At 62.1% G+C, this 56,645-nt stretch carries 64 protein-coding genes (1 of these 64 cut by a window edge); 46 read left to right on the plus strand and 18 right to left on the minus strand.

Annotated features, from left to right (window positions below):
- Positions 1–216 carry the 3' portion of a BrnA antitoxin family protein gene (locus VES88_10150; GenBank protein HYN81851.1) on the plus strand. The gene continues 15 nt to the left of window position 1, outside the view, so 216 of the gene's 231 nt are visible here — the last part of the coding sequence; its start codon lies beyond the left edge, outside the window; it ends in the stop codon at positions 214–216.
- Positions 217–333: 117 nt separating this feature from the next.
- Here VES88_10150 and msrA read toward each other — a convergent pair whose 3' ends face one another.
- Positions 334–891, minus strand: a complete 558-nt coding sequence (gene msrA, locus VES88_10155) for a peptide-methionine (S)-S-oxide reductase MsrA (GenBank protein HYN81852.1) — start codon at positions 889–891, stop codon at positions 334–336.
- A gap of 127 nt (positions 892–1,018) precedes the next feature.
- Between msrA and VES88_10160 the strand changes: the two genes are divergently transcribed.
- Entirely contained in the window at positions 1,019–1,789 is a 771-nt protein-coding gene (locus VES88_10160) for a hypothetical protein (protein HYN81853.1), read from the plus strand.
- 10 nt (positions 1,790–1,799) lie between these two features.
- Here VES88_10160 and VES88_10165 read toward each other — a convergent pair whose 3' ends face one another.
- Complete coding sequence (locus tag VES88_10165) at positions 1,800–4,538, minus strand: DUF5916 domain-containing protein (GenBank protein HYN81854.1); 2,739 nt, start codon at positions 4,536–4,538, stop codon at positions 1,800–1,802.
- 567 nt (positions 4,539–5,105) lie between these two features.
- On the opposite strand from VES88_10165, the gene VES88_10170 reads away from it, so the two are divergent.
- The 4 genes from VES88_10170 (at position 5,106) to VES88_10185 (ending at position 8,779) form a co-directional block, all read left to right on the plus strand.
- Positions 5,106–5,438, plus strand: a complete 333-nt coding sequence (locus VES88_10170; protein ID HYN81855.1) for a hypothetical protein — start codon at positions 5,106–5,108, stop codon at positions 5,436–5,438.
- Between the two features lie 4 nt (positions 5,439–5,442).
- Positions 5,443–6,000, plus strand: a complete 558-nt coding sequence (locus tag VES88_10175; GenBank protein ID HYN81856.1) for a DinB family protein — start codon at positions 5,443–5,445, stop codon at positions 5,998–6,000.
- 72 nt (positions 6,001–6,072) lie between these two features.
- Positions 6,073–7,950, plus strand: a complete 1,878-nt coding sequence (locus VES88_10180; protein ID HYN81857.1) for a serine hydrolase domain-containing protein — start codon at positions 6,073–6,075, stop codon at positions 7,948–7,950.
- 253 nt (positions 7,951–8,203) lie between these two features.
- Positions 8,204–8,779, plus strand: a complete 576-nt coding sequence (locus VES88_10185; protein HYN81858.1) for a hypothetical protein — start codon at positions 8,204–8,206, stop codon at positions 8,777–8,779.
- A gap of 46 nt (positions 8,780–8,825) precedes the next feature.
- On the opposite strand, the gene VES88_10190 is transcribed toward VES88_10185, so the two are convergent.
- Together VES88_10190 and VES88_10195 are read right to left on the minus strand one after the other, a co-directional pair.
- On the minus strand, positions 8,826–9,944 hold the full coding sequence (locus VES88_10190) for a c-type cytochrome (protein ID HYN81859.1): 1,119 nt from the start codon (positions 9,942–9,944) through the stop codon (positions 8,826–8,828).
- Between the two features lie 357 nt (positions 9,945–10,301).
- Entirely contained in the window at positions 10,302–11,576 is a 1,275-nt protein-coding gene (locus tag VES88_10195; protein HYN81860.1) for a vanadium-dependent haloperoxidase, read from the minus strand.
- Positions 11,577–11,761: 185 nt separating this feature from the next.
- Between VES88_10195 and VES88_10200 the strand changes: the two genes are divergently transcribed.
- From VES88_10200 to VES88_10215, 4 genes are read left to right on the plus strand one after another with little or no spacing between them, the layout of a single operon-like run.
- Complete coding sequence (locus tag VES88_10200) at positions 11,762–12,040, plus strand: DUF1905 domain-containing protein (GenBank protein ID HYN81861.1); 279 nt, start codon at positions 11,762–11,764, stop codon at positions 12,038–12,040.
- A gap of 17 nt (positions 12,041–12,057) precedes the next feature.
- Entirely contained in the window at positions 12,058–12,432 is a 375-nt protein-coding gene (locus VES88_10205) for a hypothetical protein (GenBank protein HYN81862.1), read from the plus strand.
- A 7-nt stretch (positions 12,433–12,439) separates the two neighbouring features.
- Positions 12,440–13,195, plus strand: a complete 756-nt coding sequence (locus VES88_10210; protein ID HYN81863.1) for a serine hydrolase domain-containing protein — start codon at positions 12,440–12,442, stop codon at positions 13,193–13,195.
- 35 nt (positions 13,196–13,230) lie between these two features.
- Positions 13,231–13,755 carry a hypothetical protein gene (locus VES88_10215; GenBank protein HYN81864.1) on the plus strand — a complete coding sequence of 175 codons (525 nt, stop codon included), beginning with the start codon at positions 13,231–13,233 and terminating at the stop codon, positions 13,753–13,755.
- A 153-nt stretch (positions 13,756–13,908) separates the two neighbouring features.
- On the opposite strand, the gene VES88_10220 is transcribed toward VES88_10215, so the two are convergent.
- Together VES88_10220 and VES88_10225 are read right to left on the minus strand one after the other, a co-directional pair.
- Positions 13,909–14,418, minus strand: coding sequence for an SgcJ/EcaC family oxidoreductase (locus tag VES88_10220; GenBank protein ID HYN81865.1), 510 nt, complete (start codon positions 14,416–14,418; stop codon positions 13,909–13,911).
- 146 nt (positions 14,419–14,564) lie between these two features.
- Positions 14,565–15,296: a cyclase family protein gene (locus VES88_10225; GenBank protein ID HYN81866.1), complete on the minus strand. Its 732-nt coding sequence runs from the start codon at positions 15,294–15,296 to the stop codon at positions 14,565–14,567.
- 147 nt (positions 15,297–15,443) lie between these two features.
- Here VES88_10225 and VES88_10230 point away from each other — a divergent pair, with 147 nt between their 5' ends.
- Together VES88_10230 and VES88_10235 are read left to right on the plus strand one after the other, a co-directional pair.
- Positions 15,444–17,015, plus strand: coding sequence for a serine/threonine-protein kinase (locus VES88_10230; GenBank protein HYN81867.1), 1,572 nt, complete (start codon positions 15,444–15,446; stop codon positions 17,013–17,015).
- A gap of 31 nt (positions 17,016–17,046) precedes the next feature.
- A complete protein-coding gene (locus VES88_10235) occupies positions 17,047–18,045 on the plus strand; it encodes an ABC transporter substrate-binding protein (protein HYN81868.1) in 999 nt (332 codons plus the stop codon).
- Positions 18,046–18,076: 31 nt separating this feature from the next.
- Here VES88_10235 and VES88_10240 read toward each other — a convergent pair whose 3' ends face one another.
- Entirely contained in the window at positions 18,077–18,436 is a 360-nt protein-coding gene (locus VES88_10240; GenBank protein HYN81869.1) for a YkgJ family cysteine cluster protein, read from the minus strand.
- Between the two features lie 73 nt (positions 18,437–18,509).
- Between VES88_10240 and VES88_10245 the strand changes: the two genes are divergently transcribed.
- The 6 genes from VES88_10245 to VES88_10270 all read left to right on the plus strand — a co-directional run bounded on the left by VES88_10245 (position 18,510) and on the right by VES88_10270 (position 23,206).
- Complete coding sequence (locus VES88_10245; protein HYN81870.1) at positions 18,510–18,683, plus strand: hypothetical protein; 174 nt, start codon at positions 18,510–18,512, stop codon at positions 18,681–18,683.
- A 54-nt stretch (positions 18,684–18,737) separates the two neighbouring features.
- A complete protein-coding gene (locus VES88_10250; GenBank protein HYN81871.1) occupies positions 18,738–19,709 on the plus strand; it encodes an NAD(P)-dependent alcohol dehydrogenase in 972 nt (323 codons plus the stop codon).
- Positions 19,710–20,087: 378 nt separating this feature from the next.
- Positions 20,088–20,837, plus strand: a complete 750-nt coding sequence (locus VES88_10255; GenBank protein HYN81872.1) for a phosphatase PAP2 family protein — start codon at positions 20,088–20,090, stop codon at positions 20,835–20,837.
- Between the two features lie 98 nt (positions 20,838–20,935).
- Entirely contained in the window at positions 20,936–21,295 is a 360-nt protein-coding gene (locus VES88_10260) for a hypothetical protein (protein HYN81873.1), read from the plus strand.
- Positions 21,296–21,575: 280 nt separating this feature from the next.
- Positions 21,576–22,631, plus strand: a complete 1,056-nt coding sequence (locus VES88_10265; GenBank protein ID HYN81874.1) for a hypothetical protein — start codon at positions 21,576–21,578, stop codon at positions 22,629–22,631.
- A 44-nt stretch (positions 22,632–22,675) separates the two neighbouring features.
- The gene (locus VES88_10270; GenBank protein ID HYN81875.1) at positions 22,676–23,206 is read left to right on the plus strand and encodes a BsuPI-related putative proteinase inhibitor; all 531 of its coding nucleotides are present in this window, start codon (positions 22,676–22,678) and stop codon (positions 23,204–23,206) included.
- Between the two features lie 77 nt (positions 23,207–23,283).
- Here the strand turns inward: VES88_10270 and VES88_10275 are convergent, their stop codons facing one another.
- Entirely contained in the window at positions 23,284–23,481 is a 198-nt protein-coding gene (locus tag VES88_10275; protein ID HYN81876.1) for a hypothetical protein, read from the minus strand.
- Between the two features lie 141 nt (positions 23,482–23,622).
- Here VES88_10275 and VES88_10280 point away from each other — a divergent pair, with 141 nt between their 5' ends.
- Both VES88_10280 and VES88_10285 read left to right on the plus strand, forming a co-directional pair.
- Positions 23,623–24,174, plus strand: a complete 552-nt coding sequence (locus VES88_10280; protein ID HYN81877.1) for a VOC family protein — start codon at positions 23,623–23,625, stop codon at positions 24,172–24,174.
- 177 nt (positions 24,175–24,351) lie between these two features.
- Entirely contained in the window at positions 24,352–24,879 is a 528-nt protein-coding gene (locus VES88_10285; GenBank protein HYN81878.1) for a lipocalin-like domain-containing protein, read from the plus strand.
- Positions 24,880–24,979: 100 nt separating this feature from the next.
- Here the strand turns inward: VES88_10285 and VES88_10290 are convergent, their stop codons facing one another.
- Entirely contained in the window at positions 24,980–25,549 is a 570-nt protein-coding gene (locus VES88_10290) for a PIG-L family deacetylase (GenBank protein ID HYN81879.1), read from the minus strand.
- 738 nt (positions 25,550–26,287) lie between these two features.
- Here VES88_10290 and VES88_10295 point away from each other — a divergent pair.
- The 12 genes from VES88_10295 (at position 26,288) to VES88_10350 (ending at position 35,199) form a co-directional block, all read left to right on the plus strand.
- Complete coding sequence (locus VES88_10295) at positions 26,288–26,785, plus strand: hypothetical protein (GenBank protein ID HYN81880.1); 498 nt, start codon at positions 26,288–26,290, stop codon at positions 26,783–26,785.
- 56 nt (positions 26,786–26,841) lie between these two features.
- Positions 26,842–27,423: a dihydrofolate reductase family protein gene (locus VES88_10300; protein HYN81881.1), complete on the plus strand. Its 582-nt coding sequence runs from the start codon at positions 26,842–26,844 to the stop codon at positions 27,421–27,423.
- 253 nt (positions 27,424–27,676) lie between these two features.
- On the plus strand, positions 27,677–28,153 hold the full coding sequence (locus VES88_10305) for a hypothetical protein (protein HYN81882.1): 477 nt from the start codon (positions 27,677–27,679) through the stop codon (positions 28,151–28,153).
- Between the two features lie 31 nt (positions 28,154–28,184).
- Entirely contained in the window at positions 28,185–28,658 is a 474-nt protein-coding gene (locus tag VES88_10310) for a DinB family protein (GenBank protein ID HYN81883.1), read from the plus strand.
- Positions 28,655–28,909, plus strand: a complete 255-nt coding sequence (locus VES88_10315; GenBank protein HYN81884.1) for a hypothetical protein — start codon at positions 28,655–28,657, stop codon at positions 28,907–28,909. The genes VES88_10310 and VES88_10315 overlap by 4 nt, the downstream gene beginning before the upstream one ends.
- A 188-nt stretch (positions 28,910–29,097) precedes the next feature.
- A complete protein-coding gene (locus VES88_10320) occupies positions 29,098–29,400 on the plus strand; it encodes a GNAT family N-acetyltransferase (GenBank protein HYN81885.1) in 303 nt (100 codons plus the stop codon).
- Positions 29,401–29,431: 31 nt separating this feature from the next.
- Positions 29,432–29,941 (plus strand): heme-binding protein, encoded by a 510-nt coding sequence (locus tag VES88_10325; protein ID HYN81886.1) that lies wholly within the window; start codon positions 29,432–29,434, stop codon positions 29,939–29,941.
- A gap of 257 nt (positions 29,942–30,198) precedes the next feature.
- A complete protein-coding gene (locus VES88_10330; GenBank protein ID HYN81887.1) occupies positions 30,199–30,909 on the plus strand; it encodes a DUF4386 domain-containing protein in 711 nt (236 codons plus the stop codon).
- Positions 30,910–30,972: 63 nt separating this feature from the next.
- Complete coding sequence (locus VES88_10335; GenBank protein HYN81888.1) at positions 30,973–34,032, plus strand: protein kinase; 3,060 nt, start codon at positions 30,973–30,975, stop codon at positions 34,030–34,032.
- 44 nt (positions 34,033–34,076) lie between these two features.
- Entirely contained in the window at positions 34,077–34,562 is a 486-nt protein-coding gene (locus VES88_10340; protein HYN81889.1) for a nuclear transport factor 2 family protein, read from the plus strand.
- A gap of 59 nt (positions 34,563–34,621) precedes the next feature.
- Complete coding sequence (locus VES88_10345; protein HYN81890.1) at positions 34,622–34,858, plus strand: DUF4386 family protein; 237 nt, start codon at positions 34,622–34,624, stop codon at positions 34,856–34,858.
- A gap of 41 nt (positions 34,859–34,899) precedes the next feature.
- A complete protein-coding gene (locus VES88_10350) occupies positions 34,900–35,199 on the plus strand; it encodes an XRE family transcriptional regulator (GenBank protein ID HYN81891.1) in 300 nt (99 codons plus the stop codon).
- 219 nt (positions 35,200–35,418) lie between these two features.
- On the opposite strand, the gene VES88_10355 is transcribed toward VES88_10350, so the two are convergent.
- Complete coding sequence (locus VES88_10355; protein ID HYN81892.1) at positions 35,419–35,661, minus strand: helix-turn-helix domain-containing protein; 243 nt, start codon at positions 35,659–35,661, stop codon at positions 35,419–35,421.
- 131 nt (positions 35,662–35,792) lie between these two features.
- On the opposite strand from VES88_10355, the gene VES88_10360 reads away from it, so the two are divergent.
- From VES88_10360 to VES88_10380, 5 genes are all read left to right on the plus strand, one after another.
- Positions 35,793–36,413, plus strand: coding sequence for a DUF2238 domain-containing protein (locus tag VES88_10360; GenBank protein ID HYN81893.1), 621 nt, complete (start codon positions 35,793–35,795; stop codon positions 36,411–36,413).
- A gap of 144 nt (positions 36,414–36,557) precedes the next feature.
- Positions 36,558–36,851 carry a hypothetical protein gene (locus tag VES88_10365; protein HYN81894.1) on the plus strand — a complete coding sequence of 98 codons (294 nt, stop codon included), beginning with the start codon at positions 36,558–36,560 and terminating at the stop codon, positions 36,849–36,851.
- A 39-nt stretch (positions 36,852–36,890) separates the two neighbouring features.
- Entirely contained in the window at positions 36,891–37,832 is a 942-nt protein-coding gene (locus VES88_10370; protein ID HYN81895.1) for an NAD-dependent epimerase/dehydratase family protein, read from the plus strand.
- Positions 37,833–37,853: 21 nt separating this feature from the next.
- Positions 37,854–38,942, plus strand: a complete 1,089-nt coding sequence (locus tag VES88_10375; GenBank protein HYN81896.1) for an ATP-dependent DNA ligase — start codon at positions 37,854–37,856, stop codon at positions 38,940–38,942.
- Between the two features lie 70 nt (positions 38,943–39,012).
- A complete protein-coding gene (locus VES88_10380; GenBank protein HYN81897.1) occupies positions 39,013–39,342 on the plus strand; it encodes a hypothetical protein in 330 nt (109 codons plus the stop codon).
- A 520-nt stretch (positions 39,343–39,862) separates the two neighbouring features.
- On the opposite strand, the gene VES88_10385 is transcribed toward VES88_10380, so the two are convergent.
- On the minus strand, positions 39,863–40,036 hold the full coding sequence (locus VES88_10385) for a hypothetical protein (protein HYN81898.1): 174 nt from the start codon (positions 40,034–40,036) through the stop codon (positions 39,863–39,865).
- Complete coding sequence (locus VES88_10390; protein HYN81899.1) at positions 40,033–41,379, minus strand: DNA polymerase domain-containing protein; 1,347 nt, start codon at positions 41,377–41,379, stop codon at positions 40,033–40,035. Before VES88_10390 ends, VES88_10385 begins: the two co-directional genes overlap by 4 nt.
- A gap of 354 nt (positions 41,380–41,733) precedes the next feature.
- Between VES88_10390 and VES88_10395 the strand changes: the two genes are divergently transcribed.
- A complete protein-coding gene (locus tag VES88_10395; GenBank protein ID HYN81900.1) occupies positions 41,734–41,892 on the plus strand; it encodes a hypothetical protein in 159 nt (52 codons plus the stop codon).
- A 50-nt stretch (positions 41,893–41,942) separates the two neighbouring features.
- Here the strand turns inward: VES88_10395 and VES88_10400 are convergent, their stop codons facing one another.
- Together VES88_10400 and VES88_10405 are read right to left on the minus strand one after the other, a co-directional pair.
- Positions 41,943–43,328: an amidohydrolase family protein gene (locus VES88_10400; protein HYN81901.1), complete on the minus strand. Its 1,386-nt coding sequence runs from the start codon at positions 43,326–43,328 to the stop codon at positions 41,943–41,945.
- On the minus strand, positions 43,325–43,840 hold the full coding sequence (locus tag VES88_10405; GenBank protein ID HYN81902.1) for a DUF1697 domain-containing protein: 516 nt from the start codon (positions 43,838–43,840) through the stop codon (positions 43,325–43,327). The genes VES88_10400 and VES88_10405 overlap by 4 nt, the downstream gene beginning before the upstream one ends.
- Positions 43,841–44,085: 245 nt before the next feature.
- Between VES88_10405 and VES88_10410 the strand changes: the two genes are divergently transcribed.
- Positions 44,086–44,568, plus strand: coding sequence for a hypothetical protein (locus tag VES88_10410; GenBank protein ID HYN81903.1), 483 nt, complete (start codon positions 44,086–44,088; stop codon positions 44,566–44,568).
- A gap of 81 nt (positions 44,569–44,649) precedes the next feature.
- Here VES88_10410 and VES88_10415 read toward each other — a convergent pair whose 3' ends face one another.
- Together VES88_10415 and VES88_10420 are read right to left on the minus strand one after the other, a co-directional pair.
- Positions 44,650–45,024 carry a BlaI/MecI/CopY family transcriptional regulator gene (locus VES88_10415; GenBank protein ID HYN81904.1) on the minus strand — a complete coding sequence of 125 codons (375 nt, stop codon included), beginning with the start codon at positions 45,022–45,024 and terminating at the stop codon, positions 44,650–44,652.
- The gene (locus VES88_10420; protein HYN81905.1) at positions 45,021–46,001 is read right to left on the minus strand and encodes a M56 family metallopeptidase; all 981 of its coding nucleotides are present in this window, start codon (positions 45,999–46,001) and stop codon (positions 45,021–45,023) included. The genes VES88_10415 and VES88_10420 overlap by 4 nt, the downstream gene beginning before the upstream one ends.
- A gap of 127 nt (positions 46,002–46,128) precedes the next feature.
- Between VES88_10420 and VES88_10425 the strand changes: the two genes are divergently transcribed.
- Positions 46,129–46,893 (plus strand): hypothetical protein, encoded by a 765-nt coding sequence (locus VES88_10425; GenBank protein HYN81906.1) that lies wholly within the window; start codon positions 46,129–46,131, stop codon positions 46,891–46,893.
- The gene (locus tag VES88_10430; protein HYN81907.1) at positions 46,890–47,561 is read left to right on the plus strand and encodes a DUF4386 domain-containing protein; all 672 of its coding nucleotides are present in this window, start codon (positions 46,890–46,892) and stop codon (positions 47,559–47,561) included. Before VES88_10425 ends, VES88_10430 begins: the two co-directional genes overlap by 4 nt.
- A gap of 43 nt (positions 47,562–47,604) precedes the next feature.
- On the opposite strand, the gene VES88_10435 is transcribed toward VES88_10430, so the two are convergent.
- The gene (locus VES88_10435) at positions 47,605–49,548 is read right to left on the minus strand and encodes a hypothetical protein (GenBank protein ID HYN81908.1); all 1,944 of its coding nucleotides are present in this window, start codon (positions 49,546–49,548) and stop codon (positions 47,605–47,607) included.
- The gene (locus tag VES88_10440; protein ID HYN81909.1) at positions 49,545–50,993 is read right to left on the minus strand and encodes a serine/threonine-protein kinase; all 1,449 of its coding nucleotides are present in this window, start codon (positions 50,991–50,993) and stop codon (positions 49,545–49,547) included. Before VES88_10440 ends, VES88_10435 begins: the two co-directional genes overlap by 4 nt.
- A 435-nt stretch (positions 50,994–51,428) precedes the next feature.
- Here VES88_10440 and pfp point away from each other — a divergent pair, with 435 nt between their 5' ends.
- From pfp to VES88_10465, 5 genes are all read left to right on the plus strand, one after another.
- Positions 51,429–52,784 (plus strand): diphosphate--fructose-6-phosphate 1-phosphotransferase, encoded by a 1,356-nt coding sequence (gene pfp, locus VES88_10445; protein ID HYN81910.1) that lies wholly within the window; start codon positions 51,429–51,431, stop codon positions 52,782–52,784.
- A 95-nt stretch (positions 52,785–52,879) separates the two neighbouring features.
- Positions 52,880–53,344: a protein kinase gene (locus VES88_10450; protein ID HYN81911.1), complete on the plus strand. Its 465-nt coding sequence runs from the start codon at positions 52,880–52,882 to the stop codon at positions 53,342–53,344.
- A 741-nt stretch (positions 53,345–54,085) separates the two neighbouring features.
- Positions 54,086–54,748, plus strand: a complete 663-nt coding sequence (locus tag VES88_10455) for a protein-L-isoaspartate(D-aspartate) O-methyltransferase (protein ID HYN81912.1) — start codon at positions 54,086–54,088, stop codon at positions 54,746–54,748.
- Between the two features lie 55 nt (positions 54,749–54,803).
- The gene (locus tag VES88_10460; GenBank protein ID HYN81913.1) at positions 54,804–55,745 is read left to right on the plus strand and encodes a hypothetical protein; all 942 of its coding nucleotides are present in this window, start codon (positions 54,804–54,806) and stop codon (positions 55,743–55,745) included.
- Between the two features lie 34 nt (positions 55,746–55,779).
- Positions 55,780–56,637: a sugar phosphate isomerase/epimerase gene (locus VES88_10465; GenBank protein ID HYN81914.1), complete on the plus strand. Its 858-nt coding sequence runs from the start codon at positions 55,780–55,782 to the stop codon at positions 56,635–56,637.
- The last annotated feature ends 8 nt before the right edge of the window (positions 56,638–56,645 follow it).

The raw sequence follows: 56,645 nt of genomic DNA on the forward strand, positions 1-56,645 counted from the left end.
GATCTCTCCAAGGCCAGGCGAAATCCCTACGCCAAGCGTCTCAAACAGTCCGTAACCATTCGGCTCGACACCTCGACAATCCACTACTTCAAAAGACTCGCCGCGGAGCTGGACGTTCCGTACCAGACTCTCATCAATTTCTACCTTCGCGATTGTGCCGAGACGCGACGCCGGCCGACCATGCATTGGCGGTCTTCACGCAACGGCGCAGCATGAGCGAGGCGGTTTTACCGAGAAGGCTGCTGAGTAACTGACACGGCCTCTCGAACGGGGCCCTTGACACGCGAGCGGTTTACCTGACCGTGTCGCGCAACTTCGGGCAGGCGCTGAGGATCAAGCCGAGGAACGAGCCGGAGATCTCGCAGGCAGGTCCACCGGGTGGCTGACGTCCCGCCGGGGCAATACCCAGTTCGGCCTTACGAAGTGACACGTGTAACCATTCGGAATACGCTCGAGATAATCCTGATGCTCCGGCTCCGCTTCCCAGAATGGACCGGCAGGCGTCACCTCGGTTACAACTTTCCCCGGCCACAGGCCTGACGCCTCGACGTCGGCGATAGTATCGATCGCCGTGTTTTTCTGCTCCTCGCTCGTATAAAAAATCGCTGAGCGGTAGCTCATCCCGATGTCGTTGCCCTGACGGTTGCGCGTTGTCGGGTCGTGTATCTGGAAGAAAAACCCGAGCAGCTTTCGATAGCTGATCTGTTGTGGATCGAAGATGATCTCGATCGCTTCGGCGTGCGTTCCGTGATTCCGGTACGTCGCAGTCGGAACGTCACCTCCACTGTAACCGACGCGCGTCGAGATTACTCCCGGATAGCGGCGAATGAGATCCTGCATTCCCCAAAAGCAGCCGCCGGCGAGGACTGCGCGTTCCGTCGGTGATGTCATTGTTTTACCCTTCGCGGTGTTTCGGCTATTGTCCTCTTAATAATAGCGAGCGTCATTCATTAGATATCGATTCATCGCGGTGATTTTCATCGCCATCAGTTGCAGCCATTCAACCGATGAGCGTCCCGTGTCATTACCCGTTGTCGGCACGGGCGCTGCCGCGCGCACTCTTCTCGCCCGAGAGGGATTCGATTGGCGCGTATTCGAGACGACACACGCGCGACTACACGCCGCTCGGCGATCGCGCGTGTTTGACCGTGCTCCATCGCTTGCCGATTCTGTCGAACAGGCACGAAAGACTGCATTGAGCACGCTTGAAGAATCCGATCTTCCAGGCGAGCCGAAGATCGAAGTCTTTCTGCTCGACACGCGAGAGGACATGAAACGAATCACCGGGCGAACGATTTCAGGATTTGCGCTGCCCGGCGAGCTCACCGCGGTTTTCGCCGCCGGACCGGGCTACAAACCGCTGATTCGCCATGAGCTCACTCACGCAATCTCGTTCGTTCGGTGGGGCGAGCTTCGAGGAGGCCAGTGGCGGTCGGAAGGGGTCGCGACTCTCGCTCAGGGAAATTGTCAGGGCCATTCCACCGATGAAATAGCGGCCGGATATCTCACTAGCGGAAAGCTTCCGTCGGTTGCCTCGATGCTGCATGACTTCCGAGGTATCGGAGAGCTTCAGGGTTACATCGGCGCGGCAAGTTTCGCGGACCACCTTCGGCGGCGGTATGGTATCGCGACGCTACGTGCCCTTTGGCAGGGACGCGCTCCAGATTCACTCACGAACGATTTAGCTAAGGCAGACGGCGGCAACGCCGAGCGTGAATGGCGTGCCGCGCTTCGAGGAATCGCTCCGGCGAATTTGGACTCTGCGCGTCTTTACCGTGAAGGCTGCTGAACGGTTGAAATCAGCGCCCGAGCCAGTACGTCGCCTTCACCTGGAAGATGTTGGTCGGGCGATCGCGGAACAGCGCCGATCGGTCGCGGCCGAACGAGAAGTCGCCGAAATCGTCGAATCCCTCGCGCTGTTGGGTCCACACGAAGAACACGGTCGAGCCTGGGCGGTATTCCCATCGGACCACGGCCGTGCCGCGCAGCGACCGGATGTTGAAGTCCGGATTGCCGAACGTGAACGGCGCGGCCGCTCCGTTGCCATCCGGATCGACGGTATACGTTGTCGTCGAGCCATCCGCAGCCTTGTTCGCAACCACGGTGCTTCCGTTGTCGCGCCCGAAGATCGTCATGTCCAGGGACTTCGGCTTCTGAAATTCCCTGAAGCTCGTGTAGTGCCCGCTCGCCAGGAACGGTTGCGCAAACATCTCGAGTGACAAATTCGGCGTGAACGTCGCGTTTACGCGCGTGTCGACGGAGAACGTCTTCTGCTCCAGCCTTCCGAAGACGTACCGTGTGCCGGCGAAACCTGCGGGCGCCGCCGGATCGCTCAGCGACGTGACGAACTGCTGCGCGCTAAAGTCATGATCCCACCCCGGTGCGATGTAGATGTTCACCGACGTCGTCGGCTTGATCGTCAGCGACGGATAATAGGCCACGCGATTTCCCTCATCGTTGTCGCGGCCGGTGCTCAGGTTGATGTTCATTCCCCACACCAGCGCCTTGCGCTGATCGCCACTGAGGTTCGCACCGATGAAGTTATATCCGTATTGCTTCACGGTCGGGCCACTGCGCGTAAGACGCTCGTCGAGGTGGCTGGGGCGCACGATCGTGAATATCCCCGTGTTCCAGTAGTTCTTGAATTGCGCGTTAAACCCGCTGTGGTAATCGAGGTCGGTGCGATCACCCTCAAAGTTGAACTGCGTCTGGGCGCCGAGGCTCAGGAAGATGAATCGGTACCAGCTTCCCGGAGTGGTCCATTGTCTCGCGACATTTGCGAGCATCCACTTGTAGTCGGCGCGGCCGAGCACGCCCATGTCGTTCGCCTCGAATCCCGGGCTGCGCCAGTTCTGTGTGGTTTCCCAGAGCCAGTTGCCGGTTCCCTTCGACAGGCGCGCGAAGAATCCGTAGCCGTTTAGCGAGGTGCGCGTGGGATCGTAGTCGACGTCGAATAATCCGTCGCTGGTTACGTCCCGGCCCGGGCGCTGGTAGTACCGCGCACTCGATTGTTGCGCACGGCGGATCGCCGCGGTGTCTCCCTTGATACCGGTGAGCGCCGTCTGGATGTTGAGAGCGTAAGTCCGATTGCTCCAGCGATGGTCAAGGTCGAACCCCACCGCTCCGGCCTGGCTCCTCAGCCGCTGGATCTCATCGGGATTCTTCAGTCTGCGACTCACCAGTGTTCCGATAGTCCCGATTCGCGTCGCACCGCCGCGGAGATCCTTTCGCAGCCGCCCGATGAAATAGTTCGACAGCGGCTCGATCTCCTGCTCCTCGTTGGTTGTGCTGCCAGGAACCCGGAACGTGGCTGTCTCGCTGTTTGTGACAGCGTCGAGCAGACCAACTGTGATTCCGTTGCTCGTGCGGCCGGTGACTTTCGCAGCTCCAAGTATCGTCGTCGCGTCAGTGGCATCCAGGTATTCGGCTCGAGACCCGACCACGCCTGACAACTGGGGCGAGCGGCCGATGCGACGTGTGTAGATGAGCGACAGGCTCGAGACATTGTTGCAGAAGAAGCAGCTGAATCCACCCGTCGAGAAGTATTGCGAATTCGAAACGAAGAATGGCCGCTTCTCGCTGAACGTTGTCTCGAACACCGAGAGGTTCACCACCGCGGGATCGACTTCGACCTGGCCGAAATCGGGATTCACCGTCGCATCGAGCGTGAGATTCGACGTGACGTTGAGCTTCACATCGCCTCCCGCGCGGAAATCCGTCTCGCGCTTGGAATGAAACGGATCATTCAAAGCAACGCGCCCCATTTTTGCGCGCGAGGTTACGTAGGGAACGATCTCGATCTGCCTTGGGCGCGACGTGACAACAATTCCGTTGAGCGTTCCGAAATAGGCGGGCCCGCCGAACTCGTTGCTTCGCCAGAACGCCCACATGTCCTGTTCATTGAGCCGGTCGATCGTGCGCGACACCTGCATTCCCCATGACTGAACCGTATCCCGGGAAAACCTCAGCTGCGAATACGGAATCCGGAACTCGGCGGTCCAGCCGAGTGAGTCGATATTGGTCGCGCCTTCCCACACAGGATCGAAGGAACTGTCGCCGTTCTGGTGGTCGCCCTTCACGCCGTCAGGATTGAGCTCGAACCACGTCCGGTCGTTCTTGTTGCGGAACGTGTCGAAGACGAGCGCAATCTTGTCAGATGTGAGCGCGTTGTCGCCGTTCATGATGACGTCGCGCCGCGCCAGCGCGGAACGAACGCCATGCCGACCCATGGAATCGAACATCCGGGCGCCGACGTAGATGGCGGCATCGTCGTAAAGAACCCGGAGCTCCGTCTTCTCACTTGGCGGCTTTCCCTCGTTCGGGACCGCCTGGGTCAGCTCGCCGATCGGCGTCGCTGCCGACCAGGCGCTCTCATCGAGCTTTCCGTCCACCACAACCGGGCCACTCTTGCGTGCCGCCTGCGCGGATGGGCGGGGATCGTTCTGTGATTTTGTGGTCTGCTGGGCGACGAGAGGTGATGCGCTGAACGTTGCGGCGAGAACGAGAAACGCCAGCTCTAGCCGACTAGTGAGGGTCATTGGCACTCCGCCAGGAGCGAGTCTGGTTTGAGGTACGGTGGGGCGCATTCGGCCATAGTGTTTTAGACGCGGGCGGCGGTGGATTGGATTCACCCTTCAACAAATCTCTTGCGTCTGCTAGAAGGATATCAGCAGGGACCAACGTCGCTTGACAGAGAGTTGAAAGCGTTTTGTCAGGAGAACGTTGACTATGACGTCATCCTGGCCGCCGACTGCATTGGCTCATACGATCAGGAGCATCACGACGTCTCCGTCAGATATTTGACCGGAGGAACAGCCGGTCTTTGCAATAACGCGGAGATCGGCCAGCTCCTGTCACCGCGCCAGCGGGCTAGCGATCGTTGAAGGACTGCGTTATTCAGTTGCGACGCACTTGTTGGGAAGGACTGTCATAGGCAGGTCGTTGATCACACTATCGGGAGAAGAAACGTGACATCGATCGATCAATGCGCGCTCCTCGCGAGTCGAGTAGTCTCGACGCTTCGTCCCGACATAGATCAGAAAGTTGCCGATCTGACCGGAAAATTCCCGGCTCTGAATTCAACTGAATTGCGGCTCCGTCTCTGGGTGACAGAATCGATCGTTGTCCTGCTTGCGGGGGAAAATTCGACGGCCGATCCAGCACGCCTGGACCGGTTCTTTGACGCGTTCTGGTCCGATGTGTCATGGCAGCTGCGATTGGACGTGCCCAGCGAGGACGTCCGTCAAGGGTTCGATGCGGGGCTGGACCGCCTTGCGACGGAAATAGAATCCGACCGTCAGCGGTTGGCGCCGGAGAAGGCCTCGATTCTTTTGGCAAGGCGGATAGCCGAATTTCTGGAAGTGCCTGAAACAGTACCGCTCAATTACGGCTACAAGCTCGCAACATCTACCAAGCTATTGAATCAATTGCCCGAATAAGTGGATGCGTCTGTACCGCTTCACCTTTATAGCTTTCGTTGCAGGCGCTCTGGTCGCGGGGGCAGTGTCGATAGCGGCTGGCGTCGCTCGAGCGCAGGCGACGCCGGCGGGCTTCCGCGGCGAATTCCTCCACCAGTTCGACCAGTCGATGGCGAAGGCTGTAATGCTTGCTGAGGCTGTGCCGGCTGAGACGTACCCGCGTCGCCCGGTTCCCGCGGTGACGCCGATGGCGGAGATGTTCGCGCACATCGCCCGCTTCAACTACGAATACCCGGCGCGCGCCATGGGCATCTCCCCTCCCGCCGGCACCGATCTCGATGCCCTCGAGCGCGTCGCGGAGAAAGCGCAGGTCGTGGCGCTGCTGCAGCGCTCGGCCGATCACGTACGGCAAGCAGTTCGTGGCATGCCTGACGCGCAGCTCGAACGGATGACGACACTATATGGCCGACGGGTTCCGCAATGGGCGGTGCTCCTGCAGCTGCTTGCCCACATGGACAATCACCTCGGCCAGGCCATCGCTTACGCGCGCGTCAGCGGGGTTGTACCGCCCTGGTCGCGGTGACACTCGTCATGACTACCTAGCCGCACCACAGTTCGTCACTTCACAGACGCTCGCGTCGTAGTTTGCATTCACATGAGCGACACTAAGCCCGGTTCAAGGCATCAGGGAAAAGTCGCGCTTCTCGTTCGCGCGAGTGTCACGATATTGTCAGGCGCTTCCGCCCTCGCGTGGCCTGTCGTAGCGTCCGCCCAGACAAGCGAACGCATCCTTCGCGACGACCTGCGGAGAATTCTCGCTGAGGAAGGTCTTGTCGGAGCGGCGTGGGTAACCGTGCAGGCCGACGGAGCTATCCGCACCGACGCGGCCGGCTATGCGGATAACGCCGCGCGACTGCCTCTCTCCGACCAGGCCCGTTTTCACGTCGGCTCAGTCGCAAAAGCGGCGCTCGCCACCGGCATCCTGCGTCTCGTCACAGAAGAGCGGATCACGCTCGACGATCCGATCGACCGTTATCTGCCCACGTTGTCCATCCAGAATCCCTGGGCGCCCGCTGATCCTGTGACGGTTCGGCATCTGCTGGATCACACTTCGGGCCTCGATGATGCACGGCTCTGGCAGATGTTCAGCGCCACGGTCGCGTCCGATGCGCCGCTGGCCACGGCGTTTTCGAGGCCGCAGGGGATCTTACGAGTCCGCGTCCGTCCCGGCAGCAGGCTGTCGTACTCCAATATGGGTTACACGCTGCTCGGAATGGTCATCGAAGCGGTGACGAAGGTACGGTACGAGGATTATCTCGACGCTCACTTGCTCGAGCCGCTGGGCATGCGCAACAGCACCTTCCGCTTCACAACGCAGGAAGGTCCGTCAGCAGACCCGGGGTTGGCCTGGGGTCACGTCGACGACGGGACGCGGTACGCGGCCTCACCCGTTGCGTTGCGCCCCGCTGGCCAGTTCACGACTACCGCATACGACCTTGGCCTCTTCGCGCGCTTCCTGATGGGGGACGGAATAGTCGGCGGCCGCCAGTTCATCCGAGCTGATCTCATGCGTGCCCGTGGACAGCCGAGTACCACCGAAGCGGCCCGCGCCGGCCTGAACGCCGGTTATGCCCTGGGGCTCGGCCGGCGCGTTCGCCAAGGAGTGGTGGGCTACTGCCATATCGGAACGACCGTCGGATTCCACGCGTTGCTGTGCACATATCCGGAGGACGGGAAGGCCTTCGCGATCAGCATCAACACCGATAGTGAAACCGCGCGCTATGACCGCGTTTTTGAGGCTCTTGCCCGACACTTGCGCGTCGGCGTCACACCGGCACCACCGGCCGGCGTTCCTGCGACGGACGTCGCTGAATGGGAAGGGTTCTATCTGGCCAGCCCGAATCGAATGCAGACATTCGCGTACCTCGACGCTGCATTCGGCTTTGTTCGCGTCAAACGGCGAGACGACAACCTGATCCTGGCCCCGATGCAGGGTCCCAGCCGGGAGCTGAAACCCACTGGCGGCTACCTGTTCGCCGCGGAGGATCGCGCCGCGGTCTCGCATGTACTGATACGAGATGACGGCGAGCACCGGATAAGCGACGGGTTCACGACATTCCAGAAGGTGAGCCCTTACTACCTCGTCAGTCTGTGGATCAGTCTTGTGCTTGGTCTGCTCGGCAGCCTCTGGTTCGTAGGCGCCGGTATCGTGGCGTTGGCGCGCCTGCGCTCCTCCGCGTGGCGCCGGCCTGAGATGATTCCGTTCGTTGGCGTGCTCGGGCTGTTCGCATCCCTCCCGCTATTCTTGACGCAGTCGTTCATGCAGCTCGGCGATATCACCGCGGCCAGCGTAATCCTTGCGGCAAGCTCAGTGGCTTTTCCATGCACCATGATCGCGTTGCTGTGGCGAGCCGGTCGTTCTCCCCAACGGACGGCGGCTCTCGTCCCGCATGCCTGTTCGGCCATCGCCGTGCTGCAATGGTGCGCTGTCCTGGCAATGTGGGATCTGCTCCCGCTGCGGCTCTGGGTTTAGGGAATAGCGCGAGAGCCCTCGCCTAGGCATCTAACGATGAAATCAAGCCGCCGAGCGGTTTGCGGAAGATCGCTTTGCTCACGATTGTTTGATCCGCTCGCAGCTTATCGCGGGCGTTAGGCGACGCTCGTCATGAATACCTTATCATTCCCAACTGGAGCTGCAATGATGCGACAGTCGTTAGTCATCGCGATAGCCGCAACACTGCCTTTCGCGGCGACAGCAGCAGTCATCGACTGACGCCAGCGCGGTCATGCTCTTTCGACAGTCTTTCCTCGAAGGTATCAGGAACGGATCGATCAGCCTGGCGTTTCGCCGCTGGAAACGCCCGACGGTACGAGCAGGCGGCACCTTGCTGACTCCGGTCGGACAATTGGCGATCGTGTCGGTCACGCCGGTGACATTGTCGCGGATCACGGAAGCCGATAGCCGTAAGGCCGGGTACACCGATCGTGCGGGCCTGCTCGATGAGCTTCGCGCTCGACCGGATGGCCTGGTATATCGAATTGAATTGGGCCATCTCGCGGCCGATCCCCGGGTAGCGCTTCGATCACAGTCGCTCGACGCCAGTGCAGCCGCTGACGTAGTCAGTCAGCTCGAGCGTCTGGATCGGAGATCGCCGCACGGTCCGTGGACTACACAGACACTTCGCATTATGGAACTCCATCCGGGAGTGCGAGCGGTCGATCTCGCTCGTATGGTCGGCCAGGACAAAGTGCCATTCAAAGTCAACGTGCGGAAACTCAAGCGTCTTGGTCTCACCGAGAGTCTGGACACGGGCTATCGTCTTTCCCCTCGGGGCCGTGACTTGCTGAAGCAGCTGCGATAAGCGACCGGCGGCGCAGGTCTAGCGAGTGCGGCAGTCGGCCGCTCGGTCACGGCGACGAAGCCAGAACAGACTCGCGTTTGCGATACGCTCCAACCGGCCGCACGCTTTCAAACGTTGCCGTCAACAGACCAAACAGGAATTGATCGCCCTTTGCATCGGGGCTCCTGAAAACCAGATACACGTCGCGCACTCCCGGCGTCGGCCGGAGCGCCACGCGAAGTCGTGACGGCGGCGCAACCGAGTCAGTTGTCGGACGAATTACCTCGCTCTCGCCCAGCAACGGACCGGTTGGCGAGTCGATGCGTACCTCGATCTTCCCGCCCTTCGCCTGGAACCGTGCCGGCGCCACCGCCGCGAAGGTCACGGCGGCCACGCCCGTGAGATCGATCTGCTTCAACGCGACTGATGCACCCGGCCGACTCACAACGGTGATCTCGACCGGCACTTCCGGTACACTCTGCTTCGACAATCCTTCCGAAAGCTCACCACTCGCGACCACGACGCTCGGCGATCGGAGGACGACCGTCTTCTCCTTCGTGATCGCCGGCATCCCGTTCGCTCCGCGGTCCGTGTACTCTGCGCGCAGCATCACTACACCTTTCGGCGCGTCAGCCGAGCCAGCCGGAGGGAGATAAGCGCCTCGGTCAGGGAGCGAGGGCGCGCTCGTCTTCCGCTCGCCAAGGCTCAGGATGTACGCCACCATTGCCGAGGCCTGCTCGTTGGTGATCTGCGGGTGCGCGGGCATCGTTACGTTGCCCCATACGCCGGATCCACCTTCGCGGATCTTCCGGACGAGACGCGCGGGCGCCGTGCTGTCGCCCTGATACTTGCGCGCGACATCAACATACGAGGGGCCGATGGATTTCCTGTTCAGCTGATGGCAGGAGAGGCATGTGCTCCCTTCGATCAGTGTCCTCCCCACCGCGTGTGCGCTTTCGCTCGAGCGAATCGCGGCCGCCGTTCCGCTCGTCGCGAGCCCCTCCTTCAGGTACTGCGCGGTCACACTCACTCGGCGCGCCGGAATTCCGCTTCGCAGTGAGCCATCCTCACGATCTGTAACTCGCACCGCATAGCGCACCGGAATGCCCGGGAAGTAGAACGACCGGTTGCTGCCGACGAGATCGATATCGACGTTGGGCGGCTCGTTGCCGGCCGCGATCTCCACGGCGGAAGCGGCACTCGCGCCGTTGAGTCATCGGATAGCGGGTCGACTGGTCACGATGAGGATTGCGCGCGTTATGGCAGTCCTGTTGTTATCAACCGCGTGCTCGAATGAAGACTCGCCCCCTGCGCTGCCGGTGCCGGCGCCTGCGGCTTCAGCGGCAGTCCCGAATAGCAGTCGGCAGGTCGACGGTTCCACGCCATCGCGAAATCAAGGACTATCTGGCGCGAAAGATCTGTCGCGACTTGGAAGCGCCGGATCCGTGACGCCCAACGAACGTTGCTGTGCGCATCTTCGGCGCGGCACTCGTGCACACGGGATGTCAGCGTGATCGCGCCGAAGAGCACACAGCGGCAACCGTCAGGGCTTGCCGGCCACCCCGGCGTTACGCCACGCGTTCAATCCTCCACGTCGCTCCCGGTCAACGATGTGCCGGCCCACCACCCTCCCCAGCGCCAGCCCGCCGTCGTTGTCGAAGCGATAGTGAATCCCTCCGTACAACCGTGACATGGCCTGCTCTTCGGCGATCCGGGTGAACTCCGCGCGCTCGTTGGGGAAGAAGTGACCGAGCACTGCGTCGAACGCGCCGGCGCTGCAGGCGTGGCCGGAAGGATAAGCCGGAAAGTTCGGCAAGCCGACGCTGTCAGCGAGCACGAGGGTCGTGTCGGCCTGCGAAGGTCGAATCGTCCAGTAGTGGTACTTGGCCTCGAAGCAGGCGATGACGGCATCCGACGCGGCGACGTTCAGCACGGCAAGCACCCGCGCGGCCTGCGCGTCTGATGCGTTCTGGCGGCGTAGCGCGGCGGCTGCGGTCTCGTTCCATTGCGCCCACGGGTCAGCCGAGTTCCATCGTTGCGCGATCTTCGTCTGCTCAGGGGTCCGCTCTCGAGCGACCCGTCGTACCTCCTCGAGTGCCGCATGGAACTCAGGCGAGCCGTACTTCGGAGGCGGACCGGGACGGAACTGAGCCGCCGAGTCGATCAACCATGGGCGCGCCTTCACCAGAGCGATTCCAATGGGTGGGACGCCACGAGCGCTATACCACATGCCCGGGCCGGGCGGAATGGTACCGTTCCATGGCTCAGCGAAGTTGGCTGTTGGTGCCCAGGCGATCACGCGACGGGCGACGTCCTCTCCCAGGCGTCGGCCGGCGGTCGTCCGCTCCCCGGCGCGCGATCCGGTTCGCGCCTGCTCCATGTCTCGAGCCAGCTCTCGCGCAATCGAGGCACGCACCGCGGAGTGGGTGAACATCTCGGCGAGCACGGCGGCTGAGGCACTGGCGACGGCCACCACGGAGGAGACGCCGCGGTTGTCTCGCGAGGAATTCACCGCGGCGTATTGGGCGACGCTGAGGAGCGTGTAAACCCGGAAGAGCATAGGCGGCTGCGTCTGCGCGATTCGGTGCAGCGCAGCGGAGTCCTTGGCTGCGGCGGCGGCGGCCCTGGCGGCTCGCCGACTGGCGGCGGCCTCATCGGCGAATCTGCGGACGAGCCGATTCCAACGGACACTGACGGTGACGCTGTCTGCTGCAGCCCTCGTTGGTGCGGGCGCAGGCTGGACCGGAGCACCAGGTACCGCGCGCTGCGGGTAGGCGATGAGCAATGGGAGCACAAGCAGTCGAGTTGGAAATCGCATGAGAGCCTCGTTATGTGAGCAAGAGGGTGTGAGCAAGGCCGCGACGAGCGGCCGCGGACAACAACCCTGTCCCGAGGCACTACGAGATAGCTTATAACTTAGTTTCTAGTTCTTACACAGTGGCGTTTACCGTGCGAACGGAGTTCTACTTTGGTGTGTCTCACTCCCATCGCGCCGCATCGCCCGTGAACGCACGCTATCGACCGGAATTCGTCGCCAGGCTTCTCAAGTATCCCGGCAAGGGCGGCTGGACGTTCGCACCGGTCCCGGAGAAGTATGCCCCACGTGCGACGCATGGCTGGGGTCGAACTCCGGTTCTTGCCACCGTAGACGGGCATTCGTGGAAGACCAGCGTCTGGCGCGGGAAGGATGGGCGCACACTCCTCGCCATCCCGAAGCGCATACGCGGTGAAAAGGGTCACGGAGATCGAGTCCGCGTCCGTCTCGAGTTCAACGCGCTGTGAGCAGGCTTTCCGTGCGAATGCGTTTCTTCATTATTTTCGCCGCGTTCTGCATGACGAGCTGCGCTGGTCCCGCTGCATCTCGCCCGGCTGGAGTGGTCACGGCAGATTCATCAAGTGTCCGACGCGAGCCGGAGCAGTGGTACGACAGGAATCAGCGCGCCTTTTCTGCGAAAGACGTCGGTGCCATCATGGCGCTCAGGACGGATGACTTTCACACTGTTGCACCCGACGGCGCGGTACGCGATCGCGCTGAAATGGAGCAATACACTCGCGTTCTACTCAACGGCGACACGCTACCGTTCGTACTCGGCGCCGAGCGGCTGCGTCGCATAGACCACGTTTTTTCGGACGTGCGTGGCCATCCTCGTCCACCGAGGGCTGCTTTCCCTTGAAGACGACGTGCGACGCCACATACCCGAGCTGCCGAATTATCCATTTCCGGTACGGATCAAGCACCTCGTGTACATGACGAGCGGGTTGCCTGATTACTTCACCGTACCTCGAGGTGGCGGAAAAAGCTGGGCGGATCCCTTCACGAACAGCGACGCGATCGCTGCCACGCTGAGAAGTGGAAGATTGAGATTTCGCCCGGGCACTCAGTGGGCATACAGCAATGTCAACTACATGTTGCTGGCCGAGATCGTTGCCCGGAGGAGCGGCGTACCATTCGGCGAGTTCGCGCAGCGCGAGATCTTCGGTCCTCTTGGTATGACCAGCTCGCGGTTCCACACCGACATGGCGATGACGATCGATAATCCCGTCGTCGGCTACAATCTGCGCGGTCACGCCTATGTAACCGAGCCACGGCAGTCGCCCCACTATGGCGGGAGTGGCCTGTTCACGAGCGTAAAGGACCTCGCCAGATGGAGCGCGTCGCTCGAGACGCACGCGCTCGGAGGCCCTGGGCTCACGGCGGTAATGCTCAGCACACGTCGATTCAAGCATGACAAGACGAATGACGCGTTCGGACTGGTCTGGGGCCGGTACCGAAGCTTCCGAACCCTCTGGTACGATGGCGGAGACGCAGGCTTCAGCAGCCACACGGTTCGCCTCCACGACGTGGGCCTTACGGTCATCGTTCTCTCCAACCTCGGCACCGGGGGAGCGGCAGCGCGCGCCCGAAAAATCCTCGACGCGCTCTTTGCGCCACTCTGACCCAATTGGTTCTCGACACAATGACTGGAGACGCAGTGATCCCGCTACTCGTTATCACGGGAACCGTCGGTGTCGGCAAGTCGGCCGTGCTCGACGAGATTCACAACATCCTTCGCGCTGCCGAAATCCCCCATGCGTGTCTCGATCTGGATGCCCTGGCTATGTCCTGGCCAGAGCGCGGTCGTTTCAATCGCGATGTAGTTCTCGGGAATCTCGAGATACTCTGGGCAAACTTTCGCAGGGTGGGCGCGGAGCGCCTGGTGCTGGCCACCGTGCTCGAGGAGCCTGAGGACCTCAGCGCTTGTGCGAACGCGATAGCTTGTGCAAAGCCCACAGTTTGCCAACTCACGACTGCCGAGTCGATCCGAAGTGCGCGGCTTCGCAGTCGGGAGATCGGCGCCGGCCTGGAGTGGCATCTCCAACGGACCGTAGAACTTCAGAGAATCCTCGATGCGCGCTCGCGCCCTGACTTCATTGTTACGAACGATGACCGACCGATTCGCGAGGTGGGGCTGGAGATTCTGGAACGGGCTGGGTGGCCAATCAACTCACCTGCATGATCTCAGCGCTTTCAGAGAGGAGCGCGTCCATGAAAATCCATGTTGCCCCCGCTACCCGCGTCGCGCTCGGCGCGGCGAGGGTACGGGGGGTACTTACTCCTTGGCGTAGCATGTGTGCCCGTTCGACCGACGACGACAACCCGTGGAGCTGTCTTACTTCGCTGGAGCCGGTGGCGTATCGGAATTCCAGATGTCGCGGATGATCATCCACTTTCCGTTCTTGCGCTCAAATACAGTGACGTACTTGCCCTTGTCGATAGTCTTTCCCGACTTGTCGGTCACAGTGAAGGTGTTCCATTCATGGGCAAGATCGCCCGACATGCCGAATTCGGGGTTGGGACCCGAATTGTTCACCAAGCCTCCCGCAGTCATTTCGCCAATCTCCTTGGTGTACGCGTCGCGAATCGCGGCGGTGCCGCGCGCCGGCGCATTTCCCGGAGTGCTGAGCACTGCATCGGCCGCATAAAGTGAAACCACGCCTTCTACATCGTGCGCGTTATGCGCCTTGAACCAAGCGGGATTGATGGCCCGGACTGCCTGATCATCAGCCGCTGCGTCGGGCGCCGGTGCGGCGGCAACTGCGCTGGTGTCAGATGCTGGTGGGGCACTCTCCGTACAGCTCGACAGTGCGACTACACTCAGTATTGCGATCGATGCTCTCAAGACACGTAACATGGCGCCCACCTCATTGAAGTATTGTGGGTCAAACCGATGAAGGTAGCTCGCCGGTCGACGAACAGCGGGAATCAGGATCGCCAAATATGCCTCGAATCGGAGCGGAGCGTGGACCTCGCGCTCGATACGGGCCCTCAGAAAACCGCGAGTGGATTGATCGCGGACCCCGTGGCCGACTGCACTCTGAGTGGTACCGCCACGAACAGGAACGTCCAGCGAGAGCGCTTCGCAGCTTCACGCCCGAGACGCTCCAGATCGAGGTTCTCCATCAAGGGCATGCCCATGCCTACCAGGGCCAGCACGTGGAACGGAGACGTGATCCCGGATACGGCCGTCGTCGCCATGTCCGTCCCGCCCTCATCTCCAACCGCGGCAACGCCGCGCTTGTGCAGCCACTCGGCTACTGTCGGGTGGACCCCCAGCGAGCGGGCACGTGGCTTGGCGGGATCCCAGCGCCCGCTGCGTACCAGGACTATGTCGCCGGAGCGGATCCTTACTCCCGTCTGGCGCTCCCATGCAATCAGGTCCGCGACTGACAGCGGAGCGTCAGTCGTCGCGCGCTGCCTTGTGCGCAGTCGTGGAACATCGACCAGTACGCCGCGGCTCATGACCCCGTCCTGCATCACCGCTATTCGCCCATGCTCGGGCGGCCCCTCATGCCGGCTGACCGTTCGACGATTATAGGCTCGACCCCGATAACTCAGATGCGACAGCGCGTCTATGTGCGTGTCCGTCCAGCCATGATAGAACAGGCCAATTTTCTCGCCCGCCCACCACGCTGAGTTGTCACTCGGCCCCAGCACACTGTCGGGCACGTGGAAGAACTCGATTGTCGTGGGCATCATGCCTTCCGCGTTGGCAGTCACTTCGCGCGCAAGTGAAATGCTGGTCCCGTCCCGCACTTGCGAAGCGGCCGCGCGTCGCACGCTGGCTGTGATGAGCAGTCATCCGTCCGGAGCTTTGCGACAGAAGGCATCGCGCCACATACTTGGCGCCATGACATTCCCAATCCGATGATCGCCCTCAGCGGCCGTTACGAGATTGAGCGCGAGATCGGACGTGGTGGGATGGCCATCGTCTATCTCGCGCGCGACGTGCGGCACGCCCGCCGCGTTGCGCTGAAGGTCTTGAATCCGGACCTTGGCGCCCTGCTCGGTGCCGAGCGATTCCTCGCCGAAATACGAGTCACGGCCAACCTGCAGCATCCGAATCTGCTGCCGCTGTTCGACTCGGGTGAAGCGGATGGCCACCTGTTCTACGTCATGCCTTACGTCGAAGGCGAGTCGCTCCGGCACAAGCTCGATCGCGAGAAGCAGCTACCGATCGCCGAGGCCCTGCACATTGGCGTGGCCGTGGCTGATGCTCTCGATTATGCGCACCGCCACGGTGTCATCCATCGCGACCTCAAGCCGGAGAACATCCTGCTTCACGAGGGACGGCCGCTCGTCGCCGATTTCGGGATTGCGCTGGCAATCTCCCAGGCCGGCGGCGAGCGCATCACACAGACGGGTTTCTCGCTGGGCACGCCGCAATACATGTCCCCCGAGCAAGCCACGGGCGACCGCGTCGTCGACGGCCGCAGCGACATCTACTCGCTTGGCGCCGTGCTCTACGAGGCGCTCGCCGGCGAGCCTCCGCACATTGGCGGAACAGGCCAGGCAATCATTGCCAAGATTCTGACGGAGACACCTCCGAGCGTTCGGGTACGGCGACCGACCGTGCACGAGAACGTCGCAGGCGCCATTGCCCGCGCGCTCGAGAAGCTGCCGGCAGATCGTTGGGCTACGGCGCACGAGCTCTCGGCTGCCCTCCAGACCGCACCAGTAATGTTGCCGAGCGGCGCAATAACACCCGCCTCGGTGATCACGCAGCAACCGGCGCAGCCTGCTGTCGCGAGGCTCGGCAATCTCGTATCGCGACGCACGTTGGTCTGGGCAGCAGCGAGTCTCGCCTTTGCGGCCATTTCATGGTTCGCGGCAGGAGCCCTCCGCGACGACGGTCCGCCGCTCCCAAAAACGCCGGTTGTCGTGCTGATGGATTCGCCGCACCCGCAGCGCGTCTACGATCCGGCGACGCTGCGCGCCGGCGGGATGAACGCGGATGATCTCACCGAGCTCCTGCGCGACCAGCCGCTGGTGCTCGTCAAGGAAGCGACGGGCTCGCGCTGGGACCGCGAGGAGCAATTGCTGTCGCAGACGCCCGATCTCATTATTGCGCACCGGTCAACCTTCTATGATGCAACTCTGCTCGGCGACAGTACGCTCGACAACAAGTATTTTGCGCAGCTCTATGCTCCGGCGGCCGACAAATTCGAGTCGCTCCTCGGCTACGTGGCGCGAGCCAACCCTCACACGCGATTCATCGTCTACAGCCGCGGAAGCTGGAAGACGGAGGCCGACGCTAAGGCCTGGATTGCCACCATCGAGCGTCGCTTTCCGGCAATCGCGGGGCGGCTGACGACCTATAAAGTCCCGCTCGACCGCGCGACCTTCCGAAACGAAACCACGGGCGCGGAGATCAAGACCATCGCCCTGAGCGTGTTGAGGAAAGCGGGACGCCTGTCGTCAGGCAGGGACTCTCGATAACGCAAGGGACAATCATCGTGAGAGGAGCACCATGACCACGAGGCCATTTGCCATGGCGGCATTGTTCGCGTTTGCGATTGCGTTGACCGGCTGTGCCTCTCAGGCGCGGCAAGCCGCGAAGGTCTATCGGGTCGGCGCACTGTTCAACAGAGGGCCGAACCTGGATGACATCGAACAACTCCAGAAGGGACTCGTGCGGCTTGGCTATGTGGAGGGCACCGACATCGTAATTGAAGCCCGTTTCGCCGAAGGAAAGCTTGACCGGCTTCCGGGCTTTGCCACCGAGCTCGTGGCCATGGGCGTCGATGTCATCGCAGCTTATGGTGGTCCGCCAACACGCGCCGCTAGAGGAGCGACCATTACGATCCCGATTGTCGCCGCCCTGGTCGCTGACCCCGTCGCTCTTGGCTTCGCGGCCACGCTCGCGCGTCCCGGAGGAAACGTCACCGGAGCCACCAACCATGACCCTGAGCTCGCCACTCGACAATTGCGAATTCTCAGGGAAGTGTTTCCGAGCCTTGCGCGTGTCGCGTTCCTCAGCGACGCGGATATCCCAGGCGCTGACTCCAGCGGCCTGGTACCAATCGAGCGCTCCAACGTAGCGGCCGCGAGAGCGATGGGCATCACGCCTCAGATGCTGAAGCTGCGTGGCCCTGAACCGGATTTCGTCAAAGCCTTCGACGCAATGGTCGCAGAGAAAGCGGAGGTGCTGGTAGTGCTCGAAGTTCCCGTCCCTTTCACTCATCGCGACCGGATAGCGCAGCTCGCAGCGGAGCGTCGCATTCCGACAATGTTCTGGGGCGGCGCGTCGAACGCAGGTGGCATGATGTCGTATGGCACGAGCTTCGTTGATAACTATCCGCACATGGCAGAGTACATCGACAGGATTCTCAAGGGCGCCAAGCCCGCGGACATGCCGTTCGCGGTGATTACTCGACGTGAATTCGTTGTCAACCGGAAGCTCGCCCGCGAGCTCGAAGTAATCATTCCAGACGCGTTGCTGAAGCGCGCAGATCGGATTATCGAATGAGGTCTGCGGCGCCGTTGATCGAGTCTCGTTTTCAGCGCACGCGTGGAATTGCGCGCTGAATCGCGATCAGCTCCGGACGTGCCTCGAACGCGCCGCAGATCGTCACTTCGTACTCATATCGTCCGCCAGTCTCAGCGTCGATCCACGGGAAGCCGCGACACGTGGACGGGTAGTACGGCTGGTCGTGAATGGTGCAGCCTCCGTTGCGGTAAAGCACGCACCGCTTGCTCTTGACGCGAGTCCGCCATTCACCCCAGTGCGTTTTGTAGACGAAGCCCGGCCCGTGACTGGCCTCGATTGCGGCCGCCTCTTCATCCGAGAGCGTCGTACCGTACGCGCAGCACGACGCCCCGTGCGGGCAGGGGTGGCAGGGCAATGACGGTAGCGTCACGCGGCGATTGCGCTCATCCCATTGACAAAGGTAATTCCGCCGTGGCCACATCGAGTATTCGTCACCGGTCTCAATGGAAAAAGCAAAGAAAGGTTTTCTGGCTGAATTCTTCTCGCGCTACCCACCGAATGTCGGCGAAATAGCAATTGCCCGCGCTGATGTGATTCGCTCCGCAATCCCGAACGCGACTGAGGCTCTCGACGAAGCAGGGCATGTAGTCGGACAAAAAGCGGCGAGCCCGAAGTGAGCGCCTGACTTCCATGGCGAATCGGATCAGGATGGTGGCAGCCGCGATGCGCCAATGAAAGCCGTCGTCTTCACGAGATACGGATCACCCGATGTCCTCGAGCTGACAGAGGTAGAAAAACCGACTCCCAAGAACGATGAAGTCCTGATACGAGTTCATGCAGTATCCCTGAATGATTGGGACTACGGCGCGCTCGGCGGTACCGACATTGTAAATCGCGTCATATTCGGGCTTCGGCGTCCAAAGCCGGAGAAGCAGATACTCGGCTCCGACATAGCGGGGCGAATCGAGGCTGTCGGCAGGAATGTTCAGCAGTTTCGACCCGGTGACGAAGTGTACGGGGACCTGAGCGGAGAGTGGGGCGGCTTCGCCGAGTATGTTTGCGCGCGTGAGAATGCATTGGTGGTGAAACCGCCCGGCATGACATTCGAACAGGCAGCGGCAATACCTCAAGCCGCCATGCTCGCCCTTCAGGCGCTTCGCGACATCGGGCGAATCCAGTCAGGGCAAACGCTTTTGATCAACGGAGCAGGCGGAGGTGTAGGCACTTTTGCAATCCAGATTGCAAAGCTGTACGACGCTGAAATCACTGCGGTCGACAGCGCATCGAAGCTGGACATGCTGCGTTTGATGGGCGCGAAGCATGTCATCGATTACAAACAGGAAGACTTCACCAGGAGTGATCGGCGTTACGACCTGATTCTCGATGTAAAGACAACTCGATCGATATTCGATTGCGCACGCGCGTTGAATCCCAATGGAGTGTACGTCACGGTCGGAGGCTCAATGGGTCGTCTTGTTCAGGGTCTCCTATGTTGGCCGTGGTTCGCGATGACATCAGACAAGCGCATACGAATCCTGGCGCTGAAACCGAACAAGGGTCTCGCCTATATGAATGAGCTTTTCGAGTCGGGGGCTGTTGTACCGGTGATAGACGGGTCGTACGAGCTCAGTCAGGTTCCTGAAGCATTCCGGCACTTCGGAGCCGGACAGCATAAGGGAAAAGTGGTAATAACCGTCGGATAGTCAGACGGTCCCCAGGCAGGCGATTTGTACTGGGGATTCATCCGACGTCTGTACTTCTACGATCCTGGCCCGACGCTCGGTCGGCTCCGGGTGCCTACGGCTCGCGCTATCCTGGTCGCGGCTTCCAGTTGAGCTGTTCAGGAGAGAGAGGCTTCACGAGTGCTGTCGCGCGCTCGTCGGCGGCGTTGAGCTCGGAAATCAGACGGGCGCGCCAGAGCGGCGCCGATTCATCAGACTGACTGTTAACTAGGCGAACAATACGCGCGCGAATCCGCTTTGTTGCAATTGTGGCTAGTGACATCCACCCCATGTCGCTAGTCGATATCACGCTGAGTATTTGGCTCCTGTAAGGACTATGGCCATGCCCGGGGAACTTGGATGACGTCGAAGCCGATAATCTTTCAATCGCAGAGTATCGCGGAACGACTGCGTCAGCCCTATCCCCACACCGGTCCCGCGCTCGCGCTTGCCCTGATTATGCCGGGCTACCACGTCATCGTCGCGATCAACCGCGGGCGGACCGCGTTCATGCCCGAGCTTGCGCTGGACCGCGCAATACCGGTGGACCCGGTCTGGATGCTGGCCTACGGCTCGGTCTGGATCTTCGCGTTTCTCCCGGTATTCGTCGTTCGCCAGCCCGCGTTAACGCGACGTGCCATGCTCGCGTTTCTGACCGTCTTTGGTGCCGCGTATGTCGGTTTCCTCGCTTATCCCACGGTTCTGCCTCGCGCGGAGACAGTAGGGGAAGGCTTCTTCGCGACGAGTCTGGAGGTCGTTTACTCGCTCGACCCGCCGTACAACTGCTTCCCCTCGCTTCATGTAGCGTGGGCCTTCGTCGCCGCCCTGACGTGCTATCGCGTGCATCGGGGTGTCGGCATAGTCGCGCTCTTTTGGGCGGCGATCATCGGGGTGTCCACGCTGTACACCAAGCAGCACTACGTCGTAGACGTCATCGCCGGCATCATCATCGCGTACGCAGCATACCTGCTATTTCTCCGCGGCTACCCGCGGGCGGCGATTGCCGAAGCGGACCGTCGCCTCGCGCCCAGACGGGCATTCCGGGCTGTATGGCTTTACTCCGGGATCGTCGCCTTCTTGTGGGCGTACCGGTTCACTGTTGCCTCGTGACAACGTCGAGTTGCGGAACCAACGCGTTGCGAACGTGGGAGTCCACGCGAGACCGGGCCTCCGGTGTCATGGATGGCCAGTAGACGGACTTCGATAGCATGAGTTTCGATCAACCACAGCGAAGGCTTTCGTTCAGGATCGTCGGGCTACTGCTTGCCGCCGTTCCGTTCGCTTTCGGCGTGATCCGATTCGCGGAGACGCGAAGCGACATGCGCTACCTGTGGACTGCCATCGCGTCGACACTCGGAGCCGTTGTCATCGCATCACCGCGCTCGTGGACGCAGCGATCGCTCGCTCTGCAGGTACTGGCCGCCTTCATCGCTGCGTCGCTCTGTGGGGTACTGTGCGCACTTCTTTTGGGCGTCACGTTCGGTCCAGCCCTGCTCGTGGTGTGCTGCGCATTTGGTCTGTTCAGCGCGATCGGTATAGTGCTCATCTGGCGGCGGTCGCCACGCTGAATACGCGAGTCGTTCGCGCCTCGTCCCATATCGACGTCGGCATGCGCGGTGATGGCAAGCGGGCCGCGATCAGCGAACGAGTGAACTAATTCGCCTTACGTGGCCGCCTGAACACGTAACGACGACCGATACTGCCTGAATTCGAGCGTGGACAGCTGGGCGCCTTGACAGCGTGAGCCACTTACCAGATGTTTAGGTTGCTTTAGGCGCGACAGGTGTCGCCTGCGAAGTGGCCAAAGCGAATCCCTTATAGCCGCGCTATTAGCGCGCTGAGGTGCTCATGAGTCTCACAGCCCCCGTGTCCCGTTTCGTCGTATTGTCCTCGGCCCTGCTGCTTGCCGCGTGCGCCGACACACCCACTTCGGTCGAGCCGCCGGGCAGCGTCGCGCTATCGCGCGGCGGCGTCGCTGCAGACCGCCTCGGCGAGTTGTTCGAGAGGGCATCCCCAGCGGTCATGGCGATTGGAGGCACAGTCTTCGCCGACAACGACGAGAGGATCGGCAAGATGGTGTTTGGGGTCGAGAATGCGAACGCGATTCCCGGCATCCAGCGCGCGCTGGCAGCCGTCGGCGCGTCGAGCGGTGACTACGTCGTAGAGGTGACCGAGCCAATACGCCACATGGCGGACCCGACCCTGCGCGACAGATTCCGCCCGACGCAGGCCGGAATTCAGATTCACTTCGGGCTGTACGTCTGCACGATGGGGTTCAATGTAGACCATAGCGGCGGGCGGTCGTTCATAACCAACTCGCACTGCACGAACACGCAGGGCGGCACCGAGGGAACAATCTACTACCAGCCGGTGAGCTCGGTTGACAACATCTCCATCGCAACCGAAGCAGATGACCCGATCTACAAGAAGGGCGACGGCTGTCCGAGGGGAAAGAAGTGTCGCTGGAGCGACGCATCACGCGCGCTGTATCAGATCGCCACCGCTTCGAACCGGGGTGACATTCTCAAGACCACCGGCGCGAACAACGGCAGTCTTACGGTCGGCGGGCTGTTCGCTGTGACGAGCCAGGACAACTCGACGACGAGCTTCAAGATTGGTACAGTGCTCAATAAAGTAGGTCGCACCACTGGCTGGTCGCAGGGCCCCGTGTCGCGCACATGTGTCAACACGAACGTTTCGGGGTCGCAGGTTCACCAGTTCTGTCAGACCTTTGTCGACGCGAATGTCGCGGGCGGCGACAGCGGCTCGCCGGTGTTCGCAATCACGAGCGGCGACAACGTTCAGCTCGTCGGAATTCTCTGGGGTGGCGGCACGGGCTACTACGTGATGAGCCCACTCGCCTCCATTCAGAAAGAGCTTGGCAGCCTTGCCGCAACGAGATAGCTGACACAGCTGCAAAGTATTTCCAGGACCGCGGGTAAGGTGAAATGTCCTTGCCCGCGGTTTTGCTTTTCCGTGCAATACAGGTTGGTCTCCTGGCGCTCATTCCATCCGGGTGCGAGACAGGTGGGGATTCCGAGGCGGTCGACTCAATCAGTCATCCAGTAGAGGCCGTTGCTCAAGTGCCAGATCCGGTAGTCGGTGCCAGGGTGAGTCTCGTTGTTCCGGATACAGTCGCGCGGGGCGCGAGGGTACCGATAATGATCCGCGTCTCGAACACGACATCGGCACCGCTCGATCTCTATCTGCGCGGCCGCGACATTGCCTTTGACATCACGATCACCGACTCGGCCGGCGCCGAGCTCTGGCGCCGCCTCGAGGGTGAGACAGTTCTGGCAATCATCCAGATCAAGACCCTGGGTCCGGGTGAAACGCTGGAGCTGAGCCACGAATGGGATCAGAGAACCAAAAGCGGCAGGCCCGCCGCCGCTGGTGTCTATGGAATTCGCGGCTCCGTGCTTACCGATGGCTCGAGCTCGCTTGTCTCGAACGAAGGAAGCCTGGTGATCAAGCCATGACCCGCCAACGCACAAGCGCCGGGTGAGGGTTTAGGGAACCTCAATCGGGGCCGTCCACCGGAGCGGCCCCCACTCCATTACCAGTGTGCCGCGCCGGGCGTCAACCGGACGAATGGAGATCGTAAACTTCTCCACGGATGTTGTGTGCCGCGACGCGTCACGCTCTCTACGGAGACTGTGTCGCGTCCAAGCAGTGCGACAAACCCGTAGCGCTCGGAAGGCTCATTGGTCTCGCAGCCGGCGAGGAGCAGAACTGCAATGACGATTCGTTTCATTGGTAGGGCAGTCGTTTCACGTCGGACAGCGCTGGTCGTCAGGAAATATGTATCGACGCACCATGCGTATGATTGCGTCCTGTCGACGGTAACCACAGCTTTTCCAGTCGATTACAAATCGATTTCATTGAGGAGTGGAGCGTGAAGAAGATCCAGATTCAGGGCTTGCACCACATCACCATCGTGGGCTCGACCAAGCAGAGCGCGGTGGATTTCTGGCAGGGCGCGCTGGGAATGCCTTTCGTCATGGAACAGCCCAACCTCGGGAACCCTGACGAGAACCACCTCTACTTCGACCCGGGCGACGGGCGATTGCTCACGGTCTTTACCAATGAGACCAGGCAGGATGCGGGGCGCGCCGCTCCACGCGAGATCGGTTCTGTGGACCACATCGCGTTCAACGTCTCACAGGCGACGTTCAAGGAAGCCGCCGCCCGTCTCACCGATCGTGGCATCTCGTTTTATGAGCGTGACCGCGGTTTCATGGACTCGATCTATCTGAAGGATCCCAATGGACTGACGGTCGAGCTTGCCTGCTACAAGTTCCAGACGCCCGAGGGATTCCGGGATGCCGACGTGCTGATGCAGGCCCACCGCCTACGCGGCGAGCGTGGCGACCATCACATTACCGAGGAGCACCTGGCGGATGCGATCGAGCTGCTGATGCAAACCCGCGACCGCCTGCCCACCTAGGCCTGCAACGGTCGCCATTGAATGACAGAGAAGCATATCGAAGTGAAGCATTTCTGATTCGTTCAACGAAGCGGCTCACGATGACCAGCGAATAGCGAGCACGCGCTCTTGCAATTCCCTCCAGACGCGCCTTATTGGAGTTTTCGTGTCGTTTCCCTTAACGGTGGAGCGAGCCTCATGAACGTACACACTACGGCCCCAATCGCCCTCGCAGCTCTCGCGACAACCTTGTTCATTGCATGCGAACGGGCGGAGGCCCCTGAGTCACCCCTCGAAGGCGCGTGGAGCGTCGCCAGTATCCGCGTGACGGGCCCAGACTCCGCAGCCAACACGACGGTGCAGCCGAGTCTCTATCTCTTTGGCGACAAGCACTACAGCATGATGCGCGCGACGGGCAATCAGCCGCGCACCCTGTCCGCGACGGACAGTAAAACGGACGCTGAGAAACTCGCGGCGTACGATTCTTTTATCGCCAACACCGGGACGTACGAAGTTGCTGACTCTACGCTCACAATTCACCCGGTCGTTGCGCGGGACCCGAACTATATGTCGGGCGGATCCGACAAGTATAACTTCCGCGTCAGTGGCGACACGCTGTGGCTCTCGAACACCGGCACCGACATTCGGACGATGATCGGAGGACAGCTTGTGGGGCCGTCGGGGACCCCGAACGCGACGGCGCTGGTGCTGGTGCGGCAGAAATAGGGGAGGACTCTGGTGGGCGCGGCCGGCGACGATCGACCAGGCATGAACGAGCCGATCTCGCGGCCCGACTTCGTCAACGGCGCCCAAATGACCTCCGGAACTATCTGAAGATTTCGGGATCGCGCAGCGTCCCGTTCCAGGGACGCAGCCACACGTTGCCGTTCCACGCGTGCGCCAGATACGCGTTCACGGCGGCCATCTCCGTCGGCGTGTACTGCGTGCGATGACACGCGAACTCCTCTCGTCCAGCCGCGAGGTCCCGTTCCTCGAAGGGCACCCGCACGGTCAGCAGCGCCTCCGCCATGCCGTTCACGGTGGGGTTTGCGCGCGCTGCGGTGCGGAGGCGCTCCGTCGGAAGTGATGCATAGAGAAGATCCACGTTCGCGTAGCGCGCGTCGCTTTGCACGATCTGCGTCGTGCGTGCGGCGGCCAGCTCCGCTCCCGCAGGCATTCTGGCGAAATCGCGAACGCCCTTCGAGCCGTCGGTGGCGATCACGAGGTGGGTCTCGCGTCCTTCCCTCGCAAGCCGCGACAACAGCGGCCCGATGATGCGTTCGTCATCGGGGTGAGCGAAAACGGCGACCACGGGCCGCCTGATCTGAGCCTGCGCCGAGAGCGGGATGACGGTGGCCAGCGTCACGGCGACCAGGGTATTTATGGAGGTCCGCATACTATACACTGCTGCATGGACCGTCATCGTGAAAGCGTCGCAGCCGCTGACTAAGGCATGACAGAGCATTGTCCGAAGGCACTCGGCATCCTCAAGGCAGCTTTGAAGGCAGAGGGGCGTAGCTTTCGCTCCAGTTGAGTTCTTCGCTGCGTCGGCGACAGACAGTGACAAAAGCTACGACTGACGAGGTCCAATGGCGCTGGTGGTTTTCCTCAGAGGCAACGTCGGCGGAAACAGGACTTTTCGGCCAAGCCTTCTCGCCGAACAATTGAAGCACTATGACGTCGTCAATATTGGTGCGGCCGGAACATTCGTGATTCGCAAGCGGACGAGCCATGCGAGGCTTCGCGCTGATTTACGCCGCAGACTGCCATTTGAGGCCGAAGTCACAATCTGCGAAGGGCGCGATCTCATCAGCGCAGCTTCAAAGAATCCGTTCGCGGATGTGCCGATTCGCTCCGACATCGTTCGTTTCGTGAGCGTTTTCCCTAGTCGACCCCGGCGCCCGCCCACAACTCCCATCAGCCTTCCAGCAACTGGCAAGTGGGTTGTGAGAGTACTGACGACGGAAGATCGTTTTCTCTTCGGATTGTATCGACGCCAAATGAAAGCAATCGGCTATCTGGGTGCGATTGACAGACTTTTCGGAGAGCGAGCGACGACACGCAATTGGAATACAATCACAACGATACTCAACGTGTTGAGACGCGAAGGCCGTTGCTGGAGCCCGCCTCGCTGGTGATAAATACTGCGGTTACGCAGGTGTTGTACGACATGCGGCGGTATGACGACGCCATGAAATCCGGCCGAGGCGTACTTGAGCTCGACCCCGGCTTTCAACTCGGGATCGTCGATCTTGCGAGGGTCCTCGTCGAACAGGGCAAAGCGAACGAAGCAGTCTCGATGCTTCTTCCGATCCTCGAAGTACCAGGCCTGAGTCATCTCGAGAAGCTGGGCACCGCGGCCTACGCGATGGCTCGCGCCGGGCGGCTGGACGAAGCGAGATCTCTGTTGAAGAAAGCCGAGTCGCAACGAGGCAAGGGACAGCCGCAACGAGGAATTGTGGCGGCCGCGCTGGAGGCAGTCGGTGAGCACGAAAAGGCGGTTGAGACACTTCGTGCGGCCGTTAACGGTCACGACCTCTGGCTCGCGCATTATTTCTCGGCTGCTCCATATGACGCTTTGCGCAAGGATCCCCGTGTGCGGGAGCTTTTCGCTACCGTTGCAGCGCGGTAGAGCGCGGGCTGCGCTCCTGCAATACTGAAAAAAGTCATCAACGAGGAAGGGTTCTAATGAGAAAGCTGGTTGTTTCCGAGTTCATGACACTCGATGGCGTGATGCAGGCGCCGGGTGGCAAAGATGAAGATCGAGATGGAGGGTTCGAGCACGGCGGCTGGACGCTGCCCTACTGGCATGACGACATTGGCAAGAGCTTCCTCGCGCTGATGAAGGATGCCGATGCCTTCCTCCTGGGACGGCGCACCTATGTAACGCACGCCGAGGCGTTCGAACCTATGGCCCCCGGCGACCCGTTCGGGGATGTCATGAATGCGCCGAAGAAGTACGTCGTTTCGAAGACACTCGAGAAGCCAATCTGGCGCAACACCACGATCATCCGCGACAACGTCATCGAGTCGGTGCGCGATCTGAAGGCGCAACCCGGCAAGAATATCCTGACCGACGGCAGCAGCCAGCTTGTTCACGCCTTGCTTGCGAACGATCTGGTCGACGAGCTGCATCTGCTCGTGTACCCGCTGGCGCTAGGCACCGGCAAGCGTGTGCTGCCGAATGGCGTTCATGCGACGTTCGGATTGACGTCCGCGACACCATATCCAACCGGGGTAGTGGGCTTGCACTACGCCCGTCAGCGTTAAACTCCGCTGATTTCGGGCATCAGGCGGGCGGGGACCTGGCAGGCCAGTTCTACGATCAGGGCTTGCTGGACGAGTTATTCGTCCAGATCGGCTCCGTAACGCTGGGAGCCGGCAAGCCACTGCTGCCACGGGCGATCACGTCACCACCGCTTCGGCTGCTGTCAGTCAGAGCGGTGGGAACAGGATTCGCGGAAGTGCACTATAAGGTGCCACGCCCCTAGCGCACATATTGATTGTCAAGTCGAGGTTAGCCGTGCCCCGAAAGCCATTTTTCCTGCTGTATCTGCTGTGTTTCGTTGCCATCAACGGAGCGGGCGCGCAAGGGGTCGTGCTTCAAGGCCAGACGGCCACTACGCAGAGTTCGAAGCCGAACATCTGGAAGGCTACGAGCACTCGCGGCCTTACCCTTATAGGAACGTGGACCGTCATCCCGGATCGGGCGAACGAAAGCGCCGTCGGAACGTGGAGGCTCGTCGACGCAGAGGGCAGGATCGTAGCCGGCGGCGGATGGTCAGCATCAAAGTCTCCGACACGGTGGAGCGGCCTCTGGAGAGCCAACGTTTCCGGCAGTGAGGCAGAGTATTCGGGCTCGTGGGGCTCCCCCGACATCGGTCTGAGGCCGAACGTGGGGTTTGCAACGATGTTTGAGGAGGCTGTGCGGGCTGCCGTCAGCGGTGTCTGGCGGAGTGGGGGACACTCGGGGGCCTGGACAATCTGGGCGTTCAAGTGAGGGGGAGTAACAAACCGAAACCACCCTCTCCATGATCGAACACACTGACACCGGCGCACTCGCTCTCATCCGAGACCTGGAAAGGACGAGAGACGAGACGCTGAAATGTTTCTCCCTCGAGCAGCGCGATCTCGAGCTGACGTACGCGCCGGGCAAGTGGTCCATCAGGTTTCTCCTGCACCACCTGTCTGATAGCGAGACTGTTCTTTACGATCGAATTGCCCGAGTCCTCAGCGAGCCTCGTCAGGTGATTTGGGTCTTCGATCAGGATGCCTGGGCCGCGGGACTCGACTACTCGGAGAGGCCTCTCGACATCTCGCGACGGATTTACGAATCGATTCGGAACGCAATCATCTACTACGCCGGCCTTCACTACGAGCAAAAGGGCCACCTCGAGTTCGTGCACAGCGTAACGGGCGTGCGGACCTTGAAGGATGAATTCGACAAAATCGCCTCTCACAACGAGCATCATCTGGAACAGATCAGGCAGGCGTTGCGCAAGTGAAGACACTCGTCTGCCTCATGCTGGTCGCGTCGCCGCTCGCTGAGCTGCGCCGGCTCGTGGCCGTGCACCGAGCTTACAACCATATGAACGCCGGCGACCTGGCAGTGGAGCGTGGCGAACATGCGTCGGCGCTGCACGAGTATTCCGCTGCTGAAAGGATCGCGGCCACGACTCCGGGCATCCCGCGCAGCCGGCACGCAGAGATGGTCTACTGGCATGCGGTGTCACTGGTGAATATGAAACGCGGCTGACATTCCGGGATGCGGCGCTGAAAGACGTACCACTGATCGCTGCGCTTCAGAACGCGGCAGCCGGTGCGCTGACAGCGCGTTTCGGCGAAGGGCATTGGTCGTCGCTCGTAACGGAACGCGGAGCGGCCCTCGCGCAGCGCCACGCCCGAGTTCGCGTAGGGAGATCCGGCAAGCGGATTCTCACGGTTTTGCGACTGGCGACGAAGAAGCCGTGGGCGATCGACGTTTCCTGCTTCAGTCCGGTAAAGCGGCCGCTGTATCTCACCGGCATGGCGGTGTCAGTCGCGCATCAAGGCGAGGGGCTAGGGCAGTTGGCTGTCGAGGACGCTCTCGCGGTGGCACGGGCATGGCCGGCCGACGCCATTCGGCTGGATGCCTATGACGCCGAGGCAGGTGCAGGACCCTTTTACGCCAGGTGTGGCTTCCGTGAGCGCGGCCATGTTGTGTACAAGAGCGACCCACTTGTGTATTACGAATTCCTGCTCGCCTAGCAGACGTCAGCTCATATCTTCGGAGGACACGATGGATCCCATGCCGGGCACGCATCGGTTCTTGTTTGCGAGCGTAGTGCTTACTTCGTTCGTCATGCTCCCGCAGTCGAGCGCGGGCGCGCAGGGCGGACTTGCCGCGCAAGCCGCTTCTCAAATCGTTGAAGGCTGCGTAGCTCACGCTCGGGCCAAGGGACAAAGCCATGCAGTTGCGGTCTACGACGACGGAGGTCACCTCGTGGCCTATCTGAGAATGGACGGAAACTCCCCCGGCGTCGGCGCCTTTGCAATGCAGAAAGGTGCCGCTGGCGCTCACTGGCGCTTTTCAACGGCGGCAATGGCAAATTCAGTAAAGGAAACCCCGGGATTCGCCAATGCACCGCACGTGGTCACAGTTGCGGGTGGCATTCCCGTGTTCTCCAGGGACGGAAAACAGTTCCTGGGGGCGGTTGGGGTTTCCGGCGAAGCCGCGCACGACGATGCTGCCTGCGCAGAGGCAGGAGTAAAGGCAGCAGGATTGTCACCTTCCAGAATTAGCCGCTGAACGCGGGCTGTAGCGCTGCCTGCGCCTTCCATCGCTCGACATTGACGCCGACGATGAGCAGGCAAAGACAGAACGACACTTCGGCGACGCTTAGTGCGGTCGAGGTCATTTCAGTTGCTCGAATTCGAGTAGCTCACCCGGCTGGCACTCGAGCGCCTCGCAGATAGCGTCGAGCGTGGAGAAGCGTAAGGCCGGCAGGAGTGAAACTCCAAGCCAGGCCGCATCGTTTCTAACGGCAAGCTCAACAAGGGACAACGGTGAATCAGCTCGATGCGAAGGGCGCCCGGGTTTTGGCCAGGGTCGGTGGAGTGCTCTACCTCATCATCATCGTCACCGGCGCCGTGGGTGAGGCCGTGGTCAGGGGCACCATCGTCGTCTCAGGGAATGCGGCAGCCACGGCCGCCAACCTGCGATCGATGGAGTCGCTCTGGCGTCTCGGGGTCGCCGGAGAAGTCGTGCTCCTGGCATGCGCGACTGCCCTGGCGGTGATCTTTTACATTCTGCTGCGCCCCGTCAGCCGCGAGCTGGCACTGGCGGCCGTCTTTTTCAATCTCGTGTGCATCGCGATCGAAGGCGTTGCAGCCGTTTCCCTGGCGTCGGCGCTTTTTCCACTGGCCAGCGCCACATACCTGAGTGCGTTCACGCCGGACCAGGTTAACGCGATGGCGATGCTGTCGGTCCGGTCGCACACTACAGGATTCGGCATCGCGCTGATTTTCTTCGGCGTCGAGTGCGTCATACTCGGCTACCTGATCTACCGGTCGGGCTACATGCCGGGAATTATTGGTGTTCTCATGGAGATAGCCGGAGTCTGTTACGTCATCAACAGTTTCGCTCTGTTACTCTCGCCTGCGCTCTCGAGCAAGCTATTTCCAGTGATTCTCATGCCGGCGCTTGTCGCCGAGGTATCCCTCGCCTTTTGGCTACTCGTGAATGGCGTGAATGCGGAGAAGTGGGCGCGGCCTTGACGACGGTCGGCTCACCCTGCGCGCGCTGATTGCGCGACACCTGTGCCACACACAGCTTTTGGCATGAGCGACCCCCGGTTGTCCGCCGCCCTCGCTGACCGCTACCGGCTCGACCGCGAGCTCGGCGCTGGCGGAATGGCGACGGTCTATCTCGCCGAGGATCTCAGGCACCAGCGAAAGGTCGCAATAAAGGTCCTGCGCCCCGAGCTCTCCGCCGCACTCGGCGCCGAGCGATTCCTGCGCGAGATCACAACCACTGCGAACCTGCGCCACCCGAACATCCTGCCGCTGTACGACTCGGGCGAGCAAGGAGGTTTCCTCTTCTACGTGATGCCGTACGTCGAGGGCGAGTCGCTGCGGGCCCGCATGGAGCGCGAGACACAGCTCCCCATGGAGGACGCACTCCGCATCGCCGACGAGATTGCCGACGCGCTGAACTACGCACACAGCCGCGGCGTCATCCACCGCGACATCAAGCCCGAGAACATCCTCCTCGAGGACGGGCGCGCCGTCGTCGCCGACTTCGGAATCGCGCAGGCCATCAACGCCTCCGGGGACAAGCTCACGATGACGGGCATGGCGATTGGAACGCCGCAGTACATGAGTCCCGAGCAGTCAGGCGGCGAGGCGGTGGATGGGCGCAGCGATCTGTACGCGGTCGGTTGTCTGCTTTACGAGATGCTGGCCGGCACTCCGCCGTTCACCGGACCGAATGCGATGGCGATCATGGCGCGTCATATGATCGATCCGGTGCCCCGGCTCACCACCGTGCGCCCCGCCGTCGCGCCGCACGTAACCGCGGCAATCGAGCGCGCGCTCGCCAAGAATCCATCGGATCGTTTCGCGAGCATCGCTGACTGGCGTAAGGCGATCCGGAGCTCGGCCGGCAGCGCCAGCATGACGTCCACGGACGCGACGGCTCAAGTTCCTGCGATTCGCAAGCCGCCCCCAACGCCCGCGACAGCGTTGCTCGGCCGCGAAGCCGTGCTCGTCACCGCGGTTGAGCGTGTGCACGACGGCGCGCGCGTCCTCACCGTGACGGGCGTTGGCGGCACGGGCAAGACGCGACTCGCGATCGAGCTGTTCCGTCGTCTGCATTCGGAGTACGCCGGCGGCGCGGCGTTCGTCTCGCTCGCGTCGGTCACCTCCGCCGCCGAGGTCATGCCGACTGTTTCGGCCACGCTCGAGATCGCGGAGGCGCATGGCCGCTCGGCGCTCGATGCGCTTGCGACGGTGATCGGTGACGGCCGCGTCCTCCTCGTGCTCGACAATCTGGAGCAGGTCGTCGAGGCGGCCGACGAGATCGCAACGCTCGTCTCGCGTTGTCCCGGGCTCCAGGTGATCGCGACGAGCCGCCGTCCTCTGAAGATCGGCGCCGAGGTGGAGCTGCCGCTCCCGCCGCTCGAGCTTCCCTCGGCTGGCGCGACTAAGACCGAAGAGCTGATGCGCTGCCCGTCGGTCGCGCTCTTCGTGCAGCGTGCCGAGAAGGTGAAGGCGGGCTTCGCATTGTCGCCGGCAAACGCCGCATCGATCGTCGGCATCTGTCGAAGTCTCGACGGCCTGCCCCTCGCGCTCGAGCTTGCGGCAGCGCGCGTGCGAATCCTCGAGCCGGTGGTACTACTGCAGCGGCTGGATCACGCGCTCGATCTCCTCTCTTCGGGCGATCGCGATCTCCCGGTGCGCCAGCGCACGCTCCGCGCGACGATCAGCTGGAGCTACTCGCTCCTCGACGAAGTGGAGCAGCGCCTGCTGCGTTCCCTCTCTGTCTTCCACGAGGGATGGACTCTCGACGCCGTCGAACAGGTCTGCTTCGCCGACGATGAGCAGTGGCGAGCGGTGGACCAGCTCGAGTCGCTTGTGGAGAAAGGTCTCGTGCGGGTGATCGGAGGAGGAGAGCGGTACGCGCTACTCGAGACGATCCGCGCGTTCGCGGCCGAGCAGCTCCATGCCGGCGGCGAAGTGGATCCCATGCGTGACGCGCACGCGATGTTCTTTCTGGAGTTCGCGCGCGGCGTCGACGCGGGGATCCAGGGCGGAGGTCAGGTCGAGGCGGTGCAACGCGGACGCGCCGAGAATGCAAATACGCTGGCGGCGCTGCAGTGGCTCCTCGCACGCGCCCGCGCTGGTGCACCGGACGCGGTCGAGCACGGTCTGCTGCTTTGCGGTTACCTCGGTTGGTACTGGCACATTGTGGGACTGCACCTCGTGGCGCGCGACATGGTCGATGCGTTGCTCGCACTTGCTTCCGGGCGTGCGCCGAGCCGCGGTCGCGCGCTCGCCTTGTTCACAGGCGGAATGGTTTCGGCCAACACAGGGGAGATGGACCAGGCAATCGCCGAGTGGACCGGGATGCTCGAGGATGGCCGCGCGATCGGCGACGCCGCCATCGTGACCTTCGCGCAGCTCGGGCTCGGCTACTTGTATCTGGGCATGGGGCGCCTCGACGAGGCATGCGCTCCGCTTGAGGAGGCAATTCTGGGAGCGGAGCGTGGCGGGTTCGATTTCCTGAACTCACTGTCCCGGACGGTCAACGGGATGCGCATGTTCGTGAGCGGCGATGTCGAGGGCGGGATCGCGATGGTCGAGTCCGCGCGCCGCATTCAGCTCCGCATCGGCGACTACGAGGGCGGCGGAATGGCGCTCAGCTTCCTCGCGTCGATGACCTTCGCGAAGGGCGACCTGCCCGCCGCGATTCAGCTTTACCGGCAGGCGGAGGATGCATTCGAGATGATCGGCGACAAGCCGGAGATCGCGCGCGTGCAGTGCGAGATGGGCTATGCCGCGCTCGCGGCGACGAGCCTCGGTAAGGCGCGGCGCATGTTCGAGCGCGCATTGCGCACGTATGACGAGGTGGGCAGCCCGCGCGGAGCGGGCCAGGCGCTGCTCGGACTAGCGGCGACCGAGGCCGCGGCTGGGAATTCCGAGCGCGCAGTCGAGATCGCGGCGGCTGCGCAGGTCATGTCGGAGCGTGCCGGAGTCGTCGTGGAGCACCCGATGGCGCCGGGGGTTTCGGAGCGGATCGAGGCCTTGCGCGCGTCGATCCCGAAGCAGCAGCTCGACGACCTCGTGGCGGCGGGGAGCGCGCTGTCCCCGGCAGCGGTGCTGGCGATGGTCGGCGACTGACTGACTTATTCAATCGAACAGACATCGAAAATGGGAGCGTCGAAATGAAGTCCATCGCCACGGCAGCGCTTGCCGGAATCGCATTCTTCGGGGGTTGCGCGTCGAGGGGCAGCGTTGAGTCCACCGCACAGGCAGCACGGACAGAAACATGCAAAGTGGCGACCGAACAGGAGATCGCCTCCTTGTTCGACCGATGGAATCAGTCGCTGCAGACTGGCGATCAGCGCGCGGTCGTTGCGAACTATGCGGAGCGCTCCCTTCTATTGCCTACCCTGTCCAACAAGCCGCGCCGGAGCGCGGCGGAGAAGGAAGACTACTTCCATCATTTCCTGGAGAATCGTCCCGCTGGCAGGATTGACATGCGCTTCGTGGAAATCGGCTGCAATACGGCGACGGACTCCGGACTTTACACATTCACGTTCGCCAAAACGGGGGCGGCCGTCAGCGCCCGCTATACCTTCACGTACCGCTGGGACGGCTCGAAATGGCTCATTACGAGCCATCACTCCTCCGGAATGCCAGAGAAGTAGTAGGATAGATTTACTTCGCAGGCGACAAGCCTGGGTGAGGTCTACCTGCCATCCAGGTTATCCGCGGATACCTGATCTATCGGTCGGACTGCCTTCCAAAGGCTTTGGGTGCACTGCTGGTGATCGCTGGTCTCGGGTTCATCACCCGGAACTTCGCGCTGGTCGTCGCGCCGGCATACGCATCGAGCTTCCTGCTTCTGCCCATGATGCTTGGCGGACTGGGACTGACCGTGTGGCTGCTCGTGAAGGGCGTCGACGTTCCGAGGTGGGAAGCCAGAGCGGCGATGCGGGCGTAGGAAGGGTGACGCCGTTTCGGCTTCACGTGACATGATCATGAATGATCGATGACCCGATCCCCGGTCTGAAGGAGCAGCTGAGGCAGTCGATCCTCGCGGAGACTGGACGGATGAACCAGCTTGCCGCAGCGCGAATGCTTGGAGTCGATGAACCGCGCATGTCGAACCTCGAGCACGGACGGCTCGAGCGATTCAGTCTGCAGAAACTCATTCGGCTGCTGGCACGGATGAACCGGCGGGTAGACTTGACGGTTGTGACCGTAGGGCCGTTGCCGCGGCGTCGCTATAACCAGCACCTTCTGGCACCTCCGGAATGGAGGGACAGGACCAGGGGCGCATGAGTGGTGGTCTACGAAAGCCTATTGCCAAGACTGGCAATAGGGTCTTCAAGAACTACCCACCGCTATCAACGTTCTCCTGCGCTGATCAGTCCGCCAGGCGTGAGCTTGCTCGCATTTGCCTATCGGGCAGCTACGAGATCGCGTTGTGATCCACCAACGATGGGTGACTTACCGCACCGTGCCCTGGGCCGATCGCGAAACCGGACGGACGTCTATAGCCTAAGCGGACCCACGGCCGGCGCGAGCACCCCGACGGCAATCGACATCCGTCCGCATCGCATCCCGGTACGCGGCCGGCGTAATCCCGAAATACCGCGCGAAGAGTCGAGTCATGTGACTCTGATCGGCGAATCCCGCTTCCTGCGCGAGCTGACTGAGCGAGCGCACCGAGGTTGCCAGAGCGCGCGCGATCCGGGTGGGTGGCGACATGGCCGGCAGCGCGAGTCCCGCGGTGCCGGCCACGCGCCCGCCTCATCTCCACAAACGTTGCGACTGAGAGCACTTGTCGGCGAGTGCCGCGGCCGAGATTGTTGTACTGTGCTCCCAGGAGGACTGAGCGTTGGACGGACCACGCCTCCTTCCCGAAATCGCAAATGAAAATCGGATTCAGCGATCGCATTCCGCATATTCTGCTCGGCGCCTACGTGCTGCTTTTCATCTGGGGCGCAATCAGTCCGTACGACCGTGCGGTATGGTGGGCGGAGAACATCCCGGTTGTCCTGGTCGTGCTCACCCTCGTTGTTCTCTACTTGCGCGGGGTGAGGTTCTCCCCTGTCGCCTACATTCTGATGTCGATCCTCCCGTATTTGCACACGATTGGAGGGCATTACACATTCGAGCGGGTGCCGTTCGACTGGTTCAACCGGGCCTTCGGGTTCGAGCGGAACATGTACGACCGGATCGGCCACTTCAGCGTGGGCTTCTACGCGTTCGCCATCGCCGAATACCTGACTGTCAAAAAGCGGATGACCGTGGCGATGGCTTCTGTGTTCGCCATCTTCGCGATCAGCTTCGTCGCGATGTCATACGAGCTGATCGAATGGGTATACGCCGCGTATGGAGGCAACGCCGAAGCGGGAGCGGACTTTCTCGGCAGCCAGGGTGACATCTGGGACGCTCAGAAGGACATGCTGATGGACACGTTGGGCACAGTCGCGGCCATCGTGCTCTATCTCGTACTCCGCGGGCAGCAGATCAGCACACGTTTCCGCTAACCGCAGGGATGTGCCTTGTTGGTCTCGCCCTCGCGGCATGTAGAGACACGCGCGAAAAGACGATACGGCCTAGTTGCTCTTTGTCGCAAAGTACTTTATCATAGTATGGCATACCGTCTTCACAGCCAACCACGCCGTGGCGAAATGAATCCATTGACCATGCTGAAGCACCCGAGCGCGTTCCTCCCCGTGGCAATGTCCCTCGGCGCCCTCGCAATCGTGTTCATTTTCATCGCATTGCATGGCACCGCCCCCCAGGCAGATGAGGGCGCAGCCGCGCATATCTGGCAGATCCTCATGGCGGCACAGGTACCTATCGTACTGTTCTTCGCGATCAAGTGGGTGCCGCAGTCGCCAAGACAGGCATTGCCCGTTCTGGCTCTTCAAGTCAGCGCTGCGCTGGCAGCGATGGCCCCCATTTTCCTGCTCAACTGGTAGCATACCGCTGAACGTTCTCGAAGGGCGTGGGATGTTCCGTTGCGCACGGTAATCATCGGCGCCACCGGACACATCGGGACGTGGCTCGTGCCGCGGCTGGTGAACGACGGGCACCACGTCGTTGCGGTCTCCCGGGGGACGCGCCAGCCTTACCATGACTCTCCCGAATGGCAGTCGGTAGAGCATGTGACGCTCGATCGCACCGCTGCCGAGCGCGATGGGTCGTTCGGCTCCACAATCGCGGCTCTCCGTGGGGAAGCGGTAGTCGACTTGATTTGTTTCGATCGCGACTCCGCTGCACATCTTGTCAATGCGCTGCGAGGCCGGACTGAAATATTTCTGCATTGCGGCAGCTTGTGGGTACACGGTGTGCCCCGTGAGCGGCCATATGATGAGACGGCGCCCCGCGAGCCTTTCGGCGAATACGGAATTCGCAAAGCGCAGATCGAGCGTTTTCTCCTCGACGCGGCAGCTGAGGGCTTCCCTGCCTCGGTGCTTCACCCCGGTCACATCACTGGACCAGGATGGGCTCCGATCAACCCGGCCGGGAACCTCGACACCAGAGTGTTCGAATCTCTCGCTCGAGGGGACCGGATCGCCCTCCCTGATGAAGGCTCGGCCACGCTCCAGCATGTCCATGCCGACGACGTCGCGCAGGCTTTCGTCCTCGCGCTCTCACGCCGTGAGGCAGCGATCGGTGAAGCCTTTCACATTGCCGCCGCAGAACCAGTCACGATGCGCGATTATACAGAAGCGGCAGCATCATGGTTCGGGCGTGAAGCGAATCTCGATTTTCTCCCGTGGGATGAATGGCGGTTGACGGTGAGTGAGAGAGATGCGGAAATCACTCGGGACCACATCCTGCACTCTCCGCACGCGAGCATCCAGAAAGCGCGCACCGTTCTGGGATTCGAGCCGCGGTACAGCGCGATTGCGGCAGCGCGTGACGCGGTATCCATTATGTATCCAGAACTGCACTGACATCTTCAGGGCATCAAGCGCATGAACCTCGCTGTCAATCCGCCGGTCCTCCCGATGCTCGCAAAGCGAGTGGGTGAGCTGCCACCCGGCGAAGGATGGATATTCGAGCCCAAGTGGGACGGGTTCCGCACACTCATATTCCGTGACGGTGACGAGATTTTCATTCAGAGCCGCGACGAGAAGCCGCTCAATCGTTACTTCCCCGAGCTCATCGATCCGCTCAAGGCGCAGCTCCCCGAGCGCTGCGTGCTCGACGGCGAGATCGTCATCGCGCTCAATGAAGGACTCGATTTCGGGGCGCTGCAGCTCCGACTCCACCCCGCTGCCTCGCGAGTGAAGAAGCTAGCCGGAGAAATCCCCGCCTCTGTTGTCTTCTTCGACTTGCTGTGCGAGGGCGACCGAAGTCTTTACGACACGCCATTCGGCGAACGACGCGCAAGACTCGAGTCGCTGCTCGCAAACGCGGAGCCGCCTCTTCACCTGACGCCAGCAACGCGCGACAGAACGACCGCCGCAGACTGGTTTCGGCGGTTCGAGGGCGCGGGACTCGACGGCGTGGTTGCGAAGTCGGAATCCGGTACGTACGCGCCAAACAAGCGAGTGATGCTCAAGGTGAAGCACGCACGCGAGTGCGATTGCGTCGTGGCCGGATTCCGCTGGCACAAGCGCGGTGAGAAAACGGCAGTCGGCTCGCTCCTGCTCGGTCTTTATGACGGCGAGAGCTTCGAGCACGTCGGCGTTTGCGCGAGCTTCACTGATGTGAAGCGAAAGGAGCTCGTCACGTTCCTCGATCCCTATCGCGTGAACGCACTCGACGGACACCCGTGGCGCGCGTGGGCGGAAGCGCAGTCACCGGGCGAGGCTGAGGCACATCGCCGGCCCGGCATGGTGAGTCGTTGGAGCGCCGGAAAAGACTTGTCGTGGGAGCCGATCCGTCCCGAGCTAGTCGTTGAGGTTGGGTACGATCATATGCAGGGCAGCCGATTTCGACACACGGCGCAGTTTCGGCGGTGGCGCGATGACAAGCGCCCGCGTGACTGCACCTTCGAGCAGCTGGAGGTGGTGCCGCCGCACGAGCTCGCGGCGATCTTTCGCACCGAGTCCGCGTGACGTGGTCGACCTGCACAGTAACTTTGACTCAGCAGGCGCGTAGTGCCCTGTATCAAGAGAGGAGCTCATCATGAATTCACGCTCCACGCTCTGGCGGTTGGCCGGAGTTGCATTTCTCCTCATCAACCTGGCCGGTGGGGTTTATGCCGGCATTACCGAAGAGTGGACACACGCCGCAGTCCATATCGGGCTGCTGATAGGGGCGTACGTGGCATGGCCGTTCGCGTCACGCGCAAGGCGGGAGGATCAGCCGGACGTGCAGCTCGCCGATCAGCGCGTCGAGTACCTGCAGCAGTCGGTCGATGCCATCGCGCTGGAAGTGGAACGTCTCGGCGAGGCGCAGCGCTTAGCCGAGAAGCTACGGGCGGAGCGGGTCGAGAACCCCGAGCGCAAGAGTTAGCGGCATTTTGCGCGCGCTTCACGTTGCGCCCGCGTTCCTTCTGCTTACCGCGTGTGCCCGCACGGCGGTCTCCAATTCTCCACCGGCCGGTCCTGCATCAGGTGTCATTCCCGGCATCGAGGTGTTCCTCTCCGACGTGCCATCGTCAACTTCGTGGAAAAAGAATCGGCCTCATAACGAATCAAAGTGCAGTTGACCGATCGAAGACTCCCGACATCGATCTGATCGCGAGGCACAGGGATCTCAAGCTCGTCGCGTTGTTTGCTCCCGAGCACGGCATTCGCGGCACAGTCGCAGCAGGCGCGAAGATCGAAGTCGAAGTGGATTCGAGAACCGGCGCCCCCATTCACTCGCTCTACAGGACCGAGGATCGTGGTCCGTCGCCCGAGATGTTGAAGGACGTTGACGTGCTCGTGTACGACCTGCAGGAAGTTGGCGGCAGAACGTGGACATACGTCTCGACTATGGCGCTCTCGATGCAGGCCGCGAAGAAGAAAAGAATCCCGTTCGTCGTTCTCGATCACCCCACGCCAAGCCGGCCCTGGCGCGGCCAGCCTGTGAGGAAGCCGATTGCAGTCGGGATTTCATCCGGTGGAACGCGCGCGAATAGTGCCGCGAGCTTTGCGATCTTATCCAGGCGACCGGACGTTCCTGCGACGGCCGCCGACACCTGTACGAGCTCCTGCAGTTTCATTTCTGAGCTGGACGGCGCGCTTCACGCCACGCGCGCGTCGGGTCATCATCAGGGTCGGGAGTATCCTGCACCGGTCTCGACTCTTCCGGAACGTTCCGCAGGTTGACGCGGATGCGCGTCCAGGTGGACGACCGTCCACGCATTGAATCCACAAGAACGTCGTCGACAGCCAAATGAGACGCCGCCTCAGGATGCCTGGCCTTCCACCGCTCGAGACCTTCGAGAGCCAGCTCCTTGTCAGTCGAGTTGGCAACCACGATCAGCGGCATCTTCGATCGGGGTTTCACTGCAGTTTTCGCCGCAGCCTTCTTCGTGGCGGCTTTCTTCTTCGTTGCCGACTTCGCCCGTGATGGGGCAACACGCGCGGGCTCGCCTTCCATCTTTCTAAAGTGAGGCGGCCATGGCGCGTCGCCGAGCCCGGCGGCCTCGTCGCGCGCGGCAAGCTCGAGCAGTTGATCGAGTGAGCCGGCCGCATCATCCATCCGCGCGTTCGGATCGCCAGTTGCTTCCAGACGAGCCGCCATCGTCAGCACAGTGAAATCGGCCGGGTCGCAGTCGGGAATCTCCTCCCACAAGACCGGCGCCGAGACACGTGCATCAGGGAGCGGGCGTATCGAGTAGGCCGAACATGTCGTGCGGTCCTTCGCGTTCTGGTTGTAATCGAGAAAAACGCCGTGGCGCTCCTCCTTCCACCACTTCGACGTTGCTAGGGTAGGCGCGCGCCGCTCGATCTCACGCGACAACGCCAGCGCGGCGCGTCGCACTTCCGTGAATGTCCACCGCTGGTGAATGCGCGCATTGACGTGCATCCCGCGCGAGCCGCTCGTCTTCGGCCAGCCGCGCAGTCCCATTTCCTCGAGCAGGTTCCTTGTCTCCATCGCGACGCGGCGGACATCGTCCCATTTCACGCCGGGAATCGGGTCCAGATCGATGCGCAGCTCGTCAGGATGATCGAGATCATTCGTGCGCACGGCGTGTGGATGGAGCTCGATGCAGCCGAGGTTCAGGATCCATGCGAGGCCGGCCGCGTCGTCGACGACCACTTCTTCGGCCGTGCGCCCCGACGGGAACGAGAGCGTGACGGTTCTCAGCCAGTCCGGACGATTCTCCGGCGCGCGCTTCTGATAGAATGGCGGTTTCTCCGCGCCGTCGACGAAGCGCTTGAGCACGTTCGGCCGGTCGCGGATGCCGGCGACGGCGCCGCTCGCGACCGACAGGTAATACTGGACGACGTCGAGCTTCGAGAGCTTGACGTCGCGGGAGAAATAGGGCTTGTCCGGATTGCTGATGCGGACATCCCGCCCGTCGATCGATAGAGTTTCCGCTGCCTCTTTCTTTGCCATCGTGGCTTGGCCCCGGGAGATCGACTGCGGCTAACGCGCACCCTCCAGGGCCCGCGACGTGCCGGGGTTTCGTGGACGCAAGTTTCCGCGGCGCCGGATTTCGTCGAGCTGCCGCCCCAGAGTAAATCGTAGATGCACGTTACTCGTCAGCAGGACCTCCCATGCATTCTCTTCCAGGCCGCACATGCTGTCGGGTAGTTCTGGAAAGCTCAAAGCACCAGCGATCATCAGCACATTGCACGTGCTCCCGTTCATGATCATGGAGCTGGTAAACCGACGGAACCTCCCCGAAGGCTTTCCAATCCCACTGTTTGCTTCATGTGGCTGCTAGGTTTGACGTTTGTCGCCCTCCTGATGCCAATCCTGCGGAGCCTCGCGACGGGAAACAGGGCGCTGGCGAATCCCGTCAGCCTGCTGCCCAGGGTCGTTTTCCTGATCCTCATAGCATGGGTGTGGGTCACCCTCGTGGTGGACCAGATGCCATGTTTCCTGGGAGTTCCAAATTGCGATTAGCATCGCACCGAAGAATCACTCAGCGCGCCGCAGGGCGGCAGTTGCGCACCTCAGCGAACACCCGGTAAGAGCGCAGAGCGGTCGTAGAGAGTTCCTCCGCGCATTACCATTCGGACTTTGCGCGCGTTCGCGATGTCGGCGCTCGGATCGGCGTCGAAAACGACGAGATCGGCATGCTTGCCGCGATCGAGTGAGCCGAGGTCGGCTTCGCGCCCCATCGCACGCGCCGCGACAAGAGTTGCGGACAGCAGCACCTGGCGGGCTGTCATACCTGCCGCCTGCATTGCTTCCATCTCGCGGTAGACACTTGGTCCATGCGCAGTTCCAGGATTTCCAGCGTCGGTGCCCATTGCGATCGGTATGCCTGCGTCGCGCAGCTTTCGAAGATTGACTTCCATCGTCTTGCGTTGCGCATCCCACGTACCGCTTCGCGCAGCTGTGGCAAGCCGGGCGCGAACTGTTTCCGGAATCACGCGCTCGAGCTTAGACCGGGTAACTGCATCCACACACTCGAGGGGATACCGCGCAGCGGGTGACCGGCCCATGCCTACGTCGGCGTAGCCTTCGCGTACGGTGAGAGTCGGGATGACGACGGTTCCATTTCTTCGCGCCGCGGCGATGAACTCGTCATCGATTTCAGCGGTCTCGACACTGTGCACGAGCACTCGCGTGCCGGCGGCGAGAGCCTCCTTTGCCCGGGGCAGCTGAGTCGCGTGCACGATCAGAGGCACGCCAGCCTTTTTCGCCGCCTGTCCGGCAATCATCAACATGTCGCGCGCATGTGGCTGCAATGAATCGGGAAGCTGGAGATACCACACCTTGATTGCGTTCGCGCCCATGTATGCAAGCCCGCCCACCGCCGCACGCACTATTGAATCGCCCGACATGGGAACGAACTGCTGAATAAACGGAAGATTGAGCCAGTGAGCCCGACTCGTCAGAAGAGGTCCGGCCGCGGCCATTCTTGGAGCGAGCGCCTGGGATTCGTGAGCCCGCGCCATGGCGTACGTGAAGGGGAAGCCGCCGACGTCGAACACCGCGGTGACGCCTGAGCAGAGCCACGCGCGGTCGAACGGCGCCGGATTCCGCTGGAGCGCAGCCACTGTCGAGTCGTATGGAAACTCGGCCCGCAAATCCACAGCGTCGGGTCGCCCGTCCACCCAGCCGGTCTGTGAATAGTGGACGTGGGCGTCTATCAGGCCGGGCGTGATGAACTTGCCCGACATGTCTATGATGCGTGCGCCGGCGGGCGCAGGGCAGTTTGCACGAGTGCCAGCGCAAAGGATGCGGCCGTCCCGTGCAACAACAGATGCATTCGGTATCGACGGTCCACGCGGATCGATGAGAGTTCCGCCGGCCAGCGCGATGGTGGAGGGCTGGCCCGGAGCGGTCGTGGTCCAGGCGAGCAATAAAAGCAGGACTCTCAGCAAACTCATCCGCCCTGCGCGGCCATCGCGGCCAGCTTCGCAACCGTGTTCATATTGCGAGCAGTCCCCTTTCCCGCCGCGGGTATTTTCAGTTTCGAGCGCCCCATGTTCGCGCCGTAGCGCACGTAGATCTCCCTTCGTCCGAGACCGACCTCCTCGTCCGCACGTCCCGATATGCTGTCGAGGCTGTCAGCGGGCGGTGCCGCATCGAGAAAGATCGCCACGGTGCGATTTGCGGGCGCATTCGGAAAGGGGTTCCGCGCCAGTACCTCTGCCATCTCCTTTGCTGTCCGTAACATGACCCCGACAGGCTTGCCGGCGTAGGCGAGGAGCCGATTCTCGAGCTCCTTACGCACAGCGGTCTCCGAGAGCGTGCTGTCGAAGACCACGTTCCCGCTCGCGATATAGGTTCTGACGTCGCGGAATCCGGCAGCTTCGCACATCACTTTGAGATCCACCATCGGGAGCTTGCCGGTTCCTCCCACGTTTACGGCGCGAAGGAGTGCAACGAATGCTGTCATTCGACCCAATATACTGACGCGGCGCAGCAAGCGAACGCGCGCGCGCAGCGGAGATTGCGAAACTGTTGATGAAGGGCGCGCGAAGCGAACCCATGGAAGAGAAAACACGCGTTGCAGCAGTGGCCTGAGCCGTAACAAAAGGCCATCTAACACCAGTGCGCGGCGTTCCAAGTATATGCGATTGACCTGAGCAGCGACACCGGGGTATGAGGAGGATGGCCCTTTCGCCCACATCCCGGCAACGGATGCGTCGACAAACGGTTTTCGCGGTTCTTCCAATCCTGCTGAGTCTCGGCGGCTGCAATATCTACGCGTGCGTATACGAGACTCGCTTCGTATCCGTTCAGGGCGCCGCAACACCGCCGGGCGGAGGTACAGTTGTCGTCGAATCGATGGGCTTTCGTCAGTACAGGCCGGAGCAACCCGTATCGAATTCGGTGTCGCACGTAGTGAGAGGAGAAGGATTCGCCGCCGCCCCCACGCGCCTGACGCTACGGGATAACCGCGATCCCGGCCGCGTAGTCGCCGTTCTGTCGATGCAGACGTCACCCGTGTCATTCACTGCCGGCAGCTCGTTCGATGTGGCGTCCAGCGATCGCGATCGGATGTTCGAGCTTCTTGCCAGCGGAAATGCTCGTCTTTTCCTCGAGCTTGCAAACGATGCTACTCTGATAGTGCCGCTGACCGTTGCGACTCGAGAAGACTGGCACCGCCCCAACTGCAGTTAGACACAAACGGTGCCGATGAGCCCCCACCGCGCCCACTGCACAAGGCGCTGGCGCGGATAGCGCGCCGGGTTAACGCCCGGGTTAACGCCGCTTCGCGGGCCGCTTCAACAGCTCGCGCATACGCGCAAGCTCCTTGTCCGACAGCCGATTCTGCTCCATGAGATGAGCAAGCAGCTTGATCGGCGACCCACCATAGATCTTGTCCAGCACTCGGCCGAGCGCGGACTCGCCGGCTTTCTCGGGCTCTATCACCGGAAAGTAGACGTGCGTCTTCCCCTCCCCGCGCCGGTGCGACACGTAGCCCTTCATCTCCAGCGTTCGAATCATGCTCGAGATGCCAGTGTATGCGAGGCTTGGATCGACCCGGTCCCGGACTTCGGTAACCGTCGCCTCTCCGAGCTCCCAGAGCACACTCATTATGTCCAGCTCGCGCTGAGTCAGATGGAGGTCGGTCATCGCGAGTGCTGCGTCGTGTTTGATGTCATAGCGACATTTGCGCCGTGCCTGGGGGTGAGTACGGGGTGAGGCATAGCCAGCACGAGCAACAGCAGCCCAAGTGCCACTGTGGGGAGCAGGTATCGCTGAGCATGCCGAAGCGGTGTTGGTGCCACCAGTGCGGTAAGCCGTCGCTCCAGCATTCCCGCTCCGAGGAACGCCGGCTGGAGTCGCGGACCCCGGCTGGCCGCCTGCGCGACCTTGAACAGAAGCTCTCCGTAAGCGTTCGCGTCGCCGAGCGCTGAGACGACTCGATTGTCGCAGTCCATCTCAACCGCCAGGCGGAGCCGTCGCAGCTGCCACCAGAGAGCAAGGTTCCACGGCAACACGATTAACGTGAGCGACGCGACGAAAAGAAGGAGCGCGTCGCGCGAGTTCCGATGCTCCTCTTCGTGACGCAGCACGTATCGACGCTGCACTCGCGGCAGGGCGAGCACCCACTGCGGGACCAGTACGCGCGAGTGCAACACTCCGACAGTGGCAGGGCCAACCGAGTCGGTGACGACGACGGGAACGCCATCGACGACCGAAGGCGCACGCCGGGCGTTCAGCCTGCGCGAGCGCGCTACCAGGAAGTACACGCGTGCCGCGGTGGCCAGGCCCCATAGCACAAGCATCGCGGAAGCAATCAACCAGACCCGATTGATGATCGGGTTCAACGATTCAATACGGGCCGCCAGGCCCTGGTCCAGCGCAGTGAGTGAGGCGGTACCGACCGCGTGACCGAGCTGTGAATCCACGACGTGATGCTCCAGTACGTCGGTGACCGACGACTTGTGATTTGCCTGGTATATGGGCGGAACCGTCACGCTGATCCCAATGACCACGCACCATACCCACCGGCGCGACGTCGTGGTCGCGGGCAGAATGCGCTCGACGAGCAGCCCGGCCATGCCGAGCAGTGTGCCAATCGCGATCACATAGAGAATGCAGACCATGGCTGCCTCGATGCCGAGAACGAATAACTAAGTACTTACTAGGGGCCTTGATAAGGCTTACGGGAAGGGACGCGTCCGGTTTCCCGCCGGGGGGCCAGCGGTCAAAGGGCGTGCCAGCTTCTGGCCCGTGAAACTAAAAACTAAGTTATTCCGTATTTCGGGGAAGGACAAGGCGAGGGAAGACAATTCCGTGCGAATGACTCTGGTGGTACACATCATCGCGGGCAGCCTCGGACTCGTTTCCGGGTTTGTCGCGCTCTATGCCTCGAAGGGAGCACCGCTGCATCGCAAGGCGGGGATGGTGTTCGTCTGTGTGATGCTCACCATGTTGTTCACCGGGCTGATGATCGCTGCTGTGCGCGGGGTGGCGCCCGCGATCAACATCCCGGTCGGGCTGCTGACCGCGTATCTGGTGACCACCTCGCTGACGACGATGCGACCTCCTGCCGCAGGGGCGCGCTGGCTGACCATCGGTCTGCTTCTGGTAGCCCTTGGCGTTGGCCTGACCAATGTCACATTCGGCTTCCAGGCGGTCGCCAGAGGCGGCAAGGAAGTCGGGATAGCGTTTCCGTTTTTCATTTTCGGCCTCGTGGCACTGTTGGGCGCGGCAGGGGATGTTCGCGTGGTGAGGTCGGGGCCTCTGCGCGGCGCGCCTCGAATTGCGAGGCATTTGTGGCGCATGTGTTTCGCGCTGGCCATCGCCGCGCTGTCGTTCTTCATCGGCCAGGCGAAGGTGATTCCCGAGCCGATCCGCATCATGCCTCTCCTCGCGCTGCCGCTGCTGGCCGTGCTCGTGACGATGTTCTATTGGCTCTGGCGCGTTCGCATCAAGCGAAACTTTCGCGGGGTCGCTCGCGCCGGCATCACTCAACCAGTGAGGACGCACTCATGACCCGCAGAACCAACGCAAGAATGGCCGGCGTCACATTCCTCGTCTACATCGCAGCCGGCATTACGAGCCTGATCATTGCCGGCCGGGCGTCAGGCACGGAGGGGATCGCTGCAAAGCTCGCGGGTTACGCACAGCACGCAACGGAGGTCCGTGTCGCGTTCCTGTTCTCTCTGCTCGCCTCCTTTTGTGCCCTGGTGCTGGCGGTGACACTTTACGCGATCACGCGCGACGAGGATTCTGATCTTGCAATGTTCGGCCTGGTCTGTCGCGTTGGCGAAGGTGTAAGCGGCAGCCTGCCGGTGATGCTCGGGCTACTCTGGCTCGCGACGGCCACCGGACCAGATGCGCCTGACACGGCAACCGCGCACACCCTCGGCGCATTTCTTCAGAAGGCCGGAGGCTGGCAAACGCTCGCCAGCGCAACGCTTTTCGCCGTGGGCAGCACACTCTTTTGCTGGCTTCTTCTGCGTGGCCGGATGATCCCCGTTGTACTTGCCTGGCTTGGCGTCGCCGCGTCCATCCTGCTTGTAGTGAGCCTTCCCCTGCAGCTTGCCGGATTCTTCGGCGGCCGGTTCTTCGACCTCATCTGGATTCCAATGGCGGTGTTCGAGGTGATACTCGCGGTGTGGCTGATCATCAAGGGAGCCGCCACACCGGCGACGCGATGAACGCGCAAACGATCCGCTTCCCTGAATTCGCGACGCGTTGGCTTTACGGCGACTTGACTGGCGCCGGCACCTCGATCCGCTGCAGCGCATTTCCGTTTGGCGCGCCAAAGGTAATCGCTGCCTTGTCGCCGTCGCCGAAGCCGACGAGCAGCATGCTGTATCCCGGAGGGCCGGCCAGCAGCCGCGCGGCCCCGTCGGTGGCCGACCGTATGTCCACCCGATTCCCGCCGTCGCCGACCAGGTCTTGCCACCCGATCAACAGTTGCGCGCCGTTGGCAGACCAGGATGCATCGAACTCATACACGTTCGGCTGAGCGCTCAGCGTCCGGAGGTGTTTGCCAGACGCAGACCAGATGTCGGTGACGCAGTACCCGGCAGTGCACTTGTTGACCTTCACTTCGCGAGCGTCAGGCGACCATTCGGGCGCGAAGCTCGTCGCGGGGGCGACCAGTTTCGGTGTGCCGCCGCTCGCCGGCACCGCAAACACGGCCAGGCCGCCGGACGTTTCGACCTGCGCGGGGAGCACGATCGTCCTGCTGTCTGGACTCCACCGGAACCCGTCTCCGACCAATCCGAGCCTGGTGAGGCGCGTGGCCGCTCCGCCGGCGACGGGAATTGTCCAGATATCCTCGCCGGCCGACTCCCGGTTGGACAGAAACGCGATGGCCTTGCCGTCGGGTGACCATCGCGGCGCGCTTTCGCCGGTGGGCCAGTCGGTTAGGCGGGTCGCGGTTCCACCTCCGGCCGGGGCAATCCAGACGTCAGAGTTGCCGGCGCGACGAGACGCGAAGGCGATCTGTTTCCCATCGGGTGACCACGACGGTTCATCGTCAGGACCCGGCGCGCTGCTCACGAGTATGGACTCGCCGCCACCGACGGGGGCCGTCCAGATGTCGGCATCGCCGTTCTTCGTGCCGACGTACGCGATTCGAGAGCCGTCGCGTGAGACGTCGGCATCGCTGATGCCCCAGTCCCCAGACGTCAGTTGGACAGGCGCCCCGCCTGCCACTGGCAACGCATAGAGATGGGAGTGTCCGAGTGCCACGGTCGCTACGACGCCGCGGCCGTCCGGAGTCCAATTCGGAAGCGACTCGCTGACGGCATCATCCGTGACCCGCTGGACGTCGGCTTCGCCGGTAGTGAGCACCCAGATGTCCGGCTGCCCACCGCGGTTCGAGGTAAACACGATGCGCGTTCCATCCGGCGACCAGCGGCCCGCCAGGTCGCCAGCGACGTCGTAGGTGAGTTGGTGGCGGTCGCCGGTGGCCACGTCCAGGCGCCACAGATCGCTCCTGCCCGTGCGTCGTGATTCATACAGGATCGAGCGGCCGTCCGGCGAAAACGTGCCGAACGACACTGATTCAAAACCCTCGATCGTCAGCTGGCGGTGCGTTCTCTTCTCGACGTCCCAAAGCCAGACCGTAGACTTGCCGTCCTTCGTGAGCGTATACGCGATCGACTTGCGGTCGGGTGACGGAAAGCTGTTGGTGCTTCCATCCACCTCGAACAGCTTCGCACTCGACCCGTCCGCAACCTTGTACACCCAGGTCTCATTTCCCTGAGCGGTGCCGCGCGTGAACAGCAGTCCGCTTCCGTCGGGTAGCCAGGCGTTCGAGACTTCATCGGCCGAACTGCCGCCGACGACTCGTTCCGGGCCGCTATCGGTGGGAACGATCACCGCATCCGGGTGCCCACCGGCATCGCGAGTGAGCGCAATCCACTTGCGGTCCGGTGACCAGAGCGGAGCGACGTCCCAGATACCAAAACTCACGCGCCTGGCGCCGGTGCCATCGCCGTTTGCGACGTAGATCGCCGATTTGCCGGCGACGAACTTCGCGAACGCGAGCCGGCCGTCATCCGAGAACTGGTAGCCAAAGGTGCCCGGACCAGGCACGAGTGTCATTCGGTCAACGGCCGCGCGGGAATCCGTTTGCGTGCAGCCAAGCAGGGTGACAGCCACGAACACCGCAATCATTCGTCGCATCATGGTTTCGTTTCGGAGTTTGCAGCGACTTTCCGGCGGGCACTTCCGTCGAGCACCCCGCGCAGCTGCGTATTGATCGTTCGCACAAGTGAGTCCTGCGCTGACAGCACGTTCTTGACGTTGAGCTCGAAGCTGCCGCTCCAGTAGTGCCGCACCGATTGCGGTTCCACTAGCTGGAGGTTGATTCGCATCACGTCGCCGGCGCGGAAGAGGGTTCCCTCCATGACCGCGTCGACGTCGAACTCGGCAGCCACGTCGCGGATGCGACGGCTCTGACCCTTTTCCGACAGCTCCGAACGTGGAACGACTGCCGCTAGGTTCATTCCCGCGATGCCGGTGATCAGCGCGTCCTGCATGCTCTCGGCGAACACGGCATCGGCACCGGAGATGTCACGCAGCGGCATTACCGCCACGCGCGTGATCGAGCCGAGGCCACCATCGCCACCTTTGCCGCCGAGCGCCTTCCACCCGCCGAGCGCGCCTGCAATCACGACCAGTGCGATTGCAGCGCCGATCATCAATCGCCGCGTGCCTGTCGCGCGAGCAGTCGGCGCCGCGGCGCTCACGGCTTTCACCGGGCGGGTCTGCGTCGGCGTGATCCCGCCGCTTGGCGTGCCGAGCGATTCGAGGAGCGGCACGAGCTCGTCCGTCGTTTGCCATCGGTCATCGGGCGACTTCTCGAGGCAGCGCATCACGAAGTCGCCGAGACCATGCGACACTGCGGCGCGCATTTCGGTCACAGGTTTCGGCTTTTCGAGCACCTGCGCGGAAAGTGTCGCTTGCGCACTCTTACCGTGGAACGGCGGGTCGCCCGTCAGCATTTCGTACGCGAGGAGCCCGAGCGCGTAGATGTCGGAACGCGCGTCTATATGCTCAGAGGCGGTTGCCTGCTCGGGTGACATGTAGGTCGGCGTGCCAACGGCGACGCCAACAGTGGTCAGATTTTCGCCGCCCGCGTCGCTCACGGCCTTGGCTACGCCGAAGTCCATGACCAGCGCGTGGCGGCCGGAGAGCATGACGTTGCCGGGCTTGATGTCGCGGTGCAGCACGCCGGCCGCGTGCGCCGCGGCGAGGGCGTCGGCCACTTCGCGCAGGATGCGCACCGCCTCGGGCACAGGAAGCGCGCCGTCGCGGTCGACCCGTTCGCGCAGAGACTCCCCGTCAACGAACGGCATCGTGTAGAAAAGGAATCCGCCTGACTCACCCGAGTCGAGCAGCGGCAGGATGTGCGGATGCTGAAGCCGGGCGAGAATCCTGATTTCGCGCGGAAATCGGTCCGGACCAAGAGCCGCGGCCAGCTCGGGGCGCAGCACCTTCACCGCAACTTTGCGGTCGTGCTTCAGGTCGTCTGCGAGGTAAACCGTTGCCATGCCGCCCGCACCGAGCTCACGCTCGATGGCATAGCGGTCCGCGAGCGCGGATCGTAGACGGTCTATCTGCTCTGGCACCGGCCAATACTATTGTACGAGGTGGTGTAGCGACAGGCGCAGCCGCGCCAGCTCCCAGACAACGCGCTTGCCAGCCCTTGCGGCAGACGCCGCTCCGAGTAGCTCTCCTTCAATGCCTGACAAACGGTCAGGCTGGACCAACTGATTCGGCGGGCTTGTTCCAGGGAGGGTCAGAAACGACTGCCCGAACGTCAGCGCGCACGTCGGTTCCGCACCCTGACGAAGGTGAAGCCGGGTTTCCGACGGACAAGCCGGGCGGCGTGAGATCGTAGAGCTGGGAGCAAGCAAGGTTGCCTGCACGTCGCGTCCCCGGGAGAACACCCGTATCTTGTGCGCGTGACATTCACGAAAAATCGTTTGGCGACTCATGCCGACTGAGTCGCTCGATCACCTCAGGCGCACGCTCGCCGATCGTTGCTCATGCAGGACCACGCCGTGACCCATCCGAGGAAGCTCGCAATTCTGGTTGGCGGAGGTCCCGCGCCGGGCATCAACAGCGTCATCGCCGCCGCGACGATCCGCGCGGAGGTCGACGGCATCGAGGTGATCGGAATTCGCGACGGCTTCGAGTGGATCATGCAGGGCGATGTGGATCACGTCACCGATCTGACAATCGATCGTGTCAGCCGGATTCACTTTCGCGGCGGATCTCATATCGGGATCTCGCGCGCGAACCCCACTCTGAATCGTGAGCACCTCGAGAACGCGGTACTCTCGCTCCTCCGTCTGAACGTCTCGCAGCTCATCACGATTGGCGGAGACGACACGGCGCATTCGGCAATGAGGCTCGAGGAGCAGTCGGCCGGCCGGATTCGCGTCGTCCATGTCCCGAAGTCGATCGATAACGACCTCGACCTTCCCGGTTACGTCGATACCTTCGGATTTCAGACTGCGCGCCACTACGGCGTCGAGATCATCAAGAACCTGATGGTCGACGCGAAGACGACTTCGCGGTGGTACTACGTCATCGCGATGGGTCGAAAGGCCGGCCACCTTGCGCTGGGCATCGGCAAAGCCGCCGGATCTACCTTGACGCTGGTTCCGGAAGAGTTCGCCGATGGTCCAATCCGGCTCAGCACCGTAGTCGACACGCTCGCAGGTGCGGCGATCAAGCGGCTCGCCGACGGCCGGCGCGACGGTGTGGCGGTCATCGCCGAGGGCCTGGTGCTCAGCCTGAGTGAAGAGGACCTGGCGCAGCTGGCTGACGTCGAGCGCGATGCTCACGGCCACATCCGCATCGACGAGATCAACATCGGCGAGATCCTCAAGGCCGAGGTGCTGAAACGGCTCCGCCAGTTCGGCATCAAGGCGACCATCGTTGCGAAGAACATCGGCTACGAGCTGCGTTGCGCGGATCCGATCCCATACGACATGGAGTACACGCGCGATCTCGGTTACTGCGCCGCCAAGTACCTGTTCGCGGGCGGTAACGGCGTGATGGTCTCAATGCAGGCGGGGCAGTTCGTCCCGATTCCTTTCGCCGAGATGATCGATCACGATAGCGGCCGAGCTCGCGTGCGGCTGCTGGACATACACTCTACGCGCTACAGCATCGCGCGTCGCTACATGATTCGCCTGCGACGGGACGACTTCGAGGATCCTCACGAGCTGGCGAAGTTCGCCGCAACGGCAGGGTTATCGCTCGAGGAGTTCCGCAGCGAGTTCGAGTATCTGATCGCCTCCGAGCCGCCGCCACTCGTGATCGACTCCGAGCGGCACACCCTGATCGAGGACCCCGCCGGACCCGGCGCCCGCGCGACGCAAGTGGTCGAGCATTCAGCCGCGCAGTGAGATAGCCCGCGGCGCCACTCGTTGGTAGCGCGCACCGCGGTTGACATCCCTTCGGCCCGAGCGGAATATCAGCGCATCCCTCCACGGGTAGTTCATTGACCGCACTTGCTCCCCAGAAAGCACTCGGCGACCGCTACACCATCGAGATCGAGATCGGTCGAGGCGGGATGGCGACTGTCTATCGCGCGCGCGACCCGCGGCACGACCGAAGCGTCGCGGTCAAGGTTCTGAACTCCGATGTCGCGGCGGCACTGGGCACCGAGAGATTCCTTCAGGAGATCAAGACAGTCGCGAGCCTGACCCACCCGCACATCGTCCCGGTGCATGATTCCGGCGAGACGGGTGGAGTGCTGTTCTACGTAATGCCGCACATCGAAGGCGAGACTCTACGCGACAGGATCAACCGCGAGAAGCGCTTGCCGGCCGCAGATACGGTGCGGCTGACCCGAACGCTTGCTACAACATTGCCTGCCTTTACGCGCAGGGCGGCCAGGGTGATCTCGCGCTCGATCACCTCGAGCGGGCGATCGAGCTCGGGATGCGCAATCGGGAATGGCTGACGACGGATCCCGATCTCGTTTCGATCAGGGGGAATCCACGGTTTGCGGCGCTTCTCACCGAGGTTCCTGCGGCTTCCTGACGCGCCTACACGGCTGCCATGCCCCCGCCGCCAATCTCCTTCTCTATGGTATAGTGGTTGCCGAGGGTGGGCGGCGGTGGGGATGATGTCGCAGGGCCTCGTAGTCTTCCAGAGTGTTCAACACCAGTGCCACTGACTCCGTCCGTGGGTCAAATTAGCCGGTCCGACTCCGCGCGACCCGGTTCCGAGGGAAAGGGGAAATTGGGAGACCTGTGAGACCCGTGAGTAATTCGATTGGTTGACAACCCCGCAAATTTTCGCTTTGTCTCCGTAATTTTGTAGCTCCAGAAAGCTCGCAGTCTCACAAACTGCCTCGAGAAATCGCGAAATGAGTGCGCCGACCACCCCGGCTGGGGACACCGCGACACCGCTGGAACAACCACACCCCCCGTCGCTTCAGTCTCCTCCCTGCGACGGCGCTGAACATGACCAACATGATCGGCGTCGGACCGTTCATCACGATCCCGCTGCTCATGTCCGCGCTCGGCGGTCCGCAGGCGATGCTGGGTTGGATCGTCGCGCTCGTCAACCCTTAGCTCGACGGTGCCGATCCGTTAGCCACTCGCGACTTCTCGCTGCGGCGCCTGCAATTACTGCCGGCCTTCTCACGTTAGTGCTTGGCTCGCTTGCCTGTCAGCGGCCGGAGCCTCAGCACGATTCCATGTCGGTCAAAAGCGATGCACAAGATCCCTATGTCGCCGAGCGAGCGCGGATGGTTCAGGAGCAGCTGCGCGCGAGGGGGATTCGCGAGAGAACGGTGCTCGCAGCGATGACAAGGGTGCCGCGCCATGAGTTCGTGGAGCCTTCGCTTCGGCATCTGGCGTATGCCGATGGTCCCCTTCCGATCGGCTTCGATCAGACAATCTCCCAGCCATACATTGTTGGCTACATGACGGAGGCAGCGAAAATCTCTCCCGAAGAAAAGGTGCTGGAGATCGGTACCGGCTCGGGCTACCAGGCAGCAATTCTGGCGGAGCTTGCGCGTGAGGTTTACACTATCGAAATCATTCGCGAGCTCGCTGACCGTGCCCGGAATCGGCTTCGCGAGCTTGGCTATACGAATGTCCAGATTCGCGCCGGGGATGGATACGCAGGTTGGAAAGAGCACGCACCGTTCGACGCGATTCTGGTCACTGCTGCCCCAGATCATGTGCCTCAGGCACTCGTGGACCAGCTGGCAGTGAACGGTCGAATGATCATTCCTGTCGGCGCGGGAGAGCAGGAGATGCGGGTGCTCACGAAGACGGCTGCCGGAGTGATCGAGGAGACCACGATGCAGGTGCGGTTTGTACCGCTTGTCCGCCCGGACACAAGACGCCGGTGAGGTAGCGAGTAGCGTGTCGAGAGGACGTTGTGACATTCACGTGGAAGTGACGAGGATGCAGACACTACGTCGTCTTCTAATCCTGCCGGGAATATTCGTCGCGAACAGTGCTCTCGGCCAACCCGCCGATTCAATCCGCAGCTCACTCAGAACCGTAGAGATTCACTCAGGACGCATCGAAACAGTTTTTACCGACGACCGCCACTTCGAGGCGCCGAACTGGTCGCCCGACGGTCGCTATTTCATCGTCAACGGCAAGGGACGGCTTTATCGTTTGAACGCTCGCGGTGAGAAGCGCCTCGAGGAGATTCCAACCGGATTCGCCACGCGCTCCAACAACGATCACGGTATCTCACCCGACGGAAAACGCCTCGTAATCAGCCATCACGCCGACGAGCACATTATCGACCCGAAGGAGGACTGGCTCGCGTCGAGCATCTACACTCTCCCCATCGCCGGCAGCGCGACGCCGGTAAAGGTCACGACGAAGGCGCCGAGCTTCTGGCATGGATGGTCTCCTGACGGAAAGACGCTCGCGTTCGTCGGCCGCCGGGATGGCGAGTGGGACATCTACACGATCCCCGTGGGCGGTGGAGATGAAAGACGCGTCACTACCTGCCGCGGTCTCGATGACGGCCCCGACGACTCGGCCGACGGCAAGTTCATCTACTTCAATTCGTTTTGTAGTGGAAAGATACAGATATGGCGCATGCGCCCCGACGGGAGCCAGCCCGAACAGCTCACTCGCGACGCTTACTCCAACTGGTTTCCGCACCCGTCGCCCGACGGGCGCTGGCTTGTTTTCATCTCGTACCTCGAAGACCAGGGCGAGGACCATCCGTTCGGAAAGCATGTAAAGCTTCGCCTGATGGACCTGCGCGACCGGTCAGTCCGCGATTTGACGCCAGCGTTTTTCGGCGGTCAGGGCACTATCAACGTTCCATCCTGGTTACCGGACAGTCGGCGAGTGGCCTTCGTGGTCTACGCCAGGCGTTAGTGAAGCGTCACGTCTCGATCCGCCGAGGGCTCACATGTATCGTCGAGATTTCGTAGCTACACTCGGTTCAGCTGTCGGGCTCACGCAGCTCGCATGCGCCGCGCGCGCGGCAACGCCAGGGGCCGGCACCCGAAGGCTGCGTCGCGTCGGCGTGCAGCTGTACAGCCTTCGTGACGACGCGAAGCGCGATCTCGAGCGCACAATCGCGGACATCGCCGCCGCCGGTTACAACGACGTCGAGCTGCTCGGCTCGATGAACAACTTCGGAATGTCGCCCGCCGCGCTGCGAGCGGTTCTCGATCGTAACGACCTGCGCGCCCCATCTACCCATGTAAGCGGGAATGCGCTCGACAACATGCAGCGGGAGCTAGGAGACGCGCAGACGCTCGGTCACGAGTATATCACGGTCGCGAGCCTGCCGATTACGAGACCGCCGACGCTCGACGACTATCGCCGCTGGGGTGACCGCTTGAACGAGGCCGGGCGAATTGCGCGCGAGCGGGGCGTCTGGATCGCCTTTCACAACCACGCAAACGATTTCGTCGAGATCGACGGCCAGATTACCTACGACGTCCTCGTTGCGCGAACGGATCCGGCCGTCGTTCGCCTGCAGCTCGACACTGGCAACGTAGCTATGGCAAAGCGCGATCCGATGGATTACATGAAGCGGTTTGGCGACCGCTACTGGCTGTTTCACATCAAGGACGTGCCGCAGCTCGGCGCAACGGCAGACACGGAGCTCGGCAAAGGGATCCTCGACTTCCGTCAGCTGCTTCGCAGCATCGAGCGCATCGACGAGAAGCATTTGTTCGTGGAGCAGGAGACGTATCCGGGCACGCCATTAGACAGTGTGCGCCGCGACTTCGTGTATATCTCGCGACTGCAGTTCTAACGTCGCGC

This window comes from Gemmatimonadaceae bacterium, assembly GCA_035633115.1.
Classification (GTDB): domain Bacteria; phylum Gemmatimonadota; class Gemmatimonadetes; order Gemmatimonadales; family Gemmatimonadaceae; genus UBA4720.

Bases quoted from the DNA above. Each gene is read 5' to 3' on its own strand.
- msrA (HYN81852.1), bottom strand. From the start codon at position 891: ATGACATCACCGACGGAACGCGCAGTCCTCGCCGGCGGCTGCTTTTGG.
- VES88_10165 (HYN81854.1), bottom strand. From the start codon at position 4,538: ATGACCCTCACTAGTCGGCTAGAGCTGGCGTTTCTCGTTCTCGCCGCA.
- VES88_10175 (HYN81856.1), top strand. From the start codon at position 5,443: ATGCGTCTGTACCGCTTCACCTTTATAGCTTTCGTTGCAGGCGCTCTG.
- VES88_10180 (HYN81857.1), top strand. From the start codon at position 6,073: ATGAGCGACACTAAGCCCGGTTCAAGGCATCAGGGAAAAGTCGCGCTT.
- VES88_10185 (HYN81858.1), top strand. From the start codon at position 8,204: ATGCTCTTTCGACAGTCTTTCCTCGAAGGTATCAGGAACGGATCGATC.
- VES88_10195 (HYN81860.1), bottom strand. From the start codon at position 11,576: ATGCGATTTCCAACTCGACTGCTTGTGCTCCCATTGCTCATCGCCTAC.
- VES88_10205 (HYN81862.1), top strand. From the start codon at position 12,058: ATGCGTTTCTTCATTATTTTCGCCGCGTTCTGCATGACGAGCTGCGCT.
- VES88_10230 (HYN81867.1), top strand. From the start codon at position 15,444: ATGATCGCCCTCAGCGGCCGTTACGAGATTGAGCGCGAGATCGGACGT.
- VES88_10235 (HYN81868.1), top strand. From the start codon at position 17,047: ATGACCACGAGGCCATTTGCCATGGCGGCATTGTTCGCGTTTGCGATT.
- VES88_10245 (HYN81870.1), top strand. From the start codon at position 18,510: ATGGAAAAAGCAAAGAAAGGTTTTCTGGCTGAATTCTTCTCGCGCTAC.
- VES88_10250 (HYN81871.1), top strand. From the start codon at position 18,738: ATGAAAGCCGTCGTCTTCACGAGATACGGATCACCCGATGTCCTCGAG.
- VES88_10255 (HYN81872.1), top strand. From the start codon at position 20,088: ATGACGTCGAAGCCGATAATCTTTCAATCGCAGAGTATCGCGGAACGA.
- VES88_10260 (HYN81873.1), top strand. From the start codon at position 20,936: ATGAGTTTCGATCAACCACAGCGAAGGCTTTCGTTCAGGATCGTCGGG.
- VES88_10265 (HYN81874.1), top strand. From the start codon at position 21,576: ATGAGTCTCACAGCCCCCGTGTCCCGTTTCGTCGTATTGTCCTCGGCC.
- VES88_10270 (HYN81875.1), top strand. From the start codon at position 22,676: ATGTCCTTGCCCGCGGTTTTGCTTTTCCGTGCAATACAGGTTGGTCTC.
- VES88_10275 (HYN81876.1), bottom strand. From the start codon at position 23,481: ATGAAACGAATCGTCATTGCAGTTCTGCTCCTCGCCGGCTGCGAGACC.
- VES88_10285 (HYN81878.1), top strand. From the start codon at position 24,352: ATGAACGTACACACTACGGCCCCAATCGCCCTCGCAGCTCTCGCGACA.
- VES88_10290 (HYN81879.1), bottom strand. From the start codon at position 25,549: ATGCGGACCTCCATAAATACCCTGGTCGCCGTGACGCTGGCCACCGTC.
- VES88_10300 (HYN81881.1), top strand. From the start codon at position 26,842: ATGAGAAAGCTGGTTGTTTCCGAGTTCATGACACTCGATGGCGTGATG.
- VES88_10310 (HYN81883.1), top strand. From the start codon at position 28,185: ATGATCGAACACACTGACACCGGCGCACTCGCTCTCATCCGAGACCTG.
- VES88_10325 (HYN81886.1), top strand. From the start codon at position 29,432: ATGGATCCCATGCCGGGCACGCATCGGTTCTTGTTTGCGAGCGTAGTG.
- VES88_10335 (HYN81888.1), top strand. From the start codon at position 30,973: ATGAGCGACCCCCGGTTGTCCGCCGCCCTCGCTGACCGCTACCGGCTC.
- VES88_10340 (HYN81889.1), top strand. From the start codon at position 34,077: ATGAAGTCCATCGCCACGGCAGCGCTTGCCGGAATCGCATTCTTCGGG.
- VES88_10350 (HYN81891.1), top strand. From the start codon at position 34,900: ATGATCGATGACCCGATCCCCGGTCTGAAGGAGCAGCTGAGGCAGTCG.
- VES88_10360 (HYN81893.1), top strand. From the start codon at position 35,793: ATGAAAATCGGATTCAGCGATCGCATTCCGCATATTCTGCTCGGCGCC.
- VES88_10365 (HYN81894.1), top strand. From the start codon at position 36,558: ATGAATCCATTGACCATGCTGAAGCACCCGAGCGCGTTCCTCCCCGTG.
- VES88_10375 (HYN81896.1), top strand. From the start codon at position 37,854: ATGAACCTCGCTGTCAATCCGCCGGTCCTCCCGATGCTCGCAAAGCGA.
- VES88_10380 (HYN81897.1), top strand. From the start codon at position 39,013: ATGAATTCACGCTCCACGCTCTGGCGGTTGGCCGGAGTTGCATTTCTC.
- VES88_10385 (HYN81898.1), bottom strand. From the start codon at position 40,036: ATGAAACTGCAGGAGCTCGTACAGGTGTCGGCGGCCGTCGCAGGAACG.
- VES88_10390 (HYN81899.1), bottom strand. From the start codon at position 41,379: ATGGCAAAGAAAGAGGCAGCGGAAACTCTATCGATCGACGGGCGGGAT.
- VES88_10395 (HYN81900.1), top strand. From the start codon at position 41,734: ATGCCAATCCTGCGGAGCCTCGCGACGGGAAACAGGGCGCTGGCGAAT.
- VES88_10400 (HYN81901.1), bottom strand. From the start codon at position 43,328: ATGAGTTTGCTGAGAGTCCTGCTTTTATTGCTCGCCTGGACCACGACC.
- VES88_10405 (HYN81902.1), bottom strand. From the start codon at position 43,840: ATGACAGCATTCGTTGCACTCCTTCGCGCCGTAAACGTGGGAGGAACC.
- VES88_10410 (HYN81903.1), top strand. From the start codon at position 44,086: ATGCGTCGACAAACGGTTTTCGCGGTTCTTCCAATCCTGCTGAGTCTC.
- VES88_10415 (HYN81904.1), bottom strand. From the start codon at position 45,024: ATGACCGACCTCCATCTGACTCAGCGCGAGCTGGACATAATGAGTGTG.
- VES88_10420 (HYN81905.1), bottom strand. From the start codon at position 46,001: ATGGTCTGCATTCTCTATGTGATCGCGATTGGCACACTGCTCGGCATG.
- VES88_10430 (HYN81907.1), top strand. From the start codon at position 46,890: ATGACCCGCAGAACCAACGCAAGAATGGCCGGCGTCACATTCCTCGTC.
- VES88_10435 (HYN81908.1), bottom strand. From the start codon at position 49,548: ATGATGCGACGAATGATTGCGGTGTTCGTGGCTGTCACCCTGCTTGGC.
- VES88_10455 (HYN81912.1), top strand. From the start codon at position 54,086: ATGTCGGTCAAAAGCGATGCACAAGATCCCTATGTCGCCGAGCGAGCG.
- VES88_10460 (HYN81913.1), top strand. From the start codon at position 54,804: ATGCAGACACTACGTCGTCTTCTAATCCTGCCGGGAATATTCGTCGCG.
- VES88_10465 (HYN81914.1), top strand. From the start codon at position 55,780: ATGTATCGTCGAGATTTCGTAGCTACACTCGGTTCAGCTGTCGGGCTC.